Source organism: Brevibacterium ammoniilyticum (assembly GCF_038429965.1).
In the GTDB taxonomy this organism is placed as follows: Bacteria; Actinomycetota; Actinomycetes; order Actinomycetales; family Brevibacteriaceae; genus Brevibacterium; species Brevibacterium ammoniilyticum.
In genome coordinates, this window is record NZ_BAABNP010000009.1 from 114,341 (window position 1) to 171,382 (window position 57,042).

Annotated in this window: 49 protein-coding genes (2 of these 49 only partly in view); 27 read left to right on the forward strand and 22 right to left on the reverse strand. The window is 67.3% G+C overall.

The features are described 5' to 3' along the window. The 4 genes from AAHA49_RS12025 to AAHA49_RS12040 form a co-directional block, all read left to right on the forward strand. Window positions 1–821, forward strand: partial view of a lipopolysaccharide biosynthesis protein gene (locus tag AAHA49_RS12025; protein ID WP_342038472.1) — the 3' portion only. 481 nt of this gene lie to the left of the window's left edge; only the last 821 of its 1,302 coding nucleotides appear in the window; its start codon lies off the left edge, out of view; it ends in the stop codon at window positions 819–821. Continuing rightward, window positions 811–1,839 carry a glycosyltransferase family 2 protein gene (locus AAHA49_RS12030; protein ID WP_342038473.1) on the forward strand — a complete coding sequence of 343 codons (1,029 nt, stop codon included), beginning with the start codon at window positions 811–813 and terminating at the stop codon, window positions 1,837–1,839. Before AAHA49_RS12025 ends, AAHA49_RS12030 begins: the two co-directional genes overlap by 11 nt. After that, window positions 1,832–2,854 carry a glycoside hydrolase 5 family protein gene (locus tag AAHA49_RS12035; protein WP_342038474.1) on the forward strand — a complete coding sequence of 341 codons (1,023 nt, stop codon included), beginning with the start codon at window positions 1,832–1,834 and terminating at the stop codon, window positions 2,852–2,854. The genes AAHA49_RS12030 and AAHA49_RS12035 overlap by 8 nt, the downstream gene beginning before the upstream one ends. Window positions 2,855–3,058: 204 nt before the next feature. Then, a complete protein-coding gene (locus tag AAHA49_RS12040) occupies window positions 3,059–5,128 on the forward strand; it encodes a helix-turn-helix transcriptional regulator (protein ID WP_342038475.1) in 2,070 nt (689 codons plus the stop codon). Between the two features lie 118 nt (window positions 5,129–5,246). Here AAHA49_RS12040 and AAHA49_RS12045 read toward each other — a convergent pair whose 3' ends face one another. The 3 genes from AAHA49_RS12045 to AAHA49_RS12055 are packed head-to-tail and all read right to left on the reverse strand — an operon-like array spanning window position 5,247 to window position 8,637. After that, window positions 5,247–7,010, reverse strand: a complete 1,764-nt coding sequence (locus tag AAHA49_RS12045; protein ID WP_342038476.1) for an ABC transporter permease — start codon at window positions 7,008–7,010, stop codon at window positions 5,247–5,249. Continuing rightward, complete coding sequence (locus AAHA49_RS12050) at window positions 7,007–7,942, reverse strand: ABC transporter ATP-binding protein (protein ID WP_342038477.1); 936 nt, start codon at window positions 7,940–7,942, stop codon at window positions 7,007–7,009. Before AAHA49_RS12050 ends, AAHA49_RS12045 begins: the two co-directional genes overlap by 4 nt. Beyond that, a complete protein-coding gene (locus AAHA49_RS12055; protein ID WP_342038478.1) occupies window positions 7,939–8,637 on the reverse strand; it encodes a TetR/AcrR family transcriptional regulator in 699 nt (232 codons plus the stop codon). The genes AAHA49_RS12050 and AAHA49_RS12055 overlap by 4 nt, the downstream gene beginning before the upstream one ends. A gap of 99 nt (window positions 8,638–8,736) precedes the next feature. Here AAHA49_RS12055 and AAHA49_RS12060 point away from each other — a divergent pair, with 99 nt between their 5' ends. Beyond that, window positions 8,737–9,138, forward strand: coding sequence for an ArsR/SmtB family transcription factor (locus AAHA49_RS12060; RefSeq protein ID WP_342038479.1), 402 nt, complete (start codon window positions 8,737–8,739; stop codon window positions 9,136–9,138). A gap of 21 nt (window positions 9,139–9,159) precedes the next feature. After that, window positions 9,160–9,648 (forward strand): SRPBCC family protein, encoded by a 489-nt coding sequence (locus AAHA49_RS12065; protein ID WP_342038480.1) that lies wholly within the window; start codon window positions 9,160–9,162, stop codon window positions 9,646–9,648. Window positions 9,649–9,723: 75 nt separating this feature from the next. Here AAHA49_RS12065 and AAHA49_RS12070 read toward each other — a convergent pair whose 3' ends face one another. Next, window positions 9,724–11,043, reverse strand: a complete 1,320-nt coding sequence (locus tag AAHA49_RS12070) for an MFS transporter (protein ID WP_342038481.1) — start codon at window positions 11,041–11,043, stop codon at window positions 9,724–9,726. 121 nt (window positions 11,044–11,164) lie between these two features. Here AAHA49_RS12070 and AAHA49_RS12075 point away from each other — a divergent pair, with 121 nt between their 5' ends. Then, window positions 11,165–13,255: a BCCT family transporter gene (locus AAHA49_RS12075; RefSeq protein ID WP_342038482.1), complete on the forward strand. Its 2,091-nt coding sequence runs from the start codon at window positions 11,165–11,167 to the stop codon at window positions 13,253–13,255. 640 nt (window positions 13,256–13,895) lie between these two features. Then, window positions 13,896–14,918, forward strand: a complete 1,023-nt coding sequence (gene fbaA, locus AAHA49_RS12080) for a class II fructose-bisphosphate aldolase (protein WP_342038483.1) — start codon at window positions 13,896–13,898, stop codon at window positions 14,916–14,918. 267 nt (window positions 14,919–15,185) lie between these two features. Here fbaA and modA read toward each other — a convergent pair whose 3' ends face one another. The 3 genes from modA to AAHA49_RS12095 all read right to left on the reverse strand — a co-directional run bounded on the left by modA (window position 15,186) and on the right by AAHA49_RS12095 (window position 18,580). Beyond that, complete coding sequence (gene modA, locus AAHA49_RS12085) at window positions 15,186–15,956, reverse strand: molybdate ABC transporter substrate-binding protein (RefSeq protein ID WP_342038484.1); 771 nt, start codon at window positions 15,954–15,956, stop codon at window positions 15,186–15,188. A gap of 236 nt (window positions 15,957–16,192) precedes the next feature. Continuing rightward, complete coding sequence (locus AAHA49_RS12090) at window positions 16,193–16,585, reverse strand: hypothetical protein (protein WP_342038485.1); 393 nt, start codon at window positions 16,583–16,585, stop codon at window positions 16,193–16,195. A gap of 456 nt (window positions 16,586–17,041) precedes the next feature. Beyond that, the gene (locus tag AAHA49_RS12095) at window positions 17,042–18,580 is read right to left on the reverse strand and encodes an alanine/glycine:cation symporter family protein (protein WP_342038486.1); all 1,539 of its coding nucleotides are present in this window, start codon (window positions 18,578–18,580) and stop codon (window positions 17,042–17,044) included. Window positions 18,581–18,909: 329 nt separating this feature from the next. On the opposite strand from AAHA49_RS12095, the gene AAHA49_RS12100 reads away from it, so the two are divergent. From AAHA49_RS12100 to AAHA49_RS12115, 4 genes are all read left to right on the forward strand, one after another. Beyond that, the gene (locus tag AAHA49_RS12100; protein ID WP_342038487.1) at window positions 18,910–20,544 is read left to right on the forward strand and encodes an ABC transporter substrate-binding protein; all 1,635 of its coding nucleotides are present in this window, start codon (window positions 18,910–18,912) and stop codon (window positions 20,542–20,544) included. Between the two features lie 212 nt (window positions 20,545–20,756). Further along, window positions 20,757–21,842, forward strand: coding sequence for an ABC transporter permease (locus AAHA49_RS12105; protein WP_342038488.1), 1,086 nt, complete (start codon window positions 20,757–20,759; stop codon window positions 21,840–21,842). Continuing rightward, complete coding sequence (locus tag AAHA49_RS12110; RefSeq protein WP_342038489.1) at window positions 21,842–22,894, forward strand: ABC transporter permease; 1,053 nt, start codon at window positions 21,842–21,844, stop codon at window positions 22,892–22,894. The genes AAHA49_RS12105 and AAHA49_RS12110 overlap by 1 nt, the downstream gene beginning before the upstream one ends. Beyond that, complete coding sequence (locus AAHA49_RS12115) at window positions 22,891–24,828, forward strand: dipeptide ABC transporter ATP-binding protein (protein ID WP_342038490.1); 1,938 nt, start codon at window positions 22,891–22,893, stop codon at window positions 24,826–24,828. Before AAHA49_RS12110 ends, AAHA49_RS12115 begins: the two co-directional genes overlap by 4 nt. Window positions 24,829–24,906: 78 nt before the next feature. Here AAHA49_RS12115 and AAHA49_RS12120 read toward each other — a convergent pair whose 3' ends face one another. Beyond that, window positions 24,907–25,566, reverse strand: coding sequence for a TetR/AcrR family transcriptional regulator (locus AAHA49_RS12120; RefSeq protein ID WP_342038491.1), 660 nt, complete (start codon window positions 25,564–25,566; stop codon window positions 24,907–24,909). 218 nt (window positions 25,567–25,784) lie between these two features. Here AAHA49_RS12120 and AAHA49_RS12125 point away from each other — a divergent pair, with 218 nt between their 5' ends. Together AAHA49_RS12125 and AAHA49_RS12130 are read left to right on the forward strand one after the other, a co-directional pair. Then, complete coding sequence (locus AAHA49_RS12125) at window positions 25,785–26,360, forward strand: NADPH-dependent FMN reductase (RefSeq protein WP_342038492.1); 576 nt, start codon at window positions 25,785–25,787, stop codon at window positions 26,358–26,360. Between the two features lie 219 nt (window positions 26,361–26,579). Further along, window positions 26,580–27,341, forward strand: coding sequence for a 3-hydroxyacyl-CoA dehydrogenase (locus tag AAHA49_RS12130; protein ID WP_342038493.1), 762 nt, complete (start codon window positions 26,580–26,582; stop codon window positions 27,339–27,341). A gap of 75 nt (window positions 27,342–27,416) precedes the next feature. Here the strand turns inward: AAHA49_RS12130 and AAHA49_RS12135 are convergent, their stop codons facing one another. Both AAHA49_RS12135 and AAHA49_RS12140 read right to left on the reverse strand, forming a co-directional pair. Further along, complete coding sequence (locus AAHA49_RS12135; RefSeq protein ID WP_342038494.1) at window positions 27,417–28,082, reverse strand: response regulator; 666 nt, start codon at window positions 28,080–28,082, stop codon at window positions 27,417–27,419. Then, window positions 28,079–29,575 carry a sensor histidine kinase gene (locus tag AAHA49_RS12140; RefSeq protein WP_342038495.1) on the reverse strand — a complete coding sequence of 499 codons (1,497 nt, stop codon included), beginning with the start codon at window positions 29,573–29,575 and terminating at the stop codon, window positions 28,079–28,081. The genes AAHA49_RS12135 and AAHA49_RS12140 overlap by 4 nt, the downstream gene beginning before the upstream one ends. A gap of 109 nt (window positions 29,576–29,684) precedes the next feature. Here AAHA49_RS12140 and AAHA49_RS12145 point away from each other — a divergent pair, with 109 nt between their 5' ends. After that, on the forward strand, window positions 29,685–30,896 hold the full coding sequence (locus AAHA49_RS12145) for a CPBP family intramembrane glutamic endopeptidase (RefSeq protein WP_342038496.1): 1,212 nt from the start codon (window positions 29,685–29,687) through the stop codon (window positions 30,894–30,896). Here AAHA49_RS12145 and AAHA49_RS12150 read toward each other — a convergent pair. The 3 genes from AAHA49_RS12150 to AAHA49_RS12160 form a co-directional block, all read right to left on the reverse strand. Further along, window positions 30,804–32,171: a serine hydroxymethyltransferase gene (locus AAHA49_RS12150; protein WP_342038497.1), complete on the reverse strand. Its 1,368-nt coding sequence runs from the start codon at window positions 32,169–32,171 to the stop codon at window positions 30,804–30,806. The two genes, AAHA49_RS12145 and AAHA49_RS12150, sit on opposite strands and share 93 nt — an antisense overlap. Before the next feature lie 372 nt (window positions 32,172–32,543). Continuing rightward, window positions 32,544–33,956: a sensor histidine kinase gene (locus AAHA49_RS12155; RefSeq protein WP_342038498.1), complete on the reverse strand. Its 1,413-nt coding sequence runs from the start codon at window positions 33,954–33,956 to the stop codon at window positions 32,544–32,546. Window positions 33,957–34,000: 44 nt separating this feature from the next. After that, entirely contained in the window at window positions 34,001–34,864 is an 864-nt protein-coding gene (locus AAHA49_RS12160; protein ID WP_342038499.1) for a sensor domain-containing protein, read from the reverse strand. 188 nt (window positions 34,865–35,052) lie between these two features. Here AAHA49_RS12160 and AAHA49_RS12165 point away from each other — a divergent pair, with 188 nt between their 5' ends. Continuing rightward, on the forward strand, window positions 35,053–35,721 hold the full coding sequence (locus tag AAHA49_RS12165) for a response regulator (protein ID WP_342038500.1): 669 nt from the start codon (window positions 35,053–35,055) through the stop codon (window positions 35,719–35,721). Between the two features lie 225 nt (window positions 35,722–35,946). On the opposite strand, the gene AAHA49_RS12170 is transcribed toward AAHA49_RS12165, so the two are convergent. Further along, entirely contained in the window at window positions 35,947–36,978 is a 1,032-nt protein-coding gene (locus AAHA49_RS12170; RefSeq protein ID WP_342038501.1) for a nitronate monooxygenase, read from the reverse strand. Between the two features lie 336 nt (window positions 36,979–37,314). On the opposite strand from AAHA49_RS12170, the gene AAHA49_RS12175 reads away from it, so the two are divergent. After that, a complete protein-coding gene (locus tag AAHA49_RS12175) occupies window positions 37,315–38,871 on the forward strand; it encodes an acyltransferase family protein (protein ID WP_342038502.1) in 1,557 nt (518 codons plus the stop codon). Window positions 38,872–38,928: 57 nt separating this feature from the next. On the opposite strand, the gene AAHA49_RS12180 is transcribed toward AAHA49_RS12175, so the two are convergent. Then, window positions 38,929–39,447, reverse strand: coding sequence for an SRPBCC domain-containing protein (locus AAHA49_RS12180; protein ID WP_342038503.1), 519 nt, complete (start codon window positions 39,445–39,447; stop codon window positions 38,929–38,931). Window positions 39,448–39,550: 103 nt separating this feature from the next. Next, on the reverse strand, window positions 39,551–39,904 hold the full coding sequence (locus tag AAHA49_RS12185) for an ArsR/SmtB family transcription factor (protein WP_342038504.1): 354 nt from the start codon (window positions 39,902–39,904) through the stop codon (window positions 39,551–39,553). Window positions 39,905–40,198: 294 nt separating this feature from the next. Here AAHA49_RS12185 and AAHA49_RS12190 point away from each other — a divergent pair, with 294 nt between their 5' ends. From AAHA49_RS12190 to AAHA49_RS12210, 5 genes are all read left to right on the forward strand, one after another. Beyond that, window positions 40,199–41,572 carry a trans-sulfuration enzyme family protein gene (locus AAHA49_RS12190; protein ID WP_342038505.1) on the forward strand — a complete coding sequence of 458 codons (1,374 nt, stop codon included), beginning with the start codon at window positions 40,199–40,201 and terminating at the stop codon, window positions 41,570–41,572. A 275-nt stretch (window positions 41,573–41,847) separates the two neighbouring features. Next, entirely contained in the window at window positions 41,848–43,959 is a 2,112-nt protein-coding gene (locus tag AAHA49_RS12195) for a sensor histidine kinase (protein ID WP_342038506.1), read from the forward strand. Next, entirely contained in the window at window positions 43,947–44,591 is a 645-nt protein-coding gene (locus AAHA49_RS12200; RefSeq protein ID WP_009378844.1) for a response regulator transcription factor, read from the forward strand. The genes AAHA49_RS12195 and AAHA49_RS12200 overlap by 13 nt, the downstream gene beginning before the upstream one ends. Window position 44,592: 1 nt before the next feature. Further along, the gene (locus AAHA49_RS12205) at window positions 44,593–45,570 is read left to right on the forward strand and encodes a DUF4097 family beta strand repeat-containing protein (RefSeq protein WP_342038507.1); all 978 of its coding nucleotides are present in this window, start codon (window positions 44,593–44,595) and stop codon (window positions 45,568–45,570) included. Window positions 45,571–45,654: 84 nt separating this feature from the next. After that, on the forward strand, window positions 45,655–46,398 hold the full coding sequence (locus AAHA49_RS12210) for an SDR family oxidoreductase (RefSeq protein WP_342038508.1): 744 nt from the start codon (window positions 45,655–45,657) through the stop codon (window positions 46,396–46,398). 32 nt (window positions 46,399–46,430) lie between these two features. On the opposite strand, the gene AAHA49_RS12215 is transcribed toward AAHA49_RS12210, so the two are convergent. Then, the gene (locus tag AAHA49_RS12215) at window positions 46,431–47,402 is read right to left on the reverse strand and encodes a capsular polysaccharide synthesis protein (protein ID WP_342038509.1); all 972 of its coding nucleotides are present in this window, start codon (window positions 47,400–47,402) and stop codon (window positions 46,431–46,433) included. A gap of 195 nt (window positions 47,403–47,597) precedes the next feature. Between AAHA49_RS12215 and AAHA49_RS12220 the strand changes: the two genes are divergently transcribed. Next, window positions 47,598–48,143 (forward strand): DUF421 domain-containing protein, encoded by a 546-nt coding sequence (locus tag AAHA49_RS12220; RefSeq protein WP_342038510.1) that lies wholly within the window; start codon window positions 47,598–47,600, stop codon window positions 48,141–48,143. Window positions 48,144–48,153: 10 nt separating this feature from the next. Here the strand turns inward: AAHA49_RS12220 and AAHA49_RS12225 are convergent, their stop codons facing one another. Then, on the reverse strand, window positions 48,154–49,053 hold the full coding sequence (locus AAHA49_RS12225; RefSeq protein WP_342038511.1) for an amidohydrolase family protein: 900 nt from the start codon (window positions 49,051–49,053) through the stop codon (window positions 48,154–48,156). 205 nt (window positions 49,054–49,258) lie between these two features. Between AAHA49_RS12225 and AAHA49_RS12230 the strand changes: the two genes are divergently transcribed. From AAHA49_RS12230 to AAHA49_RS12240, 3 genes are all read left to right on the forward strand, one after another. Next, window positions 49,259–50,374 carry a DUF402 domain-containing protein gene (locus AAHA49_RS12230; RefSeq protein WP_342038512.1) on the forward strand — a complete coding sequence of 372 codons (1,116 nt, stop codon included), beginning with the start codon at window positions 49,259–49,261 and terminating at the stop codon, window positions 50,372–50,374. 15 nt (window positions 50,375–50,389) lie between these two features. Then, window positions 50,390–51,412, forward strand: coding sequence for an NADP-dependent oxidoreductase (locus AAHA49_RS12235; protein ID WP_342038513.1), 1,023 nt, complete (start codon window positions 50,390–50,392; stop codon window positions 51,410–51,412). A 69-nt stretch (window positions 51,413–51,481) separates the two neighbouring features. Continuing rightward, window positions 51,482–51,787 carry a nucleotidyltransferase family protein gene (locus AAHA49_RS12240; protein WP_342038514.1) on the forward strand — a complete coding sequence of 102 codons (306 nt, stop codon included), beginning with the start codon at window positions 51,482–51,484 and terminating at the stop codon, window positions 51,785–51,787. Between the two features lie 185 nt (window positions 51,788–51,972). Here the strand turns inward: AAHA49_RS12240 and AAHA49_RS12245 are convergent, their stop codons facing one another. From AAHA49_RS12245 to AAHA49_RS12260, 4 genes are read right to left on the reverse strand one after another with little or no spacing between them, the layout of a single operon-like run. Further along, window positions 51,973–53,451 carry a rhamnulokinase gene (locus AAHA49_RS12245; RefSeq protein WP_342038515.1) on the reverse strand — a complete coding sequence of 493 codons (1,479 nt, stop codon included), beginning with the start codon at window positions 53,449–53,451 and terminating at the stop codon, window positions 51,973–51,975. Window positions 53,452–53,491: 40 nt separating this feature from the next. Then, window positions 53,492–54,661: an L-rhamnose isomerase gene (gene rhaI / locus AAHA49_RS12250; RefSeq protein WP_342038516.1), complete on the reverse strand. Its 1,170-nt coding sequence runs from the start codon at window positions 54,659–54,661 to the stop codon at window positions 53,492–53,494. Further along, complete coding sequence (locus AAHA49_RS12255) at window positions 54,658–55,032, reverse strand: L-rhamnose mutarotase (RefSeq protein ID WP_342038517.1); 375 nt, start codon at window positions 55,030–55,032, stop codon at window positions 54,658–54,660. Before AAHA49_RS12255 ends, rhaI begins: the two co-directional genes overlap by 4 nt. A 1-nt stretch (window position 55,033) precedes the next feature. Then, window positions 55,034–56,314: an MFS transporter gene (locus tag AAHA49_RS12260; protein WP_342038518.1), complete on the reverse strand. Its 1,281-nt coding sequence runs from the start codon at window positions 56,312–56,314 to the stop codon at window positions 55,034–55,036. Window positions 56,315–56,647: 333 nt separating this feature from the next. Here AAHA49_RS12260 and AAHA49_RS12265 point away from each other — a divergent pair, with 333 nt between their 5' ends. After that, window positions 56,648–57,042, forward strand: partial view of a LacI family DNA-binding transcriptional regulator gene (locus AAHA49_RS12265; protein WP_342038519.1) — the 5' portion only. 622 nt of this gene lie beyond the right edge of the window; only the first 395 of its 1,017 coding nucleotides appear in the window; it begins with the start codon at window positions 56,648–56,650; the stop codon falls past the right edge of the window.

Genomic DNA, 57,042 nt, shown 5'->3' on the forward strand with positions numbered 1-57,042 from the left:
TGGGACTGCTTGTCACTGTGAGTGGAGATCACGATATCGAATGGGCGATCGCGTGGCAGTTCGCCCCGCCAACGATTGCTGCGATCATCGTGTGGCCGATCCTGGTTCGAAGTTCAGTGCAATGGAGCAGGCCGAGCCTCGCTGCTGCTCGCTTCGCCTTGCGGGACGGTCGGCATCTGTTCATGTCATCCCTGGCCCACAGCCTCATGGGGTCAGCTCCTGTCGTGGTGCTGGGTCTCGTCTCGGTACCCACACAGGCTGCCAGCTACGGGGCCGCTGAACGTTTCGGCAACGCGGGACGAGGGGTGCTGTTTACGGTCACTGACTCGCTGATGCCCAGAATGGTGGATGCTCATCGCACTGGTGGGGGAGGTCGCACGCAACCGAGAATGATTATGGGCGGGGTTTTCGGCCTCTTCGCGTTAGCCGGAACAGTGCTCATCATCGCTGCGGGATGGTTTGTGCCGTGGTACCTGGGCCCCGGCTACAGCGAAGTCGTGCCGGTCACCCAGATCATCGGCCTCGCACTGGTTGCCAGTGGAGGTATCGCAGTCCTCATGCTCGACCTCAATTCGCAAGGTCGATACTCTGCGACCGCTTCTGCAATGGTGTCCGGAGCAGCAGTCCACTTGATCGTTCTCGTTCCCATGGCTATTGCGTTCGGAGCGCTCGGTGCCGCCTGGGCGCTCGTGTTCGGTGAGCTCTTCATCGTCGGTCTTCTCTTCGTCAAGCGATTGCGGCTCCCTTCGCTCGGAGAGGACGTGCCGATAGAGAGAGATGAAGTTCGAGTGCGGAAGGAACCTGCTGATTATGAGAAATGACCGTACCGAGCAGATCCATGGTTACACCCCAGACGATATCGCGCGACTCACGGAAGAATTCGCGGTGACAGTGATCGTTCCTGCTTACAATTGTGCGGACACGCTTCCTCGAACGCTTGAATCATTATTGGCGCAGTCGAGCGACGACTTCGCTGTGCTTGTCGTCGATGACGGCTCGGACGAGGATCTTCTGGAACTCCTCCCCAGCGATAGGCGTTTTCTGGGGTATCGGATGCCGGAGAATCGTGGCTATGCAGCAGTGACCAATCAGGCACTCGACATGATCCGAAGTCCGTGGACGATATTCGTCGATGGTGACGATACGCTGGCGCCGGATTGCCTTGAGGTGTTGCAAACCCGCGGTCAAGCAGAGGGGTCCGACGTCGTCGTTCTTCCACTGACAATTATTGAGCCATCCGGGAAGACTTCGATAGGACCGTTTGCAACCGTGAAGTCTCCTCTTCCAGCCAAAGATGCGCTTGACTTGTTCGTCGCTGGGCGATTGATCTTCAACCAGCATCTGCTGTTTCGCCCCAACCATGTTCGGGCGAAGAAGAACACTTACAGCGATCTCAGCTTCACAGTCAACCTTCTCAGCTCAGCTGAGCAAGTGAGCTTTGAAAATCGGCCGCTCTATAACTACTTCTTGCACGAGGGCTCGGTGACCGCACAGCTGCGCCCCACAGTTTGGGACATGTTCAGTGTGCTCGATGACGTGGAGGATGCGCTCAGCCAAATTTACTCGCCAAGCGAGGCTTCAGCGGCATTGAACCGGATGCGCTGGATGCAGATGAGCTACATGGTGAGTAAGGCTGCAGGTGATACACGATCGCCGATGTTGCGATCCGAGGTCTACGCGTGGTGCCGATCGAAAGTTCGTCTTTCGCACGTAGTCGATGCAATGCGAGCTAGGCAGGCTGGAAAGGGGCTCTCGCTTGCCCTTGCGCGGTTGAGTCCGTCACTGCATGGGCACGCCTATCAACTGCGTACACGATTGAAGAGTTCATCGCGTGAGTAATGATGGCCGCATTTCACGACGTATGTGGATGGTTGGTGCCGCGTCTGTTGCGGGAGGCATGGCACTGGCGGCTTGTCATGCTGAATCTCGCACTCAGGGAAGATTCGGGTTCACCATTTCCCCGCCCACGCCGGGGCTCTCGGAGTTCAGGCGGGATGTTCGCGCAGTCAGCGATCTCGGGGTGGCGTGGGTCAGATTCGGGGTGGTCGCCAATGACGTGGTTGCGTCCTGGTTTGAAGATAACCGTGTGCGATTCGATGACGCGGCCTGTGAAACGTACCGGCAGGCATTCGACATCGTGGAAGCTGAGGGACTCAGGGTGAATCTGCTCACCGTCGACGGCGTCGCAGGTGTACCGGATGAAGAAGTCTATCTCCGGCTGATGGGCCAATATTGGTCGGGCGTGGCGAAGAGGTTTGGAACGCGTGTAGACATTTGGCAGGTGTTCAACGAAGCAAACGACCTAGATTTTCGCTCTGCGTCTCCGATTCGAGGGTCAATCGATGAATATCATGCGGCGCTTGACCGTGCAATTGGAAGAGCTAGGGCGTCAATTCATCAGTTTTCGCCTTCTGTTGCGGTGACGACGAACGCAGGAGGATATCCGGTCAACGACGCGACCGAGCGGAACTGGCAGCGATTCTTCGCGGCTGTTGGAGGCAGCCTTGACATCGTCACTGTGGATATCTATCCGGTGTTGTCAGAAGCCGCCAATGCAACGTTGCCGGCCCGCTTCGAGAGGCTCAGAGAACTGACCGGTAAGCCTCTGGCGGTAGGAGAGTTCGGGCTCCAAACCGGAGAGCAATTGTATTCGGAGGCCGAACAGGTGGCTTCCCTGACGACGACAATCACAGAGCTTGCAGAGACTTGCGCTTCTCCGATTTTCGTGTACCGCTTGCGTGATGACGGAGCTGAGAATGACGACGGTTTTGGCCTTTTTGAACAGAATGGGCAAGCAAAGTCATCGTTCGCACCAGTGGCGCGGGTCATCTCAGAGAAGTTTCCGGAGGGCTGATCCATGGATTCGCTGAACGGCCCTTCGTTTGACTTTCACCCACAGGTACGCGCAACGAAGAACCCCGCCCAAGGCGGTGCTGGGCGCCCAGGTATGGGTAGAGAACTCGGAGACTTTGCTGACCAGCTTGGCATCGAGAATTCCGTCTGGGCTGAACAGCTTTTCGCGATCAGTGGCGGCCGGACTTGCTTGGCGAGCGTTGTATTGGATGCCGCCACTCGGGTTGAGCTCCCCGCAGACCTGACCTCCCGCAGCTTCGCCGACTACGTCGCCGCGCAGACGCCGCCGCTCGACCTCGGCCTGCCCGCCGAGGACCTGTGGGTCGCGACGGTGCTGTCCCACCTCGGCGCGTTCACCGAACGGACCGCGCTCTTCGCGCTCGCCTCCGTGCCCCCACCGGGATCCGGTCTCCAGGACGCCGAGGGCGTGCTCATGCGCCTGCGCATGTCGGGCATCGTCGCCGATGCCGGAGCCGACGGCGGCCGGCGGCTCCTGCGCGTGCCCGTCCTGCTCGCGGCGAGCCTGCGCCGCAGCGCGGCCGCCGCGGACAGCGGAAGCGAGGCATCAGGCCTCCTCTCCCATCTCGTCCCCGCCCTCGTCGACCATCTCGAGACCGCCGAGGCGATCGATGCGCAGGTGCTCGCCGACGTCCTCGACCTCGCCCGCCGCGCCCGGCACTGGGACGTGCTCGTCCGGCTCGCCGATTCCGTCGGGCTGCCGATGTTCCTCCTCGCCCCGCAGGCCGCCTGCGCCGCCTACGGCGGACTCCCGCCCGAGGCGATGACGGTCGAACCGGACCTCGCCCTCATGGCCCGCATCGCCGAGGACATCATCGACCTCCTCGGCGGAGATTTCGACCAGCAGCGGTTGCAGGAGGCCCTCATCGGGGAGACGCGGACCGGCCGGCTCCGCGAACTCTGCTTCTTCGCCGTCCCCGATGCACCCCCGCCGCAGGTGATCGTCACCGAGGTGGGACCGGCGACCGTGCTGCGGGACATGTCGAGCCTCGTCGCCGCGGGACGCCACAGCGAGGCCGCCGACCTCGGCCTGTCGGCGCGCATCCGGCCCGGTGCGAAACGCGCCCAGCTCATCATCCGCCTCGTCGCCGCGATCTGCGCCTTCCACGACGGGGACATCGCTCGTGCCCGGGCGATCCTCCACGACGTCGAGGTCCAGGCCGCCCCGCGCCACGTCGACGGCGACTACCTCGTGCCCGCCGCCGTCGCGTGGGCGGCATTGGCCTCAGCGGTCGCCGGGGACCACGAGCGCACCGATGCGCTGCTGGCGCGACTGGCCCGGACGGCGCCGCGCCCGACCCTCGTCGACGACGTCGTGCGCTCGCCGTGGCGCATCGCCACGGCCCTGCGCGCGCTCGACCGCCTCGACCTCGACCTCGCCGCGGACTGCCTCGCCGACGTCGACCGGGCACCGGACGGGATGGGCCTGCGCATCTGGATCCCCGTCATCGGACGGCGGCTGGCCGTGCTCGCCGCGCGCACCACAGCCGACCTCATCATCGCCAACGACGACGTCGCCCATGACGACCTCGACGACGGGGCGCCGAGCACGACGCTGCCCCGGCTGAGCCGCGACCTCGTGTCCGGCAGCCGCAGCGCCGTCTTCACCGCGCTCGGTCAGCTGCGGTGGGCCGAGGTCGAACTCGAGCAGATGTCGCCGGACTCCGCCGCCCGCGTCGTCGCCGGTGTGCGCGTCGAACTCGTCGCCGGGCGCAGCGAGTCCGCGATCGCCCAGGTCGAAGCGTGGTTCTACCATCCGCTGCTCACCCCCACCGGACGGGCCGAGCTCGCCGCGATCCGGGCGGCGGCGCAGGCTCGGCTGGGCCGTGACGCCGAGGCGCTCGACGAGTTCCGCACGACCCTCGGACTCACCGCGCTCGTCAGCTCCCTCCTGCCGCTGGCCTGGCTGCCCCGGACCGACCGCAACCGGCTCCTCGACCTCAGCGCCGGCGATCCGGCGTGGGAGCCGGTGTTCCGGGCATTCGCCGAGACCGGGCGCGCCCAGCTCCTCACGCGGCTGCGCGAGGTCGGTGCGGTGTCGGTGTCCGAGGTGTCGATGCCGCAGCTGAGCAAGGCCGAAGCCCACCTGCTCGATCTCCTCGCCACCGACCGCTCGATCGCCCAGATCTCCGCGGAGCTCCACCAGGTGCCGGGAACGGTGAAGAACCGCCTCTCGGCCCTCTACCGCAAGTTCGGCGTCTCCGGCCGGGCGGAGGCGATCACGCGGGCCGGGGCGCTCGGCTTCCTCCCGCCGTGACGGCCGAGCACATCACGGTCGCGCACGTCACGGCCGCGCACGTCACGGCCGCGCGGACACAGCCCGCCCAGGCGGGACGTCGTCAGGCTGTGACGACGCCCCGCCTCGGCGAGGGGAATCACGCGGTGATGAGGTTGCGCCGGCGGAAGCCCACCGCGCCGATGAGCGTGAGGACGATGCCTCCCGCGGTCAGCCACGCGATCGCCGCCGGTTCGAGGTCGACCGACGGGTACTGTCCGATGTGGACGAACACGGACAGGTCGAGGATCGCCTCGTCGAGCTGGAGCATCGTGCCGAAGAACGCGAGGACCGCGGAGGCGGCGAAGACGATCCAGCCGATGCCCATGACCCGCGGGACGATGCCGTAGGCGAGGAAGGCGATGCCGAGCAGCGCCCAGATCGCCGGGGTCTGCGCGAGGTGGCCGACGAAGGTGGGACCGAGCAGATCCCAGTCGCCGGTCGAGGCCGCGGCCCCGAAGCCCTCGCCGAAGCCGCCGAGCGCCATGAGCAGGAGCGCGCCGAGGAACGACACGCTCGCCCAGGCGAGCATCCACCCCGGCCGGCTGACCCCGGTGGCGAGCACGGGTTCGGTGCGGAACCCCTGCTCCTCGGCCCGCAGGCCGCCGGCGGAGATGAGTGCGAAGACGGCGACGATGATCGCGAAGTAGAGCCCCATGAACCCGAGATAGCCGTCGACGATTCCGTCGGCTCCGCCCATGATCGCCAGGATCTCCGGCGGCATGCCGCCGGCTCCCTCGGACATCGCCGAGGTGAACGACCCGAAGACGACGCCCATGGCGAGGATCCCCACCGACCACCAGATGAGGCTCGAGCGCTGCAGGCGCAGGGCCAGGGCGAACGGCGTCGACAGCGCCGCCGAGGCGCCGGGCCGTCCGAGGCGATCGGGCAGGATGCCCGCGGCGAGATCGCGCCGGGACTGGAGGACGAGGGCGAGGACGACGAGGAGGACGAAGAATCCGACGCTCAGCAGCAGAGGCCACCACCGGTCGAGGGTGAACGGCGCGGTCTGCTGGGCCCAGCCCAGCGGGGACAGCCACGACAGCCACTCGAGGTCGCCGCCCTGGACGGCCGACATGTCGCCGAGCCCGCGGACGATGAAGAACGCCGCGAGCACGGCGCCGGCGATCCCCGAGCACGCCCGGGAGAACGCCGAGAGCTGCGCGGTCACGGCCGCGACCCCGGCGAAGACGACGCCGACGGAGCCGACGCTGACACCGAAGAGCAGCACCGAGGAGAAGGGACGCGGTTCGGCCTGCGAGAAGTAGAACGCCGCCGCCATGCCCAGGCTCGTGAGCACGGACATGAGGACCGCGAGGACGAGGGCGGCGATGAGCTGCGTGTGCCGTCCGGTGACATTGGACCGGATGAGCTCGGCCCGACCCGTCTGCTCCTCGCTGCGGGTGTGACGGGAGATCGTCAGGATCCCCATGAGCGCTGCGCCGAGCATGAGGAAGACCCCGTACATGCCGACGATGAACCGCGGCACCGTGATGTCGTCGAAGCCGTATCCGGGCCCGGTGATGACTCCCATCACGGGGTTCTTCGCGAAGACCATCATCGACTCGAGCGAGGAGCCGTCGAGGACGAGAGCGATCGCGTTCGCGAAGTACGCGGTCATCGCCGAGAGGCCGAGCACCCACAGCGGCAGACGCCAGCGGTCGCGGCGGAGCATGAAGCGCAGCAGTGTGCCGAGCCCGGTGAGGTTCGAGCCCGATTCAGCCCGATGCGCCGGGTGGTCACGATGCGCCGGGCCACCGGCAGACCTGCTGCCGGCGGACCGGCCGTCGGACGAATGCCTCCCCGTCGGCGGCGCATCGGTGGCCAGCAGACGGGTGGAGCCCTCCCTGGTGTGCGTGCTCATGACTCCTCCGTTCCGTAGTGGCGCAGCAGGAGCTGCTCGAGGGTCGGCGGGGTGGCGGTCAGCGACTCGATGTCGTGATCGCCGAGCGCCCGCATGATTCCCGGCAGCTGCGCGGTGTCGGCGCTGAAGTGCAGCTGCGGTCCCTCGCGGACGAGGTCGTGGACACCGGGCATCGTGGTCAGCTCAGGGATGTCCTTGACGACCTGGACGGTCACCGTGGTGCGCGAGAGGTGGCGCAGGTCCGACAGCGCCCCGGTCTCGACATTGCGGCCGGCACGGATGATCGAGACCCGATCGGCCAGCGCCTCGACCTGGGCGAGGATGTGACTCGAGAGCAGCACCGTGCGCCCCTGGTCCTTCTCCTCACGAATGCACTCCTGGAACACCGCCTCCATGAGCGGGTCGAGACCCGCGGTGGGCTCGTCGAGGAGGAGCAGGTCGACGTCCGAGGCGAGGGCGGAGATGAGCGCGACCTTCTGCCGATTGCCCTTCGAATACGTCCGGCCCTTCTTCCGCGGGTCGAGGTCGAAGCGCTCGATGAGCTCGTCCCGCTTCGCCGTGTCGACGCCGCCGCGCAGCCGCGAGAACAGGTCGATCGCCTCCCCGCCGGTCAGGCCCGGCCAGAGTTCGACATCGCCGGGCACATACGCGAGCCGCCGATGCAGCGACACCGCCTTCTTCCACGGATCCTCGCCGAGGAGGCTGACCCGGCCCTGATCGTGCCGGAGGATCCCGAGGAGGATCCGGATCGTCGTCGACTTGCCGGCGCCGTTGGGGCCGAGGAAGCCGTGGACCTCGCCGCGGGCGACGGTGAGGTCGAGTCCGTCGAGGGCGCGCACCCTCCCGTAGGTCTTGACCACCCCGTCGAGCTCGATGGCCGCCGAGGCGGTCGCTGCTGAGTGTGCGGGTGCGGTGGACGTCTGAACAGTCATGATGGGTCCTCTCCTGTCTCGTGTGCTGAGAATGTCGGTGGGGTCGGAGCGGCGCCGCCTGGCGGACCGGCGGGCTCCGGCGCCGAGGCGATGACGCCGCCCGTGTAGAGGTCGAGCAGGTGTGGGGCGAGGCGGGTCATCGTCGAGGCGACGTCGGCGGTGCCGAGGTTCGCTTCGAGCCGCCTGCTCAGCATCGCCGGGGCGAGGGCCATGACGGCGAGCATCGCCGCCTGCCCGCGGGTGTCCTCGCTGCGCCGGAACTCATAGCCGGCGAAGCCCTCGACGATGTAGGACTCGACGAGGTCGACATAGTGGTCGAAGTAGCGCTGGCCGTGCTCGGTGGGTTCGAGCAGCGACTTGAGGAGGTAGTCGACGTACGTGGTCATCGTGGGATCGTCGAACATCATCTGCACGGCCATGACCCGGTACCCGGCGTTCTCGGCCTTCTTCGCCGTGATGGCCTCGAAGACGTGGTCGTCACACGCGGTGCGCAGGCCCTCCTTCGACCCGAAGTGGTGGATGACGAGGCCGGGGGAGACCCCTGCCGCGGCGGCGATGCCGCGCACGGTCGTCTTCTGGAACCCGTGTGCGGAGAACTCGTCGATCGCCGCGTCGAGGATCCTCTTCGCCGTCTCGGGCGAGGAGTTCGGAGCGCGGGTCGGTGCGGCGCTGTCCTTCGGTGTCTTTGAACGCATGTTCAATATTAAACGCGTGTTCAATCATGCTGTCAATGGGGCGTCGATGAATTCTCCGCGCGGCCTTGACGTACAACCGTTCGGTTGTAGGATGAGGACATGACAGCTCAGCTCGATGACGATGTCGACGCGATGTTCCAGGCGTTGGCCGATCGGACCCGGCGCGACATCGTGGCCAGGGCCCTCGTCGAGGGGTTGTCGGTGTCCGAACTCGCAGCGAAGTACGACATGAGCTTCGCCGCCGTCCAGAAGCACGTCGCCGTGCTCGAACGAGCCGGGCTCGTGACCAAGCAGCGCAGCGGCAGGCGGCAGGTCACCCGGACCGATCTCGGGGCGATCCGCACCGTGCGCGACCTCCTCGGCGACCTCGAGATCCAATGGCGGGAGAGGGTCGAGCGCATCGACGCGCTGCTCGCCGCCGAGGGCGACGGATCCGCCGAGGGCGACGCACCGGACACGACGACGACCCGACCGGGATCGTCGCAACAGCGATCACGGTGATCGCCGAGGTGAGGAGAGACGATGCCCGTAACCGAGACCACCCACGATGAGGACACGAAGACCCTGACGATGGTCGCCCGCTTCGACGCGGCCCCCGAACGCGTCTGGGACGTCTATGCCGACCCCAGGCAGCTCGAGCAGATCTGGGGTCCCCCGACCTACCCGGCCACCGTCGTCGACCACTCGCTCACCCCCGGCGGGCGGGTCACCTACTTCATGACGAGCCCCGAAGGAGAGAAGTTCTACGGACTGTGGGAGGTCACAGCCGTCGACGCCCCGCGCAGCTTCGCCTTCCGCGACTACTTCGCCGACGAGTCGTTCGAGATCGTCGACTCCCTGCCCGGCAGCACCAACACCTACACCTTCACCGCAGACGGCGGAGGCACGAAAGCCGTCTACACCGCCGTTTACGAGACCGTCGAGGGGCTGCGGACCGTGCTCGAGATGGGCATGGTCGAGGGCGCCACGGGCGCGATCAACCAGATCGACGACCTCCTCGCCCGCGACTGAGGGCAGCGGCTGGCTGCACGCCCGCGACCGGCGACACGACCGCCTCGGCGGGGCCGTGCTCACCCGGAGACTGGATCACGTTCCAGCCATCGCCTCCATCGACCGCCTCGGCGCGTCGGGGCGGACGGGGATGATGAGGGCCAGACCGAGGAGGAGGACGACGATGATGCCGATCGTCCCCGCCCGCTGGAAGCCGAACAGGGAGATCGAGAGGGCGAACATCGCCGGACCGAGGAAGCTCACGGCGCGGCCCGTGGTGGCGTAGAGGCCGAAGTTCTCGCCGGCGCGCTCGGGCGGGGTGATGCGGGCGAGGAACGACCGCGACGAGGCCTGGACGGGGCCGACGCAGAAGCTCAGGATCAGGGCGCAGGCCCAGAACACCCCCGCCTCGGCGGAGAAGATGATCGGGACGCCGCCGGCGATGATCACGATGAGGCCCACGATGATGACCGGTTTCGGCCCGAACCTGTCGTCGAAGAATCCCGCGATCATCGCCCCTGCCCCGGCGGCGACGTTCGCAGCCACGCCGAGGACGATGATCTGGGCGGCGGAGAAGCCGTAGCTGCCGGCGGCGAGGACCCCGGCGAACGCGAAGATCGCGGCGAGTCCGTCGCGGAAGATCGCCGAGGCGATGAAGAACCTCAGCGTCTGATGCTCGGTCCGCCACATGCGCACGAGGCGGCGGACGAGGGCGGCATAGTCGGCGATGAACGCCCGGATCGGATGCCCCGCCGAGGTGCCCTTGACCTTCGCACCGGGCGCGGTGATGAGGACGGGGATCGCGAAGATCGCGAACCACGCCGCGGAGAGGGCGGCGACGATGCGGAAGCGCAGGCCGCCCTCGTCGGTGGCGCCGAACAGTCCGACCTCGGGCTGGATGACGAGGACGAGGAGGAGGACGAGGAGGACGAGACCGCCCGCATACCCCATCCCCCAGCCGAAGCCGGAGACCTTCCCGACGTTGTCCGCTGTGGAGATGCGGACCATGATGCCGTTGTAGGCCACCTCGGCGAATTCGAAGAACACGCTGCCCACGGCGATGAGGAGCAGACCCAGCCACAGGTAGGCGGGGGAGTCGCGGACGAAGAAGAGGCCGAACATCGTCGCCACCACGATGCCGGTGTGGACGCCGAGCCACAGTTTGTGCCGTCCCCCGGCGTCGGCGCGGGTGCCCACGGCCGGGGCGACGAGGGCGATGACGAGGCCGGCGGCGGCCATCGACCAGCCGAGAGCCGCCGACCCGGACTCCTCGGAGCTTGCGACGGCCTTCGTCAGATACGGGGTGAAGACGAAGGTGATGATGACGGCATTGAACGACGCCGAACCCCAGTCCCACAGCGCCCAGCTGAAGACGCCGGTGCGCGAGCTGACCTGGGATCTCGGATGTGCGTGCATGTCGTCACTGTACTGAACGTGCAGGTCCGATCATGTCAGTGCGATGAGAATTCGGTTGATGTTTCTTCAGTATTACGGCAAGGTGGTAAGTCGTTTAGAGGCACCCGATATGAAGGACTCCATGACTGATTCCCACGTGGACAAGACAGATCCGGCGGGAAATCCGCCGGGTGACGAGGAGACCGCGACCGACTCTGGGTCCGGCCAGGACGCCGCGGCCGGCAGCGATTCGGAGCTCACCCCCGAGGAGCAGAACCACTACCTCTTCGGCGCCCCCGACCCGGTCAGGCTCCACCTGCCCGAGAAGCTCCACATCGGTGAGGGCGACTCCGACGAGGCGATCACGGAGAAGCTGCGCCGGCAGGGCGTGAGGATCGGGCGGGGCATGATCGCCCCGCGTGTGTTCTGGCCCGCGCTCATCGTCATCGTCGCCGTCGCCGTGCTCTCGATCGTCTTCCCGACCGGGGCCGGGGAGACCATCCTCGGCATCCAGTCCTGGATCGTCGCCGACCTCGGCTGGTACTACATGCTCGTCGTCGGTGCGTTCGTCGCGTTCGCGATCGTCGTCGGCGTCTCGAAGTACGGCCGGATCAAACTCGGCAAGGACGACGACGAACCCGAGTTCGGCATCCTCTCCTGGTTCGCGATGCTCTTCGCCGCCGGCATGGGCATCGGACTCGTCTTCTACGGCGTCGCCGAACCCCTCACCTTCGCCACCACCGGCGGCAAGCCGGGCTGGCCCGGCGGTGAGATCGAGAACGCACAGCTGGGCATGGCCCAGACCTTCGTCCACTGGGGTCTGCACCCGTGGGCGCTCTACGCGGTGCTCGGCATGGCGCTGGCGTACGCGATCCACCGTCGCGGACGTCCGCTCTCGATCCGCTGGGCCCTCGAACCGCTGCTCGGCCGCTACGTCAAGGGCTGGGCCGGTGACCTCATCGACGTCGTCGCGATCTTCGGCACGGTCTTCGGCATCGCCACCTCGCTCGGCCTCGGCGTGCAGCAGATCTCCGCAGGATTGGCCCACATCGGTCTGGTCGGGGAATACGACAACCTCTTCCTCGTCATCCTCATCGTCATCATCACCCTGCTCGCCACGTTCTCCGTGGTCTCGGGTGTGGGCGCGGGCATCAAGTGGCTCTCGAACATCAACCTCTCGCTGGCGGGCCTTCTGCTCGTCACGGTGCTCGTGCTCGGACCCACACTCTTCCTCTTCCAGAACTTCGTCGAATCGCTCGGCGTCTACCTCGCGAACGTGCTCGGCATGACCTTCGACATCGGTGCCTACACCGGCGAGGAGGGTGCGAAGTGGAACGCCTCGTGGACCCTGTTCTACTGGGGCTGGTGGATCTCGTGGGCGCCGTTCGTCGGTGTCTTCATCGCCCGCATCTCGCGTGGCCGCACGGTCCGCGAGTTCATCGCCGGCGTCCTCCTCGTCCCTTCGCTCGTCGGGTTCTTCTGGTTCTCCGTCATGGGCGGCGCGGGCATCTACCGGCAGCTCTTCGGCGCGGGAGACCTCGTCGATCCCGAGGAGGGCGTCGTCGCCGAGCGGGTGCTCTTCGACGTCCTCGGCGGACTGCCCCTGGGCTCGGTGCTCTCGGTCATCGCGATCATCCTCGTGGCGATCTTCTTCATCACGTCCTCGGACTCGGGCTCGCTCGTCGTCGACATGCTCGCCTCGGGCGGACACCCGAACCCGCCGATCTGGTCGCGTGTGCTCTGGGCGCTGCTCGAAGGTGCACTGGCGATCGCCCTGCTCACCGCGGGCGGGCTCACGGCGCTGCAGGCGGGATCGCTCATCACGGCACTGCCCTTCAGCATCGTGCTTATCCTCGTGTGCGTCTCGACGCTCAAGGCCTTCGGGAAGGAGGCCAAGCGCACCGCGGCGATCGAGCGTGCGGCGGCCTACCGGGCCGTGGGCGAGCACCTCGCCGACGACTTCGACCAGTACCTGGGCGACATCGTCGACGAGCGCATCGACTACCAGATCACGCGCAGCCGCGGCCTACTCGAGCGCCAGCGCGACAAGGCCGGACGCCGGGACGACACTGATCGCGACGGGCGCGCGGGGCGTGACGGCGGTTCGCGTCGGGACGGTGGTGACGGCGAAACTCGTCGCGAGGGTCGCGACGGCGGTTCGCGCCGCGAGGGCAAAGAAGGCAAGGGGCTGCGGGACACCGCCCGGAAGCTCAACCTTCGCAAGGACAAGTAGCGCAAGCGGTCCGGGCGCTCGGGTTTGGGCCTGGGAGCGGCCGAGCTCTGGCCTCGGACCGGGCGCTCGGTCCCGAGTCGCCAGCGGCCCGGACACCTGTGGACGACGGCCACGTGGAGAACTCCACGTGGCCGTCGTCGTGCGTCTGCGCCCCGTTGCAGGCCGATCTGCGGACACTCACCGGTGATCTCGGCGCGATTGTCGCCCCCAAGGTTCCGCAGACTGGCAAGTCGCGGGGGAGCGGCGTGGTTCCAGGCACGGCAACGAACGAACCTGGAGACCGCCTCGGCGGCGGCCCCACCCCCACCTCGGCGAGGGGAGAACTCTCGGTTTGCGCCAGTTGAGTCCGAATGCGCCTAGCGTATTCGGACTCAGGTGGCGCATTCTCGGACGTCCGTGGACCGAGCTGGAACGACGTGCACCGCCCGGGAAGGAAACCGCGGCGGGGACCGGGCGGGAACGCCGCTCGGAGACTGAGCGGGACCGACGCGCGTCGGTCGGAGCGGGAACGACGCGCGTCGGTCGACGGGAACGTCGGGCGTGGACCACGTGGGAATTCGGTGCGGGCCCTTCGGGCGCGGGCAGGTGACCGAGTAGGCTGGGACCACCTGACCGCGACCGCATCGACCAAGGAGCCCATATGCCCATTGCCAGCCCCGAAGTGTATGCCGAGATGATCGACCGGGCGAAGTCGCAGGGCTTCGCCTACCCGGCGATCAACTGCACGTCCTCGCAGACGATCAACGCCGCGATCCGCGGTTTCGCCGAGGCGGGCTCGGACGGGATCGTCCAGCTCTCGACGGGCGGCGCCGAGTACATCTCCGGTCCGACCATCAAGGACCGTGTGCGCGGCGCGATCGCGTTCTCCGCGTTCGCCACCGAGGTGGCCAAGAGCTACGACGTCAACATCGCCCTCCACACCGACCACGCCCCCAAGGACGCCGTCGAAGCGTGGGTCAAGCCGCTGCTCGCCGCCTCGACCGAACGCGTCAATGCAGGCGGAGCGCCGTACTTCCAGTCGCACATGTGGGACGGCTCGGCCGTGCCTCTCGACGAGAACCTCGTCCTCGCCGAGGAGCTGCTCGAGCTCGCCGCGGCAGCGCATGCGATCCTTGAGATCGAGGTCGGCGTCGTCGGCGGCGAAGAGGACGGCGTCGAGAACGAGATCAACGAACAGCTCTACACGACCGTCGAGGACGGGCTCGCCACGGTGCGCGCACTCGGCACCGGGGAGAAGGGCCGCTACCTCACGGCGCTGACCTTCGGCAACGTCCACGGCGTCTACAAGCCGGGCAACGTCAAGCTCCGTCCCGAGCTGCTCGGCGAGATCCAGGCCGCCGTCGGCAAGGAGGTCGGCAAGGACAAGCCCTTCGACCTCGTCTTCCACGGCGGTTCCGGATCGAGTGCCGAGGAGATCGCCGAGGCGGTCCGCCACGGAGTCGTGAAGATGAACGTCGACACCGACACCCAGTACGCCTTCACGCGTCCCGTCGCCGACCACATGTTCCGCCACTACGACGGCGTGCTCAAGGTCGACGGCGAGGTGGGCAACAAGAAGGAGTACGATCCGCGTGCGTACGGCAAGGCCGCCGAGGCGGGCATGGCCGCACGCGTCGTCGAGGCCTGCGAGAACCTCGGCTCTGCAGGCACGAGCGTGAAGTGATCTCCGGGCACTGAGCCTCGACGGGCCCCGCACTGCAGGTCAGCAGTGCGGGGCCCGTCGACGTTCGGACGGTCTAACGCGAGTGGTCGCGGCGATGCGCCCGTGGGAGGTCGGCGGCTGCCGAGTCGAGGACGCTCAGTGTCGATCACTGAGCTCAGAATCGACACTGCGCGTCCTGAAAACGCCTGCCCGAACATGGTTGTCGGCGCCCGGGCTCATGGGGTGGAGAAGGTGCCCCGGTTCACGGGGTGGAGAAGGTGCCCCGGTTCACGGGGTGGAGAATCCCGCGTCCGTGAGCAGCTTCACGGCCGCGTCGGACCGGAGGAACGTGACGAAGGCGTCAGCCTGCTCCTGGTTCTCGCTTGCCTTGACGGTCGCGGCCGGGTACTGGTTGACGACCTTGTCGGCCCCGTCGAGGTCGACCTGTTCGACCGAGCCGTCGGCGCGGGCGACATCGGTGACGTAGACGATCCCCGCATCCGCCTGGCCCGCGCTCACCTTCCCGAGCACGTCGGTGACCGAGTTCTCCTCGCTCGCCGGGTCGAGGGTGACGTCGTTCTGCTTCGCCCACTTCTCGGTGGCTGCGCCGCACGGCACCTGCGGGGCGCAGACGACGAGGTCGTTGCCCGCGAAGTCCTTCGAGGTCCTGATCTTCTTCGGGTTGCCCGGGGCCACTGCGAGGGTGAGGGTGTTCGACGCGAAGATCTCCGGGTCGCCTGCGAGGAGACCGTCGCCGGCAAGCCCGTCCATCGTCTTCTCATCGGCGGTGGCGATGACGTCGGCGGGGGCGCCCTCGGTGATCTGCGAGACGAGGTCCGAGGAACCGGCGAAGGAGAACGTCACGTCGGTGTTCGGTTCGGTCTTCTTGAACTCGGTCGCGATCTCGTCGAACACCTCGGTGAGAGAGGCGGCGGCGAAGACGGTGAGCGTGGTCTTCTCGTTCGAGTCGGCGGAATCGCCGGACGACGCTGAGCCTGTCGAGCAGGCGCTGAGGGTGAGCAGTGCGACGGTGCACAGGGCGACGATGCATTTCTTCATGGACCCAAGGTATCCGCAGATGCGGAGAAAAGACACATTTCAGCCATCATCTGAGACATAAATGGAAAGATTCTTCCATTGGGAGGACGTGGCGGAGCGGTCAGGCCGCTCCTGCCTGGTTGACTCCCGGTGGCTGAACACCGCAGCCCGGCATCGGCGCAATGCCGAGTGACTACTGGACCCTGAGTGTCGATTCTTCGCTCGCAGATCGACACTCAGGGTCCAGAAGTCGCAGTTCAGCGTCGGCGCAGCGCTGCGGACACGCCGCCGACGATGCCCCCGAGCGCAGGCGCCGCGACGATCACGGCGAGGAGATAGAGAAGGAAGCTGTCGGCCTGGAAGTAGGTCGCAAAACCGCGAGAGCTTCCCGGATATCCGATCGCCCACTGGGCTTTGATGACGTAATAGACAGTGACCGCAGACCCTCCCGCGATCAGGGTGTTGCCGATCCTGCCCCAGGTGGGGGCCGGAATGAGCGCGGCGGCGACGAGCATGAGCGCCCACGACCACCACGCGTCGGTGACCGCGAGCCAACTGCTGTCGGCCGCCTGCAGCGAGCGGATCGAGATCATGCTCCAACACAGGCCGAGCCCCAGAGCCAGGCTCGCACCAAGCGTGAGCGTGATCATCGATGAGTGATGGAGCCGCGAGGCGGGATTCCGGCGAACTGCGGTGATATGTGCTGTCGTGTCCATGCCCTCCATCACCTCACGCGGCATGTTGCCTCAGCGTCAACGAAAATCCATACGCCCAGACAACATGCCGTCGGTGACGCTGAGTGTGGTGAACATTCCAAAGATGAGAATCACCGTCACCGCCGTTCGAGCTGCAGGTGGGCGGAGGGCAGCGACGCCGAGGCGGTCGTGATGGAGGCGGGCGGAGGGCATCGACGCCAAGGCGGTCCTGACCCCGGGGTGGTGGTGCCCTCGCAGGTGAGTCGTGCCCTCGCGGGTGAATGGCACGAGGTCCGGGACGCCATTGTCCCGGACCTCGTCGTTCGTGCTGCTGCCCGGCCACAGCCGTGCAACCCTAGCCGTGCAACCTCAGCCGTGCAGCCCTAGCCACGCAGCCGCAGCGGTGCAGCATCAGCCCTGCGGCACGTGCTCGCCGGCCTTCATCTTCGCCCAGCGCTCCTCCCAGAACGTGGCGTTCTTGATGCCGAGCGCCTGCGGATCGAACTCGGGGTCGAGCCCGAGCTTCTGCTGGCGTTCGAAGTCCCGCAGCAGCTTGAAGGCCGGCTGCTGGAGGATGAGGATGCCGACGATGTTCAGCCACGCCATGGCACCGACGCCGATGTCGCCGAGCGCCCACGCATCGCTGGGGTTGTCGTTCATCACGCCGATGGCCACGGCGATGAGGATGAGCACCTGGAGAGCCCGCGTGCCGATGGTCAGGTACATGGGGTTCTTCAGCTTGCCGAGCAGGTAGACGAGGTTCGTCTCCGCCATGTAGTAGTAGGCGACGATCGTCGTCAGCGCGAAGAGGAAGATCGACACGGCGATGAAGCTGCCGCCGATGCCCGGGATCATCGAGTCGAGACCCGACTGCGGCCATCCCTCACCGGGAGTCGTCTCGAGCGCCTCGGCGAGCTGTCCGCGACCGGAGCCGATGATCTCACCCTCGGGGCTGAGCACCCGGTACATGCCGGTGGAGAGGATCATGAAGGCCGTGGCCGAGCACACGAAGAGGGTGTCGATGTAGACCGAGCCGGCCTGGACGAGGCCCTGCTTGGTCGGGTGGGACACCTCGGCGGCGGCAGCGGCATGGGGACCGGTGCCCTGACCGGCCTCGTTGGAGTAGATGCCGCGCTGGACGCCCCACTGGACGGCGAGGCCGATGATGCCGCCGAAGGCAGCCTCCGAGCTGGTGTCGACACCGAACGCGGACTTGAAGATCAGCTCGATGACGGGCACGATCTGGTCGGCGTTGATGAAGGTGACCGCGATCGCCGCGAGGATGTAGATGATCGCCATGAACGGCACGGCGAGCGAGGCGAAGTGGGCGATGCGCTTGACGCCGCCGATGACGATGAAGGCCATGATGACGACGAGAGCGAGTGCCGTGACCCAGGTGGGCAGGTTCCAGGCGTTCGTCACCGCACCGCCGATGGCGCGCGACTGGACGCCGGGCAGGAGGAACGACATCGCGAGCACCGTGACGGCGGCGAAGATGAAGCCGTAGACCTTGAAGAACTTGCCGAAGCGGGTGAGCTGGTAGGCCTTCTCGAGGTAGAAGGCCGGCCCGCCGCGGTACTCACCGGTCTTGGGGTCCTTCTCCTTGTACGTCTGACCCAGGGTCGACTCGACGTAGGAGGTCGAGGCGCCGAGGAGGGCCGAGATCCACATCCACACGACGGCACCGGGGCCGCCGAAGCCGATCGCGGTGGCCACGCCGGCGATGTTGCCGACGCCGACGCGTCCGGCCAGGGACATCGAGAGCGCCTGGAACGAGGACACGCCGTCCTCGGAGCTCTTGCCGCGGAACATCTGGGTGAAGATCGACTTGATCTTGCGGATCTGGACGGCACGCGACCGGATCGTGAAGTAGACGCCTGCGCCGAGGCAGAGGTAGACAAGCCAAGAGGACCAGATGATCCCGTTGAGCCATTCGATGACTGCGGACACGTTGTTCCAATCGTTCGTTTGTGCGTGGATTCCCGGCTGCGCGACGACCCGCGAATCCGACTGTTCGGACACCGGTCGTGAGGCACCCACTCCAAGAGAAGGTTGTGGCTTGCCTGTGAGCCACCTCATAAGTGAAGCCGATTGTGAGCTGGGACGCAAATTCGCCGGTGAGGCCCGCCGATTCGCGGAAGTCGAGGTTGCGAAACGGTTTCAGAATCAACCATTCACTGTGGTCTGGTTCACTATCTGGGACGGAATCCGTATGATGTGATCCGGATCTCTCCGAGCAAAGACGACACGGAGAGCACTTGTGAAAGAACAGGAACACGATGAAACGTCGAACTGGCATCAAGGCCGCTGCCATCGCTGCGGCCGGCGCTCTGCTTCTCTCGGCATGCTCGACCTCGACCACCGGCGGTGGAGGCGGCGGCGAGGACGGGGGCATGCTCACGGTGGGAACCACCGACAAGGTGACGAAGCTCGACCCGGCGGGCGCCTACGACAACGGAACCTCGTTCGTCGAACAGCAGGTCTACCCGTTCATCCTCGCCTACAAGCCCGGCACCGCCGAGCTCAACCCGTCGATCGCGGAGTCCGCGGACTTCACGGAGCCGAAGAAGTACGAGGTCAAGCTCAAGGACGGCCTCAAATACGCCAACGGCAACGAACTGACCTCCTCGGATGTGAAGTTCTCCTTCGACCGCCAGATCAAGATCCAGGATCCCAACGGACCGTCGTCCCTCCTCGGCGGGCTCGAATCGGTCGAGACCCCCGACGACCAGACGGTCGTCTTCAACCTCAAGCGGGAGAACGACCAGACCTGGCCGGGCGTGCTCGCCTCGGCGGCGGGACCGATCGTCGATGAGGACGTCTTCTCCCCGGACAAGCTCACCCCGGACCAGGAGATCGTCGACGGCAAGGCGTTCGCCGGTCCGTACACGATCGACGGCTTCAAGTTCAACGAGCTGCTCACGTACAAGGCCTACCCGGACTACCAGGGCTACCTGGAGCCTGCGAAGACCGACACGGTGCAGATGAAGTACTACTCGGACGCGAACAACATGAAGCTCGACGTCGAAAAGGGCACGATCGACGTGGCCTGGCGTTCGCTGTCCGCCACCGACATCGAGGACCTCGGCAAGAACAAGGACCTCACCGTCCACAAGGGCCCCGGCGGCGAGATCCGCTACATCGTCTACAACATGGACACGATGCCCTTCGGTGCGAAGACCGACACCCCGGACGAGAAGAAGGCGCTGGCCGTGCGTCAGGCGATGGCCGATTCGGTCGACCGCCAGGCGATCGCGAAGCAGGTCTACAAGGACACGTACACCCCGCTGTACTCCTTCGTCCCCGACGGACTGCCCGGCGCGAACGAATCGCTGAAGTCCGCCTACGGCGACGGTCAGGGCGGTGCGGACGTCGAGAAGGCGAAGAAGGCGCTCGAGGATGCCGGCGTGCAGACCCCGGTCGACCTCAACCTCCAGTACAACCCCGATCACTACGGCCCCTCCTCCGGCGAGGAGTACGCGCTGATCAAGGACCAGCTGGACAAGACCGGACTGTTCAAGGTCAACCTCCAGTCGACCGAATGGGTGCAGTACTCGAAGGACCGCACCGCCGACGTCTACCCGATGTACCAGCTCGGCTGGTTCCCCGACTACTCGGACGCCGACAACTACCTCGTGCCGTTCTTCTACGACACGGATGAGACCCCGAGTTTCCTCGGCAACCACTTCCGTGACGACAAGATCAACAAGGAGCTGACCGACCAGGCGTCGATTGCCGACAAGGGCGAACGCGCGAAGGCGATCGAGACCCTGCAGAACCAGCTGGCCGAGGAACTGCCGACGCTGCCGCTGCTCCAGGGCAACCAGATCGCGGTCGCCGGCAAGGACGTCAAGGGTGTCTCGGAGACCCTCGACCCCGCGTTCCAGTTCCGTCTGGCGCTGCTGAGCAAGTGAGCGCACACAGGCTTGAGCCCCCGACCGGCGCACCGGTCGAGGCCCGGCCGAGGCGATCAGCCAGCTGACCGCCGACACGAGGTGCAGGTGAGCGATCACCTGCACCTCGTGGTGCGTGCGCACCCCGCAGTCGGGACGCCCACCGAGCCCGGTGAGCCGTCCCGGACGCTGCCGTGCGGGCGCGAACCCCAGAGACGACACCTGAAGGAACCATGTCTGCAGCCATCAGCCAACCCGAGGCGGCCGAACCGACCGCCGCGGTGAAGAAGTCCTCGGGAGGCGGTCTGGGACGCTACGTCCTCATCCGCTTCCTCCTCATCATTCCGACCATCTTCATTCTCACCACCCTGGTGTTCTTCCTCATGAGGATCACCGGCGACCCGATCACCGCCGCCCTCGGCGGCCGGCTCACCCAGGCCCAGCTCGCCGAACGCGTCCACGCCGCCGGCTACGACCGGCCCATCCTCGTCCAGTACTTCGAGTACATGGGCAATCTGCTCCGCGGTGACTTCGGCACCACGGTCTCCGACGGCCGGCCCGTCACCGAGGTGATCCTCAACTACGGTGCGGCCACCGTCGAACTCGTCTTCTACGCCCTCATCGTCGCCTTCGTCATCGGCATCCCGCTGGGCATGCTCGCCGCCTACAAGCGCGACAAGGCCCCCGATGCGGCGCTGCGCATCCTCGCGATCCTCGGCTATGCGACGCCCGTGTTCTTCGCCGGCATGATCCTCAAACTCATCTTCGGCGTCTACTTCCCGATCCTCCCGGTGGCCGGCCGCGGCACGACGGAGACGGAGTACATCATGTCCGGCGTCGTCAACCCGACCCGGCTCTACATCGTCGACGCGATCCGCATCGGCAACATCGAGGTCCTCGGCGACGTCCTCGCCCACGCGGTGCTCCCGGCGATCGCGCTCGGCATCCTCACCGCCGGCGTCTTCCTCCGCCTCGTGCGCACGAACCTCATCGGCACGCTCGGCCAGCAGTACATCGACTCCGGCCGGTCACGCGGGATCTCCGAGTTCCGTCTCGTGACCAAGCACGCCTACTGGCCGGCGCTCATCCCGATCATCACGGTCATGGGCATGCAGATCGCCCTCATGCTCGCCGGTGCGGTGCTCACGGAGACGACGTTCGAGTGGAAGGGCATCGGCTTCAAACTCGCTGAGTACCTCACCGCCCGCGACTTCGTCGCCGTCCAGGGCATCGTCGTCTTCCTCGCCGTCATCGTGGCGTTCACGAACTTCTTGGTCGACGTCATCGCCGCCTTCATCGACCCCCGAGTGAGGTACTGATGTCCGAGAACACTGAGACTCCCACCCAGGACTTCGCCGAGGCGGCCCCCGGTTCCGGTGTGCCCGCCGTGGTGCTCGACGAGAAGGCGAAGAAGTCGTGGTTCTCGCGGCTGCCCATCGTCTCCCACCTGCGCCAGTCCGTCGGCCTGCAGCGCGGCATGCTCGTCACCGGGCTCGTGCTCTGCGGGATCGTGCTCATCTGCGCGATCTTCGCTCCGCTCATCGCCCCCTACGGCTTCAACCAGCTCGGCACCTCGGATGGGAACTTCGGAGCCACCCAGCCCCCGAGCGCCGAACACATCTGGGGCACCACGGTCGGCGGATACGATGTCTTCTCCCGTGTCGTGTGGGGTGCGCAGACCGCGATCGCCGTCATCGTCGTCGCCGTCGTCGCCTCCCTCTTCGCCGGGGTCATCCTCGGCCTCATCTCCGGCTACCTCGGCGGCTGGCTCGACCGGATCCTCGTCGTCATCGCCGACGCCGTCTACGCATTCCCGACCCTGCTGCTCGCGATCGTCATGGCGATCGCGATCTCCGGAGGACGGTCGAGCGCGTGGGGCGGCATCGCGGCGGCGGCGTTCTCGATCACGGTCGTCTTCATCCCGCAGTACTTCCGCGTCGTGCGCGCGGAGACGCTGCGGCTCAAGGCCGAACCGTTCGTCGAATCGGCGATCGTCCTCGGCGCCTCGAAGACCCGGATCATCGGCAAGCACATCTTCCGCAATGCCACGCGCACCCTGCCGCTGATCTTCACCCTCAACTCCTCCGAGGCGATCCTCACCCTCGCCGGACTCGGGTTCCTGGGCTTCGGCATCGAACCCACCTCGGCGGCGGAATGGGGCTACGACCTCAACAAGGCACTGCCGGACGTGACCAGCGGCGTGTGGTGGACCTCGGTGTTCCCGGGGCTCGCGATCGTCCTCACCGTCCTCGGCATCACGCTGGTCGGGGAGTCGATGAACGACCTCAACGACCCGCGTCTGCGCGTGCGCAGGAAGGCGAAGACGAAGGCCGGCGCCGCGGGCGCCAGGGACAGGAAGGCTGCGGCATGAGCGCATGGACGAATCCACAGGCTGAAGATATGAACGCCGAGGTGGGGCCCGCGGAGACCGGGTCCGCTGGGGCCGGGTCCGTGGAGGCCGGGCCTGCTGGGGCGGGCGACGACCGGGCCGGGCGCGATTCCACGGGGTCGGGCCCGATCCTCGAGGTCGACAACCTCGACGTGACGTTCTCCACCGACGCCGGTGAGGTGCACGCCGTCAAGGAGGTCAGCCTGTCCGTGCGGCCGGGCGAAGTGCTCGCGATCGTCGGCGAATCCGGCTCGGGCAAGACTGTGACCGCGCGCAGCATCCTCGGGCTCCTCCCGGGGACCGCGCAGCGCGGCGGGGCCGTCATGCTCTCGGGCAAGAACGTCCTCACCGTCTCCGCCGAGCAGCTGCGGCACATGCGCGGCTCGGACGTGGCGATGGTCTTCCAGGAGCCATCGACCGCGCTCAACCCCGTGTTCACCGTCGGCTGGCAGATCGCCGAGGGACTGCGCGCCCACCATCCGAAGGCGAGCAAGGCCGAGCTCAAGGACAAGGTCGTCGCGGCGATGGAGCAGGTCGGCATCCCCGATGCGAAGAACCGCTTCGACTACTACCCGCACCAGTTCTCCGGCGGGCAGAAGCAGCGTATCGTCATCGCCATGGCGCTCGCCCTCGGGGCGAAGCTCATCGTCGCCGACGAGCCGACCACCGCGCTCGACGTAACCGTGCAGGCCGAGATCCTCGACCTGCTCCGCGACCTGCGGGACCGGACAGGGACGGCGATCGTCCTCATCACCCACAACATGGGCGTCGTCGCCGACCTCGCCGACCGGGTGGCCGTGATGTACCGCGGGGACCTCATCGAGGTCTCACCTGTGGGCACGCTCTTCAGCGATCCCAAGGAGCAGTACACGAAGGACCTGCTCGCGGCCGTGCCGAAACTCGGCTCGACCGTCGCAGGCAGCCGGAAGGCCGCGGCGGAGTCGTCTGCTGCGTCGTCTGCGGCGGGGACTGCCGGGGCAACCGACGAGGCTGGACCTGCCGATGACACGGCCCGGGCGACCGCCTCGGGGAGGGACGCGGACGAGGCGGCGCTGGATGCGGACCGGGGCACCGCCTCGGCGAGGGAAGCTGTCGTCGTCGCGGACGGTCTCGACATCGTCTACCCGGGCGGGCTCGGACGGCCGGACTTCCACGCGGTGAAGTCGGTGAGCTTCGAGATCAAGGCGGGCGAGGTCTACGGGCTCGTCGGCGAATCGGGCTCGGGCAAGACGACGATCGGGCGCGCCATCGCGGGCCTGACCAGGGCCAGCGGCGGCAGCCTCTCCGTGCTCGGGCACGAGATGGTCGGGTTCAAGGAGCGGTCGTTCCGGTCGATCCGCAAGCGCATCGGGTTCGTCTTCCAGGATCCGGCGGCGTCATTCAACCCGCACCTGACGATCGGCGAGTGCATCGCGGAGCCCTTCGCGATCCACCGGACGGAGATGAGCGCGCGCGATCGACAGACGCGGGTGCTCGAGCTGCTCGACTCGGTGCAACTGCCGGCCGAGTACGCCGGGCGCTACCCGCACGAGCTCTCGGGCGGGCAGCGGCAGAGGGCGTCACTGGCGCGTGGGCTCGCGCTCGATCCCGAACTGCTCATCGCCGACGAGCCGACCTCGGCGCTCGATGTCTCGGTGCAGGCGAAGGTGCTCGAGCTCTTCGTCGAGCTGCAGAACCGCTTCGACTTCGCGGCGCTGTTCATCAGCCACGACCTCGCCGTCGTCGACATGCTCTCCGATCGCATCGGCGTGCTCTTCCACGGCAGGCTGCTCGAGGAGGGCACGGGCGAGCAGGTGCTCGGGGCGCCGAGCAACGCCTACACGAAGCGGCTCATCGCCTCCCTGCCCGTGCCCGACCCGGTCGAGCAGGCGAAGCGACGCGAACTGGCTCGCGAACTGCGCGCCGCCGCGGGCTGACCTCCCGCTAACTCGACCCGACGTCGCAAATGGGATGCGGCGCCGGGTCGAGTTTGCGACGTCGGGTGAAGTGAGCGGCTACTTGCCTTCGGCGATGAAGTCGAGCATGCCCGCCTCGTTGACGGGCAGGGCGAGCAGGCGGTCGAGTTCGGCCGTATCGGCGTCGATGCCGACGATGCGCATCGCGTAGAGGGTGAATTCGCGTTCGATTTGGTCGGATTCGAGTTCGCCGCCGGGACGGAACCAGATCGACAGCGAATTGCAGATCGAGAGGATCGCCCGCGTCGCCAGCTGCGCGTGGCCGACTCGGAACGCACCCGAGGCGATGCCGGCCTCGATGATGTCGCCGAGGACCGCGCGGGCCTCGCGCTGCAGCGTCTTGATCCGGGCCGCATTCTCACCGTCGAGGCGTTCGGTGTCGCGCAGCAGCACCGTGGACACGGAGACGTTGGCCATCCGGTACCGCGAGAGGTAGCGCACGGACACGGCGAGCTGGTCGACGGGATCGTCGCCCACCTCGGCGACGACGGCACGGGAATGGTCGATGTACCACGTGTACGCGGTGTGGACGAGCTCGTAGAGCGCTTCCTGCTTCGACGGGAAGTAGTAGTAGAGGGCCGAGAGGCTCAGCCCGGCCGCCTGCGCGATGTCGCGGATCGAGGCGCCGTCGAAGCCCTTCGTCGCGAACGTGTCCCGAGCTGAGCGGAGGATGTTGTTGCGCCCGTTCGTCGCTCTCACGGTGACCTCACTCCACATTCGTCGGGGATCGAACATTCTTTCACTTGCCCCTCGACGATACCGCAGATCGGCGGTGTGGTGAGCGTCACCCCACCGAGGCGGAATGATCAAAGATTCAATCAGGTTGGCACGAATGTGCCATGCGGTGAAGCACCGCGGGCACCCGCACGGCCGACGACGAGGATCGTCGGCACACCGACACCGAACGAAGGACGCATATGCTCAACATCGCGATCATCCCCGGCACCTCCCGCCCCCAGGCCCTCAACCCTCAGATCGTCTCGTGGGTGGACGCGCAGCTGGCCGGGCGTGACGACATCCGCGCCGAGGTGGTCGACTTCGGCGAGTTCGACCTGCCCCTCCTCGACGAGGTCGTTCCCGCCGGCGCGAAGATGTACCAGAACGCCCACACCAAGGCGTGGGGCGCGAAGCTCGACGAGTTCGACGCGTTCATCTTCGTCACCCCCGAGTACAACCACTCGATCTCCGGTTCCCTGAAGAACGCCCTCGACTTCGTCGCCACCGAGTTCAACCACAAGGTCGCCGGCATCGTCAACTACGGTGCCGACAAGGGTGTGCGCGCAGCCGAGCACCTGCGCCACATCCTCGCCAACTACAAGGTCGCCGTCGTCCGCGACCAGGCCTCCTTCAGCATCTTCACCGACGTCACCGACGGCGCCTTCACCCCCACCGAGGTGTCCGCCGCCCCGTTCGCCTCGATGGTCGACGACCTCGTCGCCTGGGGCGGAGCCCTCAAGGGCGTGCGCGAAGGCTCCGAGGCCGTCACCGTCTGAGCCGAAGTTCCGCGCCTGCTGACGTTACGCGCCCGCAGGCGCTGACCGATCCCAGCCCGTCTGCCTCCTCGGCAGGCGGGCTGCGTCGTGTCCGCGGTGCTCGCGCACCCGCTGTGATCTGGGCGACACCCCTGCGATAGAGTCATGCCAGTGAACGATCGCTCAGCGCTGCGCCCACCTCGGCGGCCCTGACCGAGACCCCCGAAGCGAAGGACACCCTTGGAACTCACCGACACCGTCGCCCTCGTCACCGGCGGAGCCTCCGGGCTCGGCCGCGCCACCACCGAACGCCTGCTGGCCGCCGGTGCCCAGGTCGTCATGGTCGACCTCAACGCCGAGGTGGGGGAACAGGTGGCAGCCGAACTCGGCGACCGCGCGCACTTCGTCGCAGCCGACGTCACCGACGAAGCCCAGGTCCAGGCCGCCGTCGACACTGCCACCGGCCTCGGCGCCCTGCGCGTCGTCGTCAACTGCGCGGGCGTCGCGACGCCGGGCAAGCTCGTGTCGAAGAAGGGCCCGCTGCCCCTCGAGGCGTTCACCAAGGTCATGGCGATCAACGTCGTCGGCACCGTCAACGTCTGCCGCCTCGCCGCCGCCGCGATGCAGCAGGAGGAGCCTGTGGGCGAGGAGCGCGGCGTCATCGTCAACACCGCCTCGGTCGCGGCCTTCGACGGTCAGATCGGGCAGATCGCCTACTCGGCGTCGAAGGGCGCGGTGGCCGCCGTGACCCTGCCGATGGCCCGCGAGCTCGCCGCCTCCCTCATCCGCGTCGTCACGATCGCCCCCGGGATCTTCGAGACCCCGATGATGGCCGGCCTGCCCGCCGAGGCGCAGGAATCGCTCGGTAAGTCCGTGCCCCATCCGGCCCGGCTGGGCAAGCCGGCCGAGTACGCGCAGCTCGTCGAGTCGATCGTGGCCAACCCCATGCTCAACGGGGAGACGATCCGCCTCGACGGCGCGATCCGCATGGCCCCGAAGTGAGCTGAGCCGGCCGACAGCACCGAACAGGCCGTCCCGCGCATCGTCGCGGGGCGGCCTGTTCGCGCTTGGGGTCGGTCACTGTGAGTCGTTGACGAGGAGCGCGAGCTGCACGCGGGTGCTCACCTCGAGTTTGTCGAAGATCCGGGCCAGATGGGTCTTCACCGTCGCCGTGGAGACGAACAGCGACCGCGCGACCTGCGCATTCGTCATCCCCTGGGCGACCGCCTCGGCGATCTGACGTTCCCGGGCGGTCAGGACCGCGAGCGGATCACGGTCCTCACGTCCACCGTCTCCCCAGGTCAGGCCGGCCGTCGAACCGGTGGTGCCCGAACGGTCGAGGAGTGAATCGACGACCCCCGGTGAGAGTGTCCTCGTGCCCCCGGCGGCCGCGCGCACGGCGTGGATGAGCTCATCGGGCGGGGTGTCCTTGAGGAGGTAGCCGGCGGCGCCCGCGCTGAGCGCCCGGAGCACGAAGTCGTCGGTGCCGAACGCGGTGAGCACGAGGACCTCCGGGTGCGCTGCCTGCGCCATCAGCGTGCGCGTGGCCTCGAGGCCGTCCATGACGGGCATGCGCAGGTCCATGAGAACGAGGTCGGGGGTGAACTCCCTGGTCAGGGCGATGGCCTCTTCGCCGTTGGCCGCCTCGGCGACGATGTCGATGTCGGGGGCCGCGCCGAGGAGGAGGCGCAGACCCGAGCGCATGAGCGATTCGTCGTCGGCGATGATGATCCGGATCGTCACGGGCGCTCCTCGGTGGGATCGGTAGCTGGGCGGTCGGGGAGCGTGACGCCGTCGGTGGTCTTCGCCTGCACGTCTGCGGCGTCGGTTGATTCTCTAGCGTCGTCGGTCGGGGACTCAGCGGGGTCGGTCGGGGAGCCGGCCGGGTCGGTCGGCAGGCCGGGGGCCGGAATGCGGGCGCGGAGGACGAATTCGCTGCCGCGTTCGACGGTGAGCTGTCCTCCCATCGCCTCCATCCGCTCGCGCAGACCGAGGAGGCCGAGCCCGGATCCGGCGGCCGGCGAGAGCTGCGGCGGCTGTCTTCCGGCCCCGGCCGAGGCGGTCCCGAGCCGGTTGCGGGCGGTGAGAACGAGAGTCTCAGGGCTCTCATCTGCGGAAACGGTGATTTGGACCCGTTGACCCGGTGCGTGCTTGACGGTGTTCGTGATCGCCTCCTGGACGAAGCGATAGACCGTGGTGCGTTCGAGTCCGCCGAGACGCTCGAGTGCCTGGGCCGACAGCGGTGCCCGGTAGGCGAGGTCGACGGTGTCGGTGCGACCGCTGACGAGGCGGTCGAGGTCGGGGTCGACGACCGTGCCCTGGTCGTCGCCGCGCAGCATGGTGAGCACCTCCCGCAGCTCGACTCCCGACCGGCGGGCGCTGGCGGCGATGAGCTTCGCGCTCTCGCGCACCGCATCCGGGTCGAGGTCCTGCCGCACGGACAGGGCGCCGGAGTACATCGCGATGACGCTGAGATGGTGGGAGAGGGAATCGTGCATGTCGCGGGCGATGCTGCGGCGCACCTCGGCGATCGCGCGGTCCTGTCGGGACCGATCGCGCAGCAGCGTCTGCGCGGCAGTGTCGATGAGCCCCTGCTCGCGAGCTCCGCGGATGACGCCGATGACGATGAGGATCGAAATGAAGACGCTGTTGACGATGAAGATGAGCAGGTCGAAGCCGCCGAGACTCATCGGGGTGAGCACATAGCTGGCGGCCAGTGCGAGGGTCGCTGTGGCGAGAACGGCCCCGGAGAGCACCCAGCTCCGCCGAGCGGACAGCGAGATGACGAGGACCGATGCCGCGGCGAGGCCGAGACTGCCGATCATGCCGGCGACGATGCCGACCAGGCCGACCGTGATCGGGATCCAGCCGCCGGTGCGCCTCTGCAGGGTTTCGACTGAACCGTCGCGATCGAGGAACGACTCGCCGCCGCGTCCGCTGTCGTTAAGGTATCCGCGCAGCTTCTCCGCGGCGAGCACCTTGGGGGAGAGAGTCGACCGCGGGACCGTGCGGCCGTCGAGGAAGAGGACGAACGGCAGGCAGACGAGAGCGAGAAGTCCGAAGACGAAGTGGATGGTCATCTCTCCGAACCGGACGGCCTCGTCGCTCGGGGAGGGGTTCGGATCGCCGACGATCACGCCTGCGAGGGTGATGAAGATCAGTGCCCCGATGGCAAAGCAGACCGCGGTCCAGATGACGGCGCGGATGAGGCGGTGGCGGCGGTTGCGGATGGGCACGATTCGACGATACCCGGGCGGCCACCTCGGCGGGGTCGCCCGAAAGGATGAAAACGGTCGTGCCGATGGCTGATGTCAGGGAGGACTGCAGCCGGGAACGATGGAGGGCATGAACGCAACCTCGCCGACGACCGACAGTGCGACCCGCAGAGCCCGGAGTTCCCGGGCTGCCCCAGGAGAGCTTGCCAACGGTAGGAGACCTCCCTCGGGCTATATCCGTCTGCTGCGGGACCTGCCCGGGCATCGCTGGTTCAAACCGCTGCTCGTCGTCCTGCTCACGGTCGTGTACTACCTCGTCCTCCTCGTCGGGATCGTCATCGTCTTCGGCCTCTGGTCGGTGGTCAGCGCGGGTGGTGTCCTCGGGGGAATCGATGCGACCATTTCCGGCATCGACGACATGAACACGGTGACGGGCATGGTCTTGGCCCTGGTCTCCGTCATCGTCATGTGGCCGGCTCTCGAACTCGCGATGCTCAGCGTCTACCAGCGCTGGTTCTTCCCACTCATCTCGGTGCGTCCCGGGCTGGGGCTGCGTTTCGGACCGGGGCTGGGTTCGGGTGCAGTGCCCGGCGGAATGCGGTGGCGGCTGCTCGGACGGTACCTGCTGCTTGCCCTGCCGGTGTGGGTGGTCGGCCTCATCGTCCTCGGGATCGTCGCGCCCGAATCCGTCGCCCTCGACCGCGGAGCTGATTGGGACGGTCGACTCGCGCTCATGCTTGTGCTCGTGCTCCTCCTCGTTCCCGTTCAGGCCATGAGTGAGGAGCTCGTCTTCCGCGGGTTGGCGATGAACGTGATCGGCAGCTGGCTGCGCAGCCCCTGGTGGGCCGTGCTCATTCCCGTCCCGTTCTTCGTCTTCGGACACCTCTACGACGTCCCCGGTCTCATCAGCGTCGGCGTCTTCGCCGTCGTCATGGGACTGCTCACCCTGTGGACGAGCGGCCTCGAGGCGGCGATCGCGTTCCACACGGTCAACAACCTCTTCGCCTTCGGCCTCTGTGTCCTCACCGGGGCCGACCTCAACGCCACCGATGCTCCTGCGGCGCAGATTGCGGTCGGGATGGCCGCCCCGATCGTCTTCGCCCTCGTTGTCATCGTCGACGCCCGTCTACACGGGCCCGAACTGCGGGTGCCGCGGGGGCCTGGGGTCGCGTCGGACCCGGGTGCGGGGCAGTCCCCGGATCCGGTCGGCCGCGGCGCCGGGCTGCGTGCACCCCGCCGGCCGGTCTCCTCACGCAGTGAAGCGCACTCCGGTGAAGTCCTTCCGCCACGCGGCGACGTCGTCGGCGATCTCCCGCAGGACCACCTCGGCGGGGGAGTCTGAACCAGCTGCGGGGATCCGCGCTGTGTCGAGGGCGCGGGCGATGTACCCGGCGAGCCGGGGCATGTCGGGCTCGGTCATGCCGCGGCGGACGATCTCCGGGGTGCCGATGCGGATGCCGTTCTGATCATCAGGGACTTCGGGGACGGGCAGGCCGATGCCCGAGGTGAGGATGCCTGCCTGCTCGAGGACCCGGGCTGCCCGGGTGCCGCCGCCGAACGGGGCGGCGAGCAGCGCGAACTGGTGGGAGTCGGTGAACCCGCGTTCGCACTGGAAGGGCACGGCGCCGGCGTCGGCGAGGGACTCGGCCAGGGCGGCAGCGCACGTGCGCATCTGGCTCGCATAGTCGGCGCCGGCCTCGATCCAGTCGGCAAGGGTGACGCCGAGGGCCGCGACGGCTGCGGCGTCGAAGTTCGCGGTCATCCCGGGGAAGGCGATCTGGTCGATGCGTTCGGACAGTTCCGCGTCGTTGCTGAGCAGGAGCCCGTGCGTCGGCCCGCCGAGGCTCTTGTACGTGCTCATCGACATGAGGTGCGCGCCCTCGTCGAGCGGATTCGCCCACTGCCCGCCTGCGATCATCCCGCACAGGTGGGCGGCGTCGAAGAGGACTCTGGCGCCGACCTCGTCGGCGATCTCGCGGACCTGCGCGACCGGGTGCTCGAAGAGGTTGAGTGATCCGCCGATCGTGATGAGCGAGGGCCGCACTTCGCGCGCAAGCGTCGCGAGGGCATCGACATCGTAGGTGTAATGGGCGACGTCGACGGGCGCGCCGACGGTTCTCAGCCCGTAGAGTCCGGCGGCCCCCGCAGCGTGGTGGGTGACGTGCCCGCCGATCGTCGGAGGCGAAGCGATGATCGTATCCCCAGGTGAGGACGTTGCCATGAACGCGTAGAGGTTCGCCATCGCCCCGCTGGGCACACGCACCTCGGCGAAGTCGGCGTGGAAGAGGCGGGCGGCGAGCTCGGCGGTGATGACCTCGACCTGCTCGATGTGCTCAAGCCCCATCTCGTACTTCGCCCCGGCGTACCCGAGCGAGGTCCGCGACGCCGACCCGCCGGCGAGCAGCGCCGCCGCCCGTGGATTGAGCACGTTCGAGGCGGGATTGAGGTTGAACGCCTCCTCGTCGTGGAGGCGTTCGGAGGCGCTCATGAGGTCCTCGATTGTGTCCACGACCGCGGCCATCGGTGTGGTTCCGCCCTCGCCGAGGCGGTCATCGGCGATGTCCTCGATCCGGGTTTGGCTCTCGGCGGGGGCCCAGGTGCGGGGCGACTGGTGCATGGGGTGACTCCTTCGTCTCTGTCGTCCGCCGAACGTTCGGTCCCAGCAACCCTCCGCTCGTTGCGCCACCTGGCGCCACGGTGCTGAGCGCCGGGAAGGTTGCCGAATCGAAGCGATGCGGCGTCGAGATCGATCCTAATGAGTTCCGGACCTGCCTGGACATGTCGATCGATGAGCGTGCCGATAACGTATTTGTTCGCGAAATCTAATGATCGGTGGGGCGTCGCGGCGCGGGTAGGTGCGGCGTCGCGGCGCAGTGTTGAGGATCCGGAGTGTCGGGCGCGGTCCAGGCAGAGGAATCCTGGACGCTCGGTGCTGATTTTGCGCTCTCGAATCGCCACTGAGCGTCCAGAATTCGCAGGTCGCGATGGCTCAGCTGAGGGGGAGGACCGCAGTGACGGCGAAACCACCCTCGGGCGTCGGGCCGACGGCGAGCGTTCCGCCGAGGCCCTCGACGCGCTCCCGCATCCCGCGCAGACCGAACCCCGCGCCGAGGTGGCTGAGGCGATCGTCAGCCGCGCCGTGACTGGTCGCATTGTGACTGCCCGCGTTGCCACTTGCCACGCTGGCGCTTCCCGTTCCGGCGGCGGTGCCGACGAAAGCCGTGCCAGCGGTTGCATTGTCGACGATCGCGTTGTCGACGGTCGCAGTGCCGGTCGACCGGCCATGAGACGTCGACTCATTCCCGCCGTCCGCAACCCCGTTGACGACGGACACCTCGACGCCGCTGCGCCCATCTGCTCCGACGGCCGGGCGGATCGTCACCGACACAGGGGCGCCGGGCGCATGGCGCAGAGCATTCGACAGGCCCTCCTGGACGACACGGAACGCCGTCAGCCCCGTCGTCGGCGCGACGGGCTGGGACCTGAGTCCGAACTCGAGGTCGACGTGCGCCCCCGTGCCCCTGGTCGCCGAGACGAGCGAGGGGATGTCCCCGATCGTCGGCTGCGGGGCGGTCTCGGCATCTCGTCCGCCGCGGAGGATCGTCAGCAGCCCCCTCATCTCGGTCAGCGCCTGCCGCGCCGAACCGGCGATCGAATCGAACTCCTCGAGACTGCGATCATCGAGGTCAGCCAGCCTGTAGCGGGCCGTCGTCGCCTGCACGCTGATGACCGACATGCTGTGGGCGACGACGTCGTGGAGCTCCTGGGCGATGCGGTTGCGGTCCTCGAGCTCGGTGCGCTTGGCCAGCTCCTCGGCGCCGAGGCGGCGTTCGACGGCGAGCTGCCTGCGACCGGTCAGCCACAGCCGGATGAGCGCCGCGATGCCGGCGACCCCTGCCGTCACCGAGGCGGTCGTGATGACGTTCGACAGCGCCCCGGTCACCCCGTCCGGCAGGACGAGGAGGAGACTGCCGGCGCCGAGTGCCGCGCTCGCCGACCAGAGGACGATGAGGCCGACCCAGCTGTGACGGAGGCCGATGACGATGAGCGTGAACGAAAGCGAGAGCGTCGCCGTCACCGTCCACGGCCACACGAATCCCGTGGTGTGAGCAGTCGCGAGGATCCCTGCCGCCGAGGAGAGAAGACTGATGACGATCGCGACGACGGGGAGTCGGACCGCGAGCACCGGAGCTGCCGCCTGCGCCGCGGCGATGAGCATCGCGATGACGACCCAGACCCCGTACGTCGCGGCGTAGACGGGCCAGCCGGTGGCGAGCAGGGCGACGCCGGCGAAGATCGTCGTCAGCCAATACCAGCCGTCAGCGCTGGTCAGACCCTGTGGGTTGGTCAGCTTTTCCGGGGTGGCCGGACCCCCTGCGTTGGCGGGTCCCTGTGTGCCCACGCGTCCTTGCGGGTTCCCGGGCTCGGGCGATCCGGTGGCCGTGCTCATCGCGCCGCACCCGCTGCCGCCGAGGCGGAGCCCACGACCGGAGCTGTCGCCCCCGCCGCCGGCACCGAACCGGCCGGTCCCCAGGCATCAGTTGCACCGACGGTTGTCGCGCGAGCCGTCGTCTGCTGGGAGGTCATGGTCGCCTCGGTGGGGCGAGGGGCGAGTCCGGCGGTGACGGCGGCGATCTCGAGGCGGGCCATCGCGTGGAGGACGAAGGGGAACGTCACGAGGAGGATGAGGCCGGCCGCGAACTGGAAGGTCGCCTCGGCGGAGAAGCCGAGATCGACGATGGGTGCGCGGTTCCAGCCTGCGACGATGAGGTTGAGCAGGCCGCTGCCGTCGTCGGGCAGGAAGCGGCCCCAGTAGAAGTACGACAGGCCGCCGAGCGCGCCGACGAACCACGACACCGCGACGCTGAAGGTGACGATGCGCACCGGCAGGGCGAAGACGGATTCGAAGAGCAGGTCGGTCCAGTGGCGGCCCTCGGCGACGATGCCCAGCCATCCGCGGAGGCCGCGGGCGCGGGGACGGTTGGTCACCTCGGCGATCGGGGCGCCCCAGCGAGTGGCCCGACGGCGGGAGAGGTTCGCGAACGCGGTCGCGACGAGGAGGGTGACGGGCAGGAGGAGCACGCCGATCCAGATGACCGCGGTGGCGACCGAGAGGGTGAGGAGGACGACGAGGACGATGACGGCGGCGAGCGAGATGAAGAATCCCGGGGCGACGAGGCGGGTGTCGCGACCGAGGCTGTGCCACATCCGGGACCAGCGCGACCGTGCGGCTCGCGGGGAGCCGGCCGGGGCGACGGGGGCGGTGGTGGGCACGGTCTCAGCGTACGCGGCTTCGGTGGTGGGGATCATGAGGACTCCTGTGTGAGTGGGTGATGCGGTGGTGCTCTGACGCCTCGAACGTTAGGGAGCGGGTCGCGGACCGCGCATCATACCCAGGAGTGAATCCGATCCCCGCCGAGGTGGTCCTCCGGGGTGAGGGTGCGCGGCGGGGGCCGTGGCGGGTGGGGCTGGGTGTGCGGGTCGGGTAGCGTGAGGGCATGACCGAGACTGCGATTCGCATTGCGATCGTCGACGACCAGGCGATGGTCCGTCAGGGCTTCGGCGCGCTCCTCGACGCACAGCCGGACATGAGCGTCGTCGGCAGCGCCGAGGACGGTGCGCAGGTCGTCGACCTCGTCCGTCGCACCGCACCCGACATCATCCTCATGGACATCCGCATGCCGCAGCTCAACGGCCTCGACGCGACGCGCGCGGTCTTCCAGATGCCGGGCGAGCACCCGAAGATCATCATGCTCACCACCTTCGACGCCGACGAGTACGTCTTCTCCGCCCTGCGCGCCGGGGCGAGCGGGTTCCTCCTCAAGGACGCCACCGCCGAGGACCTCATCTCTGCCATCCGCGTCGTCGCCGCCGGTGACTCCCTCCTCGCGCCGTCCGTGACCCGGCGCCTCATCGCCGAATACGTCGCCGGGCCGACCGTGGTCAAGGACACCGCTGTGCTCGGGCAGCTCACCGACCGGGAGATCGACGTCATGACCCGCGTGGCCAAGGGCAGCACCAACGCCGAGGTGGCCGCCGAGCTCTTCCTCGCCGAACAGACCGTGAAGACCCACGTGTCACGGATCCTCGCGAAGCTCGGGCTGCGCGACCGGGCGCAGATCGTCGTCGCCGCCTACGAGTCGGGACTCGTCGTCGCCGGAGGGTGAAGGGCTGCTGGCCGGTGCGATCGCGTGTGACGGCCCTGGGTGTGTCCTGCGCCCTGGTTTCCCGGACGCTCAGTGCTGATTTCGCACGCTCGAATCGGCACTCAGGGTCCGGAATCCTGCGGGTGAACGCCGCCATCCTCGTTCGCCGAGGCGGAACTCGTGTGCCTACTGTGTGAAGCCGGCGCCTACCGCGTGAGTCCGGCACCTGCCGCGAGTAACCGGCGCCTAGCGCGCGAAGCGGGCGCCCAGCTCCTTGACGATCGTCTCCGCCGAACCCGGCATCGCCCACCGGTAGCCGGTGCCGGCCCAGAGATTGAGGTTCTCCGGGTCGCCGGCCTTCTTCGCCTCGGCGCGCACACCCTTCGTCAGGTGGTGGACCGCCGGGTAGGCGTCGAGGGCGACCGGATCGAACTCACGGACGAAGTCGTTGACGAGCGCCCGCGCGGGACGTCCGGTGAAAGCCCTGGTCAGCCGGGTTTCTGAGTATTTCGCGGCATCCTGGAGGGCTGCCCGATGCGGCGCCGAGGTGCCCGCTTCGTCGGCGAGCAGCAGCAGGGTCCCGACGACGACCGCACTCGCCCCGGCTTCGAGCAGCTCCTCGACCGCCGCCACCCCGTCGACTCCGCCGCCGGCAGCGGTGGGGAGGTCCACCTCGGCGAGGATCTCCCGGAGAAGATCGAGCGTCGACCGATCCTCGATCGTCCGCGTCGGGTCGACCGTGCCCGTGTGACCGCCCGCGCGCGGACCCTGGACGATGATGGCGTCGACGCCGCGGGCCGCAGCCTCCGTGGCCTCGCCAACGGTCGTCACGGTGGCAGCGACCTCGGTGCCGACGGCGTGGAGACGGTCGACGACCTCGGCGGTGGGGAGGTTGAACGTCGTCGACACAAGCGGCACGGGATTGTCGATCAGCCACGCGATCTTCTCCTCGTAGTGGTCATCGTCGTCGACCGGCTCGGGGGCGAGCTCGACGCCGAACGATGCCGCCAGCGGGGTCAGCGCGGCGACGTACCGGTCGAAGGCGGCGCGGTCGAGCGGCACCGGATTCGGTGCGAAGAGGTTGACGCCGAAGGTCTCGGCAGACGCGCGCGCCCGCTCGACGAGGGGTGCGAGCGCGTCGACGGAGAGATAGCCGCCGGCGACGAACGGGAAGCCGCCGGCGGCGGCGACCGCCGTGACGAGTTCGGGCGTCGTCGTCCCACCGGCCATGGGGGCGCCGATGATCGGCAGCGGAGTGGTCTCGAAGGCGATGGTCATGTCTCGGCTCCTGACGTCGGGTGATGCGGCCATTCTCGCACCCGGTCCCGAGGGCTGCCGCGGCCTTCACTGGGCGGTCGCACCCGGACCCGCGGGCTGTGGTGTCTGGCCAGGGGCCGCCTCGTCACCCCGCGGGCTGCCGCGTCACCCCGTGGTAGCGGGTGCAGGCGGTGAGAACGGGACTCAAGCGTGATGCAGTGAGGCGTTTCGGCTCCCTACCGTCGGGGGCGTCCACCTCTCATACGCCGCGGCCACGCCGCCACCGCAGGCACGGAGCAGGCACCGCAGACTGCACGCCCGCCGGGTGTGCACCGCAGCATCGAACCAGGAGTCCCCATGTCTCTCACTGCACCTCCAACTCCGGGAGCCCCACCTCGGCGGGACACCTCGCCCCGTTCGGTCGACGCTCGTTTTCCGGAACCGACCGACGTTCGTCAGCCCCACCCCCACCCCGGACGGGACCGAGCGCTCGACCTCGTGCGCTTCGGCTGCCTCGTTGTCGTGGTCGTCCTCCACGCGATGATGGCGACCGCGCAGCTCGGGCCCGACGGCCAGGTTTCCCCAACCGTCGCCCTGACCGGGACGACGGGTTTCACGATCGCCTCGTGGGGCTTCCAGATCATGCCGCTGTTCTTCCTCATCGGCGGCTACGCGGCCCTGCAGCAGTGGCATCGCACCCAGGCCGACGGCGGCACCTGGGCCGACTACCTGCGCAGACGATTGCGCCGCCTCGTCGGTCCGGTCACCGTCCTCATCCTCGCCGCCTGCACCGGGCTCGCCGTCGCCTCCGAATTCGGAGTGCCCGCCGAACTGCTCACCGAAGCGAGCCGACGCATCGGCCAACCCCTGTGGTTCCTCGCCGTCTACGTCGGACTCACCTCGCTCGTCCCGCTCGCGTCCCGGTTCCATGATCGTTGGCCGAGGCGGACCCTTCTGGTGCTCGCCACCGCCGTCGCCGTCGTCGACCTCCTTGCCGTCGTGACCGGGCTGAGCGCGATCGGGTACCTCAACTTCCTCGTCGTCTGGCCGCTCGTCCAGCAGCTCGGCTTCCTCTACGCCGACCTCCGGCGACGACCCGTGCGCCCCGCTGCCGTCGTCGCGGTCCTCATCGGGGCGCTCGCCATGCTCGGCTGGTCGGTGGCGGGAGGGGTCTACAGTCCCGACATGCTCGTCAACCTGAACCCGCCCACCGGCGCGCTCGTCCTCCTCGGTGTCGCGCAGATGTGCGTGCTCTGCCTCGTCCACGACCGCCTCGGCGAGGCCATTGCCGGGCGGACGCTGTGGGCCGGAGTCATCGAATGGGGGAACCGGTACGGCATGCACGTCTACCTCTGGCACCTGAGCGCGGCGATCGTGCTCATCGGAGTGCTCGGCGCGGGGGCAGGGCTGCTCGCACGGATGGGGGACACGGTCGGTCCATGGTTGGGGTCCCTCGTCCTCCCCGAGGTGGGCTCGCCGTGGTGGTGGCTGAGTCGACCGGTGTGGGTGCTCGCTGTGGTCGGCCTTGCGATGCTGCTCGCGATCGGGATGGCGAAGGTCGACGTTCCCCGGCAGGAGCGGCTCGTGCGGTGGGGGCATCTGTTCGCCGAGGTGGTCCGAGGTATCGCTGCACGCGCCGGAAGTGCCTGCGCGGCCGAAACTGTCGACACGGTCACTGACGATTGTGCGAAACGGGCCGTTCGCGACTCCGCGGATGTTGCCCCCTCCGATCACCGTCGGGGACGACGGTTCGACGAACGGACACGTGCGCTCACCGCGGTCGGGCTCGCCGTGTTCGGGATCGCAGTCGCGCTGCTCGTCGGCATCGCTCCGCTGTTCTGGACGGTCGTCTCGGGTGCTGCCCTGTCGGCCTCACTCGTCCTCGGCGCAGCGCTGGGGGAGGCGTGCGTCTGACTCAGCGGCCGCCGACCCTAATGCCTGATTCAGAGTTCGACGACCGGGATGCGCGACTCAGCGTTCGGCGAGGCGGGCGAGCGCCTCGGTGACGGTGCCCCAGCCTTCGAAGAACCCGAGCTCCTCATGCATGGCCCGCTGTTCGGGACTGGCGTGGCGGACGACGGCACGATAGTCGGTGCCGGACTCGCCGTCGCCGAGGATGATCTCCGTGGTCATGGCCACGGGCGCGGGCAGGGCCGGATGCCACGAACTGTCGACGGCGTTCGTGAAGACGAGGCGCTCGTTCTCCTCGATGCGCAGAAAGACGGCGTCGACGTGCGGGGTGAAGGTCTGTCCGTCCTCGCTCATCCGGGTGACGAAGGCGCCGCCGGGACGCAGGTCGAGGGCGTCGACGCGGAGGACCAGCGGGGCGGGGATCCACCACTGCACGAGCTGGGCCGGCTCGGTCCATGCCGACCAGATGGCCTCCTTCGGGGCGCGGATGACGCGTTCGATGAGGAGGTCGCGGTCGGGGTCGATGCCCGTGTCGAGGTTGCGATCGGGGCCGAGGTCGAAGTCGGGGCTCAGTGTCATGGGGTCTCCTTGTCGGTGATGGGGGGTCAGAGGTCGAGAGTGTCGGTTGCGAGCGGAGCGGGCGTCGTCGGGATCGCTTCCGCGTCGGGCATCGTCGGGATCATCAGCGAGGCGGGGTCGTCGAGGTCGGCGGCGGATCGGCGGTGACGAATGCGTCGAGGCGGTCGGTCGCCGCCTCCCAGCTGCGACGCTGGGTCTCGAGCCAGCCGTCGATGACGCCGAGCCGGCGTTCGTCGAGGACGCACGTGCGCACGCGTCCGGATTTGCGGGTGCGGATGAGGCCGCAGTCCTCGAGAGTGCGCACGTGCTTGAGGAACGACGGCAGGGAGATGCTCAGCGGCTCGGCGAGTTCGCTGATGGTCGCCGGTCCCCGGCCGAGGCGGTCGACGACGGCACGGCGCGTCGGATCGGCGAGCGCGGTGAAGATCTCGCTCAGCTCATCCGAATACTTAGCCATAAAGCTAACTATTGCACAGTCGGCGGGGAAGAGGAAGGGGCGGGATGGGAATGTGCCCGACGACCGCCTCGGCGAAGGCACCGAAATCCTGCCCGCGACGGCCGCGAGGTCGGACGACCACCTCGGCGGGGAACCGCACTCACCCCGTGCATGACGAAACATGACGCGGGAAGACGGGCAGATGACAGACGGTGACTCCACGGGTCGCATGGCGGGGAGCGTGCCGCGAACCGCCCTCAGACTGGTGGGACTTCGACAGCCGAGTCGGAGGTCTCCAGAGAGGAAGGATCTGCCGTGAGCTCACCCGATCACAGCTCGACAGACCGCAGCGGGGTCTCGACCCGTTCGGTCCACGCCGGCGCCGCCCCGGAATCGCACACCGGTTCCGTCGTCGCCCCGATCTTCCAGACCTCGACCTTCGAGATGGATGTCCCGGGTCAGACCCGGGCCGGCTTCGACTACGCCCGCACGGGCACCCCCAACCGGACCGACCTCGAAGAGGTACTGTGCGCGCTCGAGGGCGCGGAGTACGCGGCGGCCGTGAATTCGGGGACCTCGGCCGAGGTGGCCGTCTTCTCCGCGCTGCTCGGTCCCGGCGACGAGATCATCATCCCCCGCGACGTCTACGGCGGCACGTACCGGCTGCTGAAGAACGAGTACGAGCGCTGGGGCGTCGTCATCCGCACCGTCGACCTCACGGACACCGAGGCGCTCGCCGCCGCCGTCACCGACCGCACCGCGATCGTCTGGGCCGAGACCCCGAGCAACCCCGGCCTCGACGTCATCGACATCGCCGAGACCGCGCGCATCGCCCACGCCGCGAACGCGCTGCTCGCCGTCGATTCGACGTTCGCGACCCCGTATCTGCAGCGTCCGATCGAGCTCGGCGCCGACCTCGTCATCCATTCGACGACGAAGTTCATCAACGGCCATTCCGATGTCATCGGCGGGGCCGTGCTCGCCGGTGCAGGGCGGACGTGTCCTCGTGCCGCCGAGGTGATCGACCGTCTGACCAGCCACTTCGCATCCGTGGGGCTGGGGATCTCGCCGTTCGACGCGTGGCTGACGAGGCGGGGCATCAAGACGCTGCCCGTGCGGATGGCCGCGCACTGTGCGAATGCGCAGGCTGTCGCGGAGTGGCTCGAAGCTCGTCCGGAGATCGCCGAGGTGCACTATCCCGGACTGCCCTCACACCCGGGCCACGAGATCGCGAAGGCCCAGATGAGCGGGTTCGGGGGAGTGGTCTCGTTCTCCACCGACACCGAGGAGCGGGCGCTTGCGCTGGTGCGGAGCACGGAGCTCATCACGCTCGCCGAGTCGCTCGGCGGCGTCGAGTCCCTCATCGACCACCCGGCGACGATGACGCATCTGGCCGTCGCCGACTGCGAACTGAGCATCTCCGGTCGCTTCATCCGCCTGTCCGTGGGCATCGAGGATATCGCCGACATCCTCGCCGACCTCGACGCTGCGCTGGAGCGGACGAACACGGGGGCGCGGCTGACGGCGGTGGCTGACGAGGCGCCGGTCGGCGAGGCGCCTGCTGTGACGGAAGGTGCGGCGGAGGAAGAGTCGGGCGTCGAGGCTGCTGGGGAATCCGCAGGAGAGTCTGCCGGGGGTCCTGTCGGAGAGACGGGCGTCGCTGTCGAGACCGTGCTGCAACGCGCGTAGCTCGCCTCAGAGCGTCGCGTACCTCACCATTCGGGAGTGCCTTTTGGTCGCGGCACCCGCAGCTTCATTTCCTACACATACACGGGTAGAACATGAAGCTGCGGGTGCCGCGTGCTGAGCGAGACGTGTGATGTGAGGCTACGGGTAGGACGTGCCGCTGTGGGTGCGACGTGGACCAGCGGGTGTGGGTTCGGGCGTGACGTGGGGAAAACCCTAAGGGTGCTCGGTGGTCAACGTGCTGTTGCCGAGTGACCGGCCCGCGTAGCGTTGTCGGTATGAGTGAGAAGACCCCCGAGCAGCCGCAGGAGGAGCCGAACGGCTCCATGACTGCAGAGGCTCAGCACCACGGCGACACCAGCGGCCCCCCTGCCGCACAGCACCAGTCGGCAGACGCGCCGCTGGCCACCGAAGCCGGACAGTTCCGCATCGCCCCCCTCGACCTCGACGTCCCCTTCGCCGTCCCGCCCGCACAGCAGGCCTGGTCGGATACGACCGGCGGAGCGCAGACCGCCGAACAGGGCCGGCGAGAGCAGACCCCCCAGGACTCCGATCCGAGCGGGCACACCCGCGAATACCCGCAGACCCAGATCTTCGGACAGCCCGGCCGCACCGGCGAGACTCGTGAGAACACTGTCCACGATGCCTCCGCACAGCCCGGGGCTGCCACAGGCCACGGCACCCAGCGTCCGACCGCGCAGTACCCGCAGACTCAGGTCTTCGGCACTTCCGCTCAGACCTACCGCAGCGCTCCGCCGCGGGCCGATCTGCCGGTCCACCAGGCTGAACGCCAACCTCAGCCGGGCCCTGACCAGCCTCAGCAGGGCGGTCGCTACCCGCACCACTCGCACCCGATCGCCATCCCGCAGGGTCCCGGACCCGACGCGGGGCAGCCGATGTTGGGCGCACACCCGGCCGTGCCCGGCACCCACCCGGGAGCGACCGCGCACGCACCAGGCGCACACGCCCCCGGCGCGCACGCCCCCGCAACGCACGCCCCGATGCCCGTTCGCCAACAGCCGGCCCGACCGCCTCGGCGAAGGAAGCCCCGCCCTGAACCCCTGACGATGGTTCCGGTCACCGGTCCCATGCCCCTGACCACCGACGACGTCACCGAGATCCCGGCCGAGGGCCCGATCGACTGGCCGAAGCGTCCCGTCGGCGCCGTCGGCGTCGCGAACCTCTTCCTCTCCGCGGTCCTCGCGATCGTTTGGGCATGGATCCCGCTCGGCCTCCTCGTCACCGGCATCAGCGGCATCTTCGCCCTCGGCCTCGGCGTGCTCGCCCTCATCGCCTGGGTCATCGTCCAGCAGGTCGCCAACGTCGCCGAACGCTACCGGGCCGAACTCGTCTACGGGGACCGGATCCCCGTCCCGACGATCCCACGCAGCACCCGCGAATCAGGGTTCACCCGGTTCCTCCACAATCAGTGGCTGCTCGTGTCCTCTGCCCCGTTCTGGCGATCGACCGCCCACCACTTCATCAAGATCACCTTCGGCTTCGTCATCGTCGGCGGCACTGTCATCGGCATGTGCGGAGGCATCCTCGGGATCTTCTCCGCGATCAACCCCGACGGCATCCCCGGCCTGTTCATCGGCGCCGGCGACAGCGGCCTGGGACGCATCGGCGTGGCCATCGGCTCGCTCATCATCCTCGCGAGCTCCGCGGCGATCCTCTGGTTCGCCCCGTACCTCGACCGGGCACTCGACCGCAGCCTCCTCCCACCCCCGCGCACGGCAGCCCTGCAGGCCGAGGTCACCGAACTCGACCGTGCCCGCATGGCTGGGATCGACGCCGCCGCCGCTGAACGCCTGCGCATCGAACGCGACCTCCACGACGGCGCCCAGCCCCGCCTCGTCGCCCTGACGATGACGCTGGGTCTCGCGAAGTCGAAGATCGACACCGACCCGGAACGGGCCAAAGAGCTCGTCGCCGAAGCCCACGCCGAGGCGAAGGGCATCGTCACCGAACTGCGCCAGCTCGCCCGCGGCATCCACCCGGCCGTTCTCACCGACCGCGGCCTCGACGCGGCCGTGTCCGCGCTCGCTGGACGCTCGCCCATCCCCGTCGAGGTGGACGTGCGCCTCGGCGGCCGCATCGAACGGGAGGCCGAAGCCGTCGCCTACTTCGTCGTTGCCGAATGCCTGACGAACATCGCCAAGCACTCCGGGGCGACCGGGGCCAAGGTGCTCATCGCCCCCACCGAGGCGGGGGTCCAGATCGTCGTCACCGACAACGGGCACGGCGGCGCCCGGATCGACCGTTCAGGTCGGCACACGGGCATCGCCGGCCTCGTCGACCGGGTCGAAGCCGCTCGTGGGACACTGAACCTGACCAGCCCCGCAGGTGGGCCGACTACCATCGTTGTGGAGGTGCCATGCGCATCGTGATCGCCGAAGACTCAGCCATCCTCCGAGCCGGACTCGAACGACTCCTCGTCGACGCCGGACACGAGGTCATCGCGGCAGTGCCCGATGCCAACGAGCTGCTGGCGACCGTGAACACGATGCCCCCGGACCTCGCCGTCATCGACGTCCGCATGCCCCCGACGTTCACCGACGAGGGCATTCGGGCAGCGGTCCTCATCCGCAAGCAGAACCCCGACGTCAAGGTCCTCGTCTTCAGCCAGTACGTCGAGGAGCAGTACGCCTCCGAACTCATCGCCGAGAACACCGGCGGCTTCGGCTACCTCCTCAAGGACCGGGTCGCCGATGTCGAGGACTTCCTCTCCGCCGTCGACGAGGTGGCCAAGGGCGGCACCGTCCTCGACCCCGAAGTCGTCTCCCAGATCCTCGTGCGCACCCGCAAGACCGACGGTCTGTCCACCCTGAGCCCCCGCGAGCTCGAAGTCCTCCAGCTCATGGCCGAAGGCAAGTCGAACGCCGCGATCGCCGGCACCCTCTTCCTCAGCGCCGGCGCCGTCGAGAAGCACATCAGCTCGATCTTCACGAAGTTCGGGCTCACCGCCGACACCTCGGACAACCGCAGAGTCCTCGCCGTCCTCACCTTCCTCGGAGCCTAGAATGCCAGCCACAGTCCGCGTCAGCCCTTCGGCCCGTTCGGGTCTGCGCGCCGTCCTCATCATCGCCGCCGCCGTCCTCCTCCTCATCCCGCTCGCGGTCACCGTCGCCAATGCGACCTCGCGTCTGAGCTTCACGAAACTCGAAACGAGCGAGGAGCTGCCCGCGTCGACCCGCGACATCCGAGTCTCCCTCGACACCGGAGCCGACGTCGCTGTGCGCACCGGTGATGTCCGCACTCCCGAGGTCACTCTCACCGGCGTCGGACCTCGTGACAACCTGCCGCAGCTGCGCGTCGACGACTCCGAGGGAACCTCGACCATCTCCGTCGACGATGTGACGTCGTTCGAGAAGGCGAGACTGCAGGTCACGGTGCCCCAACCGACGTCGAAGGACACGAACCTCGAGTTCTCCGGCGGCCTCGGCGACACTTCCGTCGTCGGTGAGTACAACGAGGTCAGGGCCGAAACCGAAGGATCGTCGATCACGCTCGACGGCACGTTCAACCGGGTGCAGACGACGACGCAGTGGGGCCAGACGACGCTCAAGGGCACGTACGGGACCGTCGAGGCGAAGTCCGATACCGGCACCATCGACGGCTCCGATCTGCGGGTGCGCGAGCGCATCGATGCGACGTCGAGCGCGGGGTCGATCAGTTTCGACTTCTCCAACGACATGGTGCCCGCCGCGGGGATCACCGCGAAGTCCGACGAAGGCACGATCGATCTGCGCCTGCCTCGGCTCGAGCTCGTCAAAGCGAATATGACCCGCCCAGACGGCGACGATCAGAATGCCTCCGACGCCGAGGCGGGGGAGCTGTTCTACCAGATCACCGCGAAGTCGAACCAGGGTCGGGTCGACCTGAAGAAAGACCTCGAGAAGTACGACGCGACGAAGAACTCGAAGGACGCCGAGGGCAAGACGGTCATCCCGGTCTCAGCGACCTCGGACCAGGGCGCGGTCACGATCGACCAGAACTGATCGAGCCGAGCCGGTGGCCCGAATCGGCCGGCCGGAGTCGATCGGCTCGCACCAGCCGGACCGCTCCGGCAGAGGGGACGCACCATGCAGATCACGGTCTACGGGGCCACCGGCACCTTCGGCTCCCACCTCGTCACCCGCCTGCGCGCGCAAGGTCACTCGGTCATCGCCGCACACCGGGGGATCGGCGTCGACACCTACACGGGTGAGGGCGTCACCGAGGCCGCCGAGGGCAGCGATGTCCTCGTCGACTGCGTCAACCTCATGACGAACAATCAGCACCGGGCACTCGACTTCTTCTCCCGCAGTTCGCGTTCGATCGCCCTCGCGGCAGCGGAGAACCCGGGGGCGGCGATGGTGTGCCTGTCGATCGCCTTCCGCCCGGAGGTCGCCGAGTCGAAGCTCTTCGCCTACTACCAGGGCAAAGAGGTGCAGGAACGCGTCTACCGTCGGCTCATTCCCGCCGACCAGCTCCTCATGTTCCGCTCCACGCAGTGGTACGAACTTGCCGAAACCGCCTCGGTGCACGCAGGTCCGGTGACCTTCGTTCCGAAGATGCGCGTCCGGGCGCTCGCCGCGGACGAGGCCGCCCGCATGATGGCCGAGGCCATCGACGCAGGTGAGCGCGGCACACTCGAGGTCGCCGGGCCCGAGATCAGCGACCTGGCCGCGATCGCTGCGAAGATCGCCCGCGCCGATGCCCGGGGGCGTCGCCCCCGCAAGGTTGTGCCCGTACCCTTGCCGGGCCCGACCTCGGGCGATGGGCTCATTCCTCCAGCGCCGAGGCTCTCGGCCGTGACCGTCGACGAATGGCTGCGCGCGCGGTGAGGTGAGTCGACCGTCCCGCAGCAGCGATCTGTCTACGTAGTGGCCTGGTCTGTCGGTGGGGTCGATTCGTACGGGGCGATGAGGTGCTCGAGCACCGAGCCTTCGGGCACCGTGTCGTATTTGTAGCTGAGCTTCTGCAGCGGTGCGACGGCGTCGATGTCTGCCAGCGTATTGGGTCGCCACGGCTGCATCATCTCGAGCTGCAGCAGGTGCGCCGAGGTTGCAGAGAGCGGAGGCGCCGCGTCCCACTGCCCGCGAACCTCGGGAACCATCACCTGGAGGACCTCGAAGATCCGGTGATAGAGAAAGTAGTCGGGCAGATCGTCGTTGTGGTTCCACCATTCGTCGAGTGCCCGCCTCTGCATACCGAGCAGCACCGACCCCTGTTGCGAAGCGATGAACCAGTTCGCTATCGAGAGCTTCGTCCACCGCGGGAAGATCGTCCCCGCCCGCAGATAGCGACGTTGCAGTTCCTTGTCCAGGTTGTGCCCGACCCACGCCGTTGCATCGAACCACAGTCCGCCGTGCTCCTCGAGGATGCGAGTGCGGACGTAGTCGGAGAAGTGCGCGGGACGGTCGCCCTCAAGCAACGTCGAGATGCGCTCTGGGATGTCGATGAGCGTGCGAACAGAACGGCCGTCAAGGACTTCCAGCGCGGGATAGGCCCGGCCGATGTTGGCCAGGCAGGCCTGAACCAGAGGCGGAGCCGAATCCACTGAGGTGTTCCAATAGGTGAAGACGCGATCCGACGGGACCCGCTTGTGCCTGAAACGACGGCGTGCTTCGACTCGTGCGCGGAGAGCGGCGAAAGGCGGTGGGTCGGCAGGCAGCCCGAGACTGCGACGCATGTCGGGCAGTCGGGGCTGGAGCAGGCGGATGAGACGGTCGTAGGTCTGCAGAGCTGCAACGGGGTCGATCGTCGAGGCGAAGCGTCCGGAGCGCTCGATCTGCGCCTGCAGGCCCGCGACGATCTTCTCCGGAGCAGGTGCCTTCGTCTGTCTCATCTCGCGTGTTCCATTCGTCGACGAGTGCGCGACACCTGCTCGCAGGTCCGCTGCGGGTTTCCCCACTCTAGACCAGGCGGCGGACACTGAGACAAGCACGAATCCGATGGCTCCGGCATCGAGATCACCGCAGATGACACAACCACCTGGTCGCCGGTTCCCACCGAGTAGGATCGCCTCCGGGAGGTGGCCTGCATGGAATGGTACGACTTCGGGCTCGACGGATTCGATGCGCTGCGCATCGTCATCTCGTGCGCCGTGTTCTACTTCGGGATCATCGTCGTGGTCAGGCTCTTCGGGCAGCGGACGCTCACGAGCCTCTCAAGCTTCGATCTGGCGGGGATCATCGCGCTCGGCGCGATCGTCGGCCGGTCCATCCTCGGCAACACACCCACCTTGGTCGCAGGCGTCCTCGCAGTGGGAACCCTGCTCGTCCTCCAAGCGGTGACCGGCCGAGCACGGCGCAACGCCCGCATCGAGGGCATCGTTAACAGCCCCGCGATCGTGCTCGTCGCCGACGGCGAATTCCTCGCCGACACCATGGCCCGCGCGCACGTCGACCGTGTCGAGATCATCTCGAAGCTGCGGATGTCCGGCATCCGAGCTATGAGCGAAGTCGCATGCGTCATCCTCGAGCCGACCGGACAGATCAGCGTCATCAGGCACGGTGCCCCGATCGACGAGGCGCTCCTCCACGGCGTCATCGGCGCCGACCGGGTGCCCCGCGACGACGTCAGGTGACCACCTCCTCTCAGTCCTTGCCGTTCCCGAGCCCGAGCAGCCTCGCCCCGTTGTCCCACAGGACCGAGCGCATCCAGTCGTCGCCGAGTCCGAGCGCGGCCAGGCCCGCGATCTGATCGGCGTATGGGTAGGGGATGTTCGGGAAGTCGGAGCCGAGGACGACCTTGTCCTGCAGGGTGACCAGTCGCTCGCGGAAGGCGGGGGTCACCTCGGCGGGATGGGAGAAGAACCCGGAGACGTACATCGTCGTGTCGAGGTGGACTCCGCTGTACGCCTCGGCGAGGTCGGCGAACTCGTCGTACTCGGGCATGCCCATGTGGGCGATGATGAAGTTGAGGGCGGGGAAGCGCTCGAGCACGCGCGTGATCGCCTCCGGGCCGGTGAAGGCGCCCGGCAGCGGTTTGGAACCGGCATGGATGACGATGGGCACCTGCGCCTCCGACAGCGCCGCCCACGCACGGTCGAGGACCCGATCGTCGGGAGCGAACCCGCCGACCTGGACGTGGACCTTGAACAGCCGGGCACCCGCCTCGAGGGCGCCGGTCACATAGTCCGCCGATTCGGGTTCGGCGTAGAGCGTCGCGCAGTGGACGACATCGGGGTGCTCGGCGGCGAACTCGCGGTTCCAATTGTTGAGCCACGCCGCCATCCCGGGCCTGTGCGGATACGTCAGCGCCGGGATCGCCCGGAGGCCGAAGTCGCGCAGGGTCTGCAGGCGAGTCTCCGTGTCGTCGCGGTAGTGGATGGGCCACGCCCTGCCGTAGTGCACCTCGGCGTCGTCGAAGTACGACCACACCTTGTTGAGGACGTTCTGCGGGAGGAAGTGCACATGGATGTCGGCGAGACCGGGCAGCCCGAGCGCCTCGACGTAGCCGGGGATCTCCGCATCGGTGCGGGGAGGAGCGATCATGACCCCACCCTACCCATCGGTACGGACACGGGCAGGAACCGACGCGGGGCGGACACCGTCCCCGACGAGCCGACTGCCCGGCAAACCGACTGCACGGCGGACCGACTGCCCGGCGGACCGGCGAACGGACTTCCCGACGAACTGTCTGAGGCGACCCGGAGCCGACCCTCAGTGTGTGCGCAGTCGGCAACCCTAGACTGCGGACATGGAGTTCACCGATCCGTTCGAGCTCACCGTCCCGCCCGGCGCCGGCCGCCTCGGCGAGGCACCGTTCTGGTCCCCGGGAGCGGCTGTGACCTGGACGTACAGGCGTTTCGACTTCGACATCGACCACGTCGAGGTGCGCCGACCGATGCGCGTCATCGAGGACGGTCCCTTAGGTGCCGTGCTGTGGATGCCCGGCGGCACCGCGGTCACCGACACCCGCCTCGTCGGCTGGGAGGGCTTCAACGCTCACGACGTGCCCCTCGACGTTCGTTTCCGTCCTCGCGCCGAGGCGCCCCACCGCTACGAAGTGCCAGCAGTGTGGCAGGGGCACGGCGTCCTCAAGATCGCCCCGCCGCATGCGCCGTTCTCCGTGTGGGTGCTCGTCAAACCCGCCGAGGCGACCGATCGTTCCGCCGACCGTGACCATTCCGGCGACGCGGGCCGTCCTGCCGACGCTGGCCGTTCCGCCGACGCCTCCGCCGACGCGGACCGTTCGGCCGACACTGAACGCCATTCCGATCCGGGACGCGGCGAATCGCCGGTGACGGTCGAGTGGTACATCAATCTCGAGACCGTTCATTGTCGCACCGCCGAGGCGGTCTACACCTCCGATCTCATCCTCGACATCACGTTTCCCGTGCCCGAAGAGCCGCTCCACGCCGTCGACGGCAGCCTGAGCAGCCGGGGCGCTGTCTTCAAGGACGTCCACGAGATCACGGCGGCCGGCGAGTACGGGTACTGGCCGCGTGAGTGGTCGGACATCGTTCGGACCAACGGTGCACTCGTCCTCGACCGGCTCGAGGAGTTCCGGTGGGCCTTCGACCCGAAGTGGGAGAGCCTCGCGCTCGAGCTCGCGGGATTCGGGGAGGGGCCCGCAGGATTCGAGGCGGAACGCGCCGGACTCGGGCCGGAATCTCCAAGTGAGTCGCTTCTCCTCGGACCAGCGAGCATCGAGGCAGCTGACCCCGCCGTCATCGCCCCAGACGATCGGGTCGACCCAGACGATCGGGCCTATGGAAACGGTGCGGCCGCCTCAGCGAATGAGATCTCTGCTGGTCAGCGGGAACATCGACGCATCCCCGCGGGTTGCTATACCAGACCGGACAGTCGCTGAAAGGACACCGCCGTCATGACGACGAACCACCGCATCCGCTTGAACTCCCGTCCCGTGGGCGCACCGACCGCGGAGAACTTCCTCTTCGACGAGGTGCCGCTCGAGGCCCCAGGCGAGGGCCAAGTCCTGCTGCGCACGCTCTACCTCTCCCTCGACCCCTACATGCGCGGACGCATGTCGGACGCGAAATCGTATGCGAAACCTGTCGAGATCGGCGAGGTCATGGTCGGGGCGACCGTCTCCGAGGTGATCGAATCGAACTCGGCGGACTTCGACCCCGGTGACATCGTGCTCGGCTATGGCGGCTGGCAGGAGTACTCGATCGAGTACGCGTCCCAGCTGCGCCGCGTCGACCCCGAGATCGCTCCCGTGTCCACAGCGCTCGGCGTCCTCGGCATGCCCGGGTTCACCGCGTATGCCGGCCTGCTCGAGATCGGCATGCCCAAGCCCGGGGAGACCGTGGCGGTGGCTGCGGCGTCGGGTCCCGTGGGCTCGGTCGTCGGGCAGATCGCGAACATCGTCGGGGCGACGAGCGTCGGCATCGCGGGCGGGCCTGCGAAGGTCAACCACCTCAAGGAGCTCGGCTTCGACATCGTCCTCGATCACCGCTCCCCGACGTTCAAGGAAGACCTCGCCGAGGCGGTCCCACAAGGCATTGACGTGTACTTCGAGAACGTCGGTGGGAAGGTCTTCGAAGCCGTCCTGCCCCTGCTCAACACGTTCGCCCGCGTCCCGGTGTGCGGTCTCGTCTCGAGCTACAACCTCACCGAGCTGCCGCCGGGTCCCGATCGCACGGGACTGCTCATGAGCACGATCCTGCGCCGTTCGCTCACGGTCCGCGGGTTCATCCAGACCGAGTTCGTCGACCGCCTCGGCGAGAAGTTCATGGACGATATGAGCACGTGGATCCAGGAGGGGAAGATCCGCTACCGCGAGGACATCCGCACCGGACTCGACCGGGCGCCCGAGTACTTCAACGAGCTGCTCACCGGCGGGAACTTCGGCAAGATGGTCGTCGCGGTGGGCGCTCAGGAGTAGGGGCGGGGCCGCGGCCGAGGATCAGCGGGGAATCTGTACTCCGACGGCTCCGAAGGGGAGACTGGCACCATGAACCCGGCAATCACGTTCGACTCTGATGCGGTCGCCCGGATCTGTGCGAATCACGGGGTGGTGCGCCTGCGCATCTTCGGATCGGTGCTGACCGATCGATTCGATTCCGCGTCGAGCGACATCGACTTCATCGTGGACTTCCTGCCCGGGCGCGAGAACATGTTCGATGACTACTCCGGATTGCTCGAAGATCTTTCGGCGCTCTTCGGACGGGACGTCGACCTGGTGGTCGGTCGGACGTTGCGCAATCCGTACTTCAGGAACACCGTCCTCGGCAGCGCACAGGATGTCTATGCGGCCTGAACCGCATCACGCGAAGTGGGCGAATACCTCGGCGGGATCGAGGTCATGGCTAAGTGCCGTCCGCGGGTTCGTACATGCCGCTGTTGCTCAATAGACCTGCGCAGATATCTCTTCAAGCTGGGGCAGGAATTCAGTATCACGGTACGAACGCTACGGTTCTCGGCCGACGATCAGACAGTCGGATCTTACGGCGCATATTCTGTTACAGCGAACGACCGCGCGACGATCGCTCGCAGGTCGTTGAGGGTCGCACGAGAGTCCACATCCCCCACGGCACGTGCTTGGACGAGAAGATTTCCGATTGCCGTCGCTTCGATCGGGCCTGCGAGAACGCGCTTTCCCGACCGCTTCGCGGTGAGTTCGCACAGGAGGGTGTTCTGCGAGCCCCCGCCAACGATGTGGATTGTGTCGACGCGCCTGTTGGTGAGCTCTTCAGCAAGTTCAATCGTCGTCGAGTAGGCATCGGCCAGTGATTCGAGAATGCTGCGGACGACCTCAGGGCGGCCACGTGGGGGCACGATTCCGCGTTCGCTGAACCAGTCCACGATGCGCTGGGGCATGTCTCCTGGCGGGATGAACCGATCGTCGCTGGGATCGAAGATCGGAATCGGACCGGTGACAGCGGCCGCCTCGGCAAGCAGCGACTGCAGGTCTGCGCTCCGCTCGGCATCGGTGGCGTCGCGCTGCCACTGCCGCATCGACTCAGTGAGCAGCCACAGGCCGGATACGTTTTTGAGGAACCGCACCGTGCCGTCAACTCCGCCTTCGTTTGTGAAATTCGCCTTGCGGGCGTCCTCAGAGAGGACTGCAGAGTCGAGCTCCAGCCCGACCAGCGACCACGTGCCGCTCGAAATGAATGCGCCGTGGGATCCCTCGAAGGGCACAGCTGCCACAGCCGAAGCTGTGTCGTGGCTCCCCACCGCAGTGACCTCGACAGCGTGGGAGATGCCGAGTCGCTGGGCGACTGGCTCGGTGAGGTATCCGACGCGATCGCCGGGAGACACGAGGGCAGTCAGAACCTCAGGCGGTATTTCGGTGCGTGAGAGCACAACCGGATCCCACTGACGATCGGAGACCGACAAGAGTCCCGTCGTCGACGCGTTCGTCACCTCAGATCGTTCCTGACCTGTGAGCCAGTACGCGATGAGGTCTGGGATGAGCAGAATGCGGTCTGCCAGTCCGAGGAAGCCCGTCTCCTCCTCCGCCGCCAGTTGGAAGACGGTGTTGAAATCGAGATGCTGCAGTCCGTTGCGATTGAACAATTCGGCTGAGTCGATCCGCGCGTGCACGAGTTCGACTCCGCGAGAGGACCTCCCGTCGCGATAGTGATGGGGCAGCCCCATAAGCCGGCCGCCGCGGAGCAACCCGTAGTCGACTGCCCATGAGTCGATCCCGATGCTGCGCAGCCCCGGCGCGGCGGCCGCGGCTTCGCGCAGGCCCTCCGTGAGCGCTGCGAACAGTGACTGGATATTCCAGTACAGACCTTCAGTCGGCACGACCTGTGCTCCGGACTGGCTCTCGGTGAGGTTCAGCGGCGCATTAGGGAATCGGGCGATGTGCCTCATTCGCAGCACTCCGTCAGCCACGCCACCGAGGATGACCCGTCCGCTCGTCGCGCCGAGATCGACTGCCGCCAGGGTCAGTGGTGAATCCGTGGTAGTCATCGCTCAGTACAGCCGTGGCTGATCGACAGCAGTGGCGTCATCACGCGCCCCAGCCGGCCTGAGTTCCACCGACGCGTTCGGTTTCGATCTTCTCCAGGTACCCCGATTCCCGGAACGCTCTGACCGGGTTCGCAGGCAGTCCGTGGGACTCCCGCCACTCGGCGAGTTCGGGGCGCACATCGCGGTAAAAGGCATCCATGAAGACGTCGTTGGCACCGATGACGTCGCCGGCGCTCTGTGCGGCCGCCAGTGCCTCCTTGTCAACGAGGAGTGCGCGGGCTGTCATCTCCTGTACGTTGAGTACGGACCGGATCTGACCTTCGATTTTGTTCTCCACGTTGTGGCACTGATCGAGCATGAATGCCACCTCAGGATTGTTCAGTCCTCCGCCGCGCACGACCTCGTAGAGGATTCGGAACAGCTGGAACGGATCGGCCGCGCCGACCATGAGGTCATCGTCGGCGTAGAACCGGGAGTTGAAGTCGAACGAACCGAGCTTGCCCAGCCGCAGCAGCTGCATGACGATGAACTCGATGTTCGTCCCGGGCGCATGATGCCCGGTGTCGAGACAGACCATGGCCTTGTCCCCGAGCGCGCTGACCTGCGCATAGCTCGTTCCCCAGTCGGGAACATCGGTGTGGTAGAAGGCTGGCTCGAAGAACTTGTACTCGAGCACAAGCCGCTGATCTTCGCCGAGGCGGTCGTAGATCGTCGACAGCGAGTCGTGAAGGCGGTCCTGACGCCCGCGCATATCGGCTTGGCCGGGATAGTTCGAGCCGTCGGCGAGCCAGATCTTGAGATCTCGGGAGCCGGTCTCATCCATGACGTCGATGCATTCGAGATGGTGTGCGATCGCCTTGTTCCGGATGCGTTCGTCCGCGTGGGTGAGCGCGCCGAGCTTGTAGTCGTCGTCCTGAAAGGTGTTTGAGTTGATGGTTCCGATTCGCACGCCGAGGTCGGCGGCGTGGGCGGCCAAGGCCACGAAGTCGCTGCGATCCCACGGAATGTGGAGGGCGACCTGCGGGGCGAGGCCGGTGAGTTCGTTGACCTTCGCCGCGTCGGAGACCTTCTCGAACGGGTCGCGAGGGGTTCCCGGGGTGCCGAAGACTTTGAACCGGGTTCCCGAGTTGCCGAACGCCCACGAGGGGAGCTCGATCGCCTGTGCGGCGAGGGAGTCGGTGATGTCTGCGAAGTCGCGTTTCGTGCTCATGGGCGAGTCGTCGTCCTTTCGGAGTGCTCAGTGTCGGTGGTGATGGCGGCCAGCTGGTCTTCGAGGTTGAAGATCTCGGTGAGGCGGGTCGGGCTGTCGTCGAAGGAACCTCCGACGGCGAAGAGCGGTGACATGGACTTCTGCCAGGCGGAGTTGATGGCGGTATGCTCCATCTCCGCTTGGGCGGCGGCGAAATTCTCGGTTTCGAGGTATCCGATGATCATTCCGCTGTCGTCGGCAAAGAGCGAGTAGTTGCGCCACCCGGTGTCCCGCAGTGCCTCGAGCATCTCAGGCCAGACACTTCGGTGGCGGGCGATGTACTCGTCGAGCTGCTCAGGCTCGACGCGCATTAGGAAGCAGACCCGTTCCATATCAGCCCTCCGCCATCGGACGGGATGCGCCGGCGGCACTGGTGCCTGAAGCCTGCGGAGCGCCGGCGTCGAGGAGTCGGCCGTAGCGTTCGATCTCGATCTCTTCGAGCGTCTTGCCCTGGGTCTTCGGTGCCCAGATGGTGCCGATGAGCAGTGCCGCGATGAGCAGGCCGAGGATGAGGACTCCGACCCCGTGAATGCCGACCTGTTCGAGCATGAGAGGGAACCACAGCGAGAGCACTCCGACCATGATGCGGGCGAGCATGAAGAGAACACCCTGCGCTGAGGCGCGATACCGGGTAGCGAACAGCTCGGCGGTCCACAGTCCATAGAAGGCCTGTGCTCCGAGGCCAGACGAGATTCCCCAACCCACAGCGAAGAAGAGCAGTGAGAACCACCCGGCGGGGCCGTAGATGAGGACGGCCCACGCGACGATGCCGAGTCCGGCTCCGAAGCAGTAGAGCCATTTGCGGGGAACCTTGTCGCCATAGCGCATGAAGCCCCAGAAGGTTGCCGCACTTGTGAGTCCCCAGACGAGGACCTGCAGAAGGTACTGCGAACGAGCGTCTGTCAGGCCCGTAGCCTCGTAGATTCGGGGCTGGAAGATTCCAGCCTGCCCAGCGACAGTTCCCCACAGCCCGTAGACGCCGAGAAGAAACAGGAGGGCGAGAACGTTCTTCTTGCTCGTGAAGAGTTGGGCTATCCCGCGGTAGGTGCCGATCTTGTTCGGGTTTGCATTCTTCTGCTTCCATCGCTGGGATTCGCTCAGTCCGCGTCGCACCCACCAGGTGACGAAAGCGATGACGAAGAGGTGAGCGAAGATGATCCTCGATCCCAGGAGGCCCATCGGCTCGAGAATCGCGGCGAGGAGGAACCCGATCATCGGCCCGATGGACCAGGCCAGCTGAGCGACACCGACGTGTCCGGCACGGCGACCGTCCGGTGCCTCCTCAGCGATGTACGTCCACGCGGCAGTCACCCCGGCTCCCACGGCGATGCCGGTGAGCACGAATCCAATGAGGAGCATGGTGAAGTTGACGGCAAAGATCGCGAACACCGTGCCGATCATGTAGAGGATGAGGTCGTACGTATAGATGAACTTGCGACCGTAGCGATCACTGAGCGGTCCGCCGATTGCGGCACCGATTGCCGATCCGAAGGCATTCGCGCTCAGTGCGCTGAGCAGCCCGACTGCCAGGCTGTCGAGACCGAACACCGTCTGCCACAGGCTCATGCTCGTGGCGATGGCGATGATCGAGCCCGCCTCGATGTAATTCGACATGGCCACTGCAATCGTGGCCTTCCATTTGGACGACGTCTTTGTCCCCATAGTGATTTCCTAACCCATGAGTGACGGCAAGCTCTTGAGGATCCACAACTGGTCTACGCTCGCCGGTCAATTGAAACGTTTCAAAAAACGTTGATCCAACCGTACCACCGGTCCGCTAGCTGGGCAATGCACTTCTCGGTCAAACGACAAAGGACATCCACAGGCGGACTGATCGGACCGAAGGCCCGAGTCGAGGGCGTCGGCGATAGAGTGGATCATCGATGTAACGGGCGACCAATGCGCAGGCGGCCTAGTCAGTGTTGGTGACATGGGAATGGAACGGGTATGCAGGGAAAGCGGGCAGCGGACAGTCTTGGCCTGGCTGCGGTAGCCAAGCGCGCTGGGCTCTCGACTGCGACCGTGTCGAATGCGCTCAACCGGCCGCAGATTGTAGCCCCGAAGACTCGAGCGAAGGTCATGGCCGCAATCGCGGAACTGCAATTCGTGCCCAATCGATCTGCTTCTGCATTGCGGAATGGTGTTGGTCGAATGGTTGGCTTGCTTGTGCCGGACATTCTCAACCCGTTCTATGCGGCGATCGCAAAGGCAGTCGGAGAGTCTGCGCGACGCAACGAGTATGTGTTGGCGCTCTGCGTCAGCGGTGATGATCCAGAGGTCGAATCGGAACACATCCGGGTGCTGGCCGAACAGCGGGCGGCAGGCGCAATCGTCGTACCGTT

Excerpts from the sequence above, each read along its gene's own strand:
- AAHA49_RS12220 (WP_342038510.1), top strand. The coding sequence starts at position 47,598 with ATGGAATGGTACGACTTCGGGCTCGACGGATTCGATGCGCTGCGCATC.
- AAHA49_RS12105 (WP_342038488.1), top strand. The coding sequence starts at position 20,757 with ATGTCTGCAGCCATCAGCCAACCCGAGGCGGCCGAACCGACCGCCGCG.
- AAHA49_RS12195 (WP_342038506.1), top strand. The coding sequence starts at position 41,848 with ATGAGTGAGAAGACCCCCGAGCAGCCGCAGGAGGAGCCGAACGGCTCC.
- AAHA49_RS12215 (WP_342038509.1), bottom strand. The coding sequence starts at position 47,402 with ATGAGACAGACGAAGGCACCTGCTCCGGAGAAGATCGTCGCGGGCCTG.
- AAHA49_RS12175 (WP_342038502.1), top strand. The coding sequence starts at position 37,315 with ATGTCTCTCACTGCACCTCCAACTCCGGGAGCCCCACCTCGGCGGGAC.
- AAHA49_RS12235 (WP_342038513.1), top strand. The coding sequence starts at position 50,390 with ATGACGACGAACCACCGCATCCGCTTGAACTCCCGTCCCGTGGGCGCA.
- modA (WP_342038484.1), bottom strand. The coding sequence starts at position 15,956 with ATGAAGAAATGCATCGTCGCCCTGTGCACCGTCGCACTGCTCACCCTC.
- fbaA (WP_342038483.1), top strand. The coding sequence starts at position 13,896 with ATGCCCATTGCCAGCCCCGAAGTGTATGCCGAGATGATCGACCGGGCG.
- AAHA49_RS12170 (WP_342038501.1), bottom strand. The coding sequence starts at position 36,978 with ATGACCATCGCCTTCGAGACCACTCCGCTGCCGATCATCGGCGCCCCC.
- AAHA49_RS12075 (WP_342038482.1), top strand. The coding sequence starts at position 11,165 with ATGACTGATTCCCACGTGGACAAGACAGATCCGGCGGGAAATCCGCCG.
- AAHA49_RS12050 (WP_342038477.1), bottom strand. The coding sequence starts at position 7,942 with ATGACTGTTCAGACGTCCACCGCACCCGCACACTCAGCAGCGACCGCC.
- AAHA49_RS12230 (WP_342038512.1), top strand. The coding sequence starts at position 49,259 with ATGGAGTTCACCGATCCGTTCGAGCTCACCGTCCCGCCCGGCGCCGGC.
- AAHA49_RS12045 (WP_342038476.1), bottom strand. The coding sequence starts at position 7,010 with ATGAGCACGCACACCAGGGAGGGCTCCACCCGTCTGCTGGCCACCGAT.
- AAHA49_RS12065 (WP_342038480.1), top strand. The coding sequence starts at position 9,160 with ATGCCCGTAACCGAGACCACCCACGATGAGGACACGAAGACCCTGACG.
- AAHA49_RS12060 (WP_342038479.1), top strand. The coding sequence starts at position 8,737 with ATGACAGCTCAGCTCGATGACGATGTCGACGCGATGTTCCAGGCGTTG.
- AAHA49_RS12185 (WP_342038504.1), bottom strand. The coding sequence starts at position 39,904 with ATGGCTAAGTATTCGGATGAGCTGAGCGAGATCTTCACCGCGCTCGCC.
- AAHA49_RS12125 (WP_342038492.1), top strand. The coding sequence starts at position 25,785 with ATGCTCAACATCGCGATCATCCCCGGCACCTCCCGCCCCCAGGCCCTC.
- AAHA49_RS12245 (WP_342038515.1), bottom strand. The coding sequence starts at position 53,451 with ATGACTACCACGGATTCACCACTGACCCTGGCGGCAGTCGATCTCGGC.
- AAHA49_RS12090 (WP_342038485.1), bottom strand. The coding sequence starts at position 16,585 with ATGATCACGCTCACGCTTGGTGCGAGCCTGGCTCTGGGGCTCGGCCTG.
- AAHA49_RS12225 (WP_342038511.1), bottom strand. The coding sequence starts at position 49,053 with ATGATCGCTCCTCCCCGCACCGATGCGGAGATCCCCGGCTACGTCGAG.
- AAHA49_RS12200 (WP_009378844.1), top strand. The coding sequence starts at position 43,947 with ATGCGCATCGTGATCGCCGAAGACTCAGCCATCCTCCGAGCCGGACTC.
- AAHA49_RS12160 (WP_342038499.1), bottom strand. The coding sequence starts at position 34,864 with ATGATCCCCACCACCGAAGCCGCGTACGCTGAGACCGTGCCCACCACC.
- AAHA49_RS12145 (WP_342038496.1), top strand. The coding sequence starts at position 29,685 with ATGAACGCAACCTCGCCGACGACCGACAGTGCGACCCGCAGAGCCCGG.
- AAHA49_RS12205 (WP_342038507.1), top strand. The coding sequence starts at position 44,593 with ATGCCAGCCACAGTCCGCGTCAGCCCTTCGGCCCGTTCGGGTCTGCGC.
- AAHA49_RS12240 (WP_342038514.1), top strand. The coding sequence starts at position 51,482 with ATGAACCCGGCAATCACGTTCGACTCTGATGCGGTCGCCCGGATCTGT.
- AAHA49_RS12255 (WP_342038517.1), bottom strand. The coding sequence starts at position 55,032 with ATGGAACGGGTCTGCTTCCTAATGCGCGTCGAGCCTGAGCAGCTCGAC.
- AAHA49_RS12150 (WP_342038497.1), bottom strand. The coding sequence starts at position 32,171 with ATGCACCAGTCGCCCCGCACCTGGGCCCCCGCCGAGAGCCAAACCCGG.
- AAHA49_RS12110 (WP_342038489.1), top strand. The coding sequence starts at position 21,842 with ATGTCCGAGAACACTGAGACTCCCACCCAGGACTTCGCCGAGGCGGCC.
- rhaI (WP_342038516.1), bottom strand. The coding sequence starts at position 54,661 with ATGAGCACGAAACGCGACTTCGCAGACATCACCGACTCCCTCGCCGCA.
- AAHA49_RS12260 (WP_342038518.1), bottom strand. The coding sequence starts at position 56,314 with ATGTCGAATTACATCGAGGCGGGCTCGATCATCGCCATCGCCACGAGC.
- AAHA49_RS12070 (WP_342038481.1), bottom strand. The coding sequence starts at position 11,043 with ATGCACGCACATCCGAGATCCCAGGTCAGCTCGCGCACCGGCGTCTTC.
- AAHA49_RS12115 (WP_342038490.1), top strand. The coding sequence starts at position 22,891 with ATGAGCGCATGGACGAATCCACAGGCTGAAGATATGAACGCCGAGGTG.
- AAHA49_RS12055 (WP_342038478.1), bottom strand. The coding sequence starts at position 8,637 with ATGCGTTCAAAGACACCGAAGGACAGCGCCGCACCGACCCGCGCTCCG.
- AAHA49_RS12210 (WP_342038508.1), top strand. The coding sequence starts at position 45,655 with ATGCAGATCACGGTCTACGGGGCCACCGGCACCTTCGGCTCCCACCTC.
- AAHA49_RS12180 (WP_342038503.1), bottom strand. The coding sequence starts at position 39,447 with ATGACACTGAGCCCCGACTTCGACCTCGGCCCCGATCGCAACCTCGAC.
- AAHA49_RS12030 (WP_342038473.1), top strand. The coding sequence starts at position 811 with ATGAGAAATGACCGTACCGAGCAGATCCATGGTTACACCCCAGACGAT.
- AAHA49_RS12100 (WP_342038487.1), top strand. The coding sequence starts at position 18,910 with ATGAAACGTCGAACTGGCATCAAGGCCGCTGCCATCGCTGCGGCCGGC.
- AAHA49_RS12165 (WP_342038500.1), top strand. The coding sequence starts at position 35,053 with ATGACCGAGACTGCGATTCGCATTGCGATCGTCGACGACCAGGCGATG.